This is a genomic window from Roseomonas sp. TF40, from assembly GCF_057219975.1.
Genome location: NZ_JBXVVR010000003.1, coordinates 167,760 through 222,840, shown reverse-complemented (window position 1 = coordinate 222,840; position 55,081 = coordinate 167,760). Strand labels below are relative to the sequence as shown.

Below are 55,081 nucleotides of genomic sequence, written 5' to 3'. Positions count from 1 at the left end.
AGCCGGTGCTGGAGCGCCTGTCGCTGACGACCCGGACGATCATGGGCGCGGCCATGAGGGGCCTCACCCGTCCCGCCACGCCCAGCCCCGCCATCCTGCGCGTGCAGGTGCAGGCGGGCCGGGAGATGGCGCCCCAGCCGGCCGATTGGGTGGCGTTCAAGCGGCGCTACCTCGGTCCGGACGGGCGCGTGGTGGATACCGGCAATGCCGGCATCTCGCACAGCGAGGGGCAGTCCTACGGCATGCTCTTCGCCGTCTTCTTCGATGACCGCGAGGCCTTCGGCCAGATGTGGACCTGGCTGTCGCGCACCCTGCGGCGGCCCAATGATTCGCTCTTCGCGTGGAAATACGTCCCGCGCGGGAACCCGGTGGTGCCGGATTCCAACAACGCCACCGATGGCGACCTGCTGGTTGCCTGGGCGCTGCTCGCGGGGGGGGCGGGGCACCCGGCCGCGGCCCAGCCCGACCCGGCGCAGGCCGCGCAGATGGAGGTGGTGGTCCAGGCGCCCCCCAGCCTCGGCATCCCGGCCTCTGGCAATGTGCGGCATGAGGGGCTCGCCGGGCTGACGATCCGGCGCCAGCGCGAGGATCTGCTGGCGCTCATGGGCCCGCTGCGGGAGAACTGCGCCGACGTGTCGGGCGCCTATTTCGCCGGGCTGGACGTGGCGGGCATGGCGCCTTGGGATGTGCGCTGCTCGAACCGCTCCGCCTGGCGGATCAGCGTGCCGCGCGACCCCGCGGTGGCGCCCACGGTGATTTCCTGCTCCGTGCAGACGGAGCTCTGCTTCCTGCCCGCGCCGCGCGTCCCGGGCGACCTGGGCATGCTGCGCACCGCGCGCTGCTCGGCCGCCTGCGAACTCACCCTCGGGGCGGAGCGCCGGGCCTGCATGGCACGCTGCCTCGCGGGGACCGAGACGGTCGCAGCGATGGGCGAGGCCGGGAAGGACCGACACATCGTCATCGACGTTGCCGATCTCGGCCTGATGAACGAGGGCTTCCTGGCCGGGGCGAGCACCTCCGCGGCCGCGCTCGCGGTGTCCACCATCAACCATTGCGCGGCGGTGGTGCAGGCCCCGGATGGGCAGGTCCTGGCCGGATATGGCATTGAGCTCGATGATGCGGAGCGTGAGGCTCGGCGAGTCTGCGGCGCGGGAGAGAACTGTCAGGTGATCGTCTCGGGCTGCTGAGGTCGGGGACAGCATAGAGGCGCAGGAGGCCAGGTCTGACCCTCTGGAGCGGATGTGCGGGATGTGGCGCGGCGACCCGGGCGTGGGGGCCGGCGCTGCTCCGCGTCCTGCTCCTGCTCGCGGCGCTGCTGCCCGGCCCGGCCGTCCGGGCGGAGACGCCGGGCGAACGGCGGGTGCTGCGCGTCGTCACGATGGAGGTCATGCCGCCGCTGGTCTTCCGCGACGTGGATGGCATGCCGCGCGGCCTGGTGCCCGATCTGTGGTCGGCCTTCGCGCGGGAAACCGGCGTCGTGATCGACCTGCAGGTCCTGCCCTGGGCACAGGCACTCGCGCGCATGCGCGCGGGCGAGGCGGATGTCATCGACACCATCACGCCGACCGAGGAGCGACGGCAATGGCTCGCCTTCTCCCCGGCGCAGACGGCCTTCAGTGTCTCCCTGTTCTTCCATGAGAGCATCCGCGGCTTCCGCGACGCCAGCTCGGCGCGCAGTTTCCGGGTCGGGCTGCAGGAGGGCGATGCCTGCGGCAGCCATCTCCGCGCCGCCGGCGTCACCAACCTGGCCGCGTATCGCAACTACGAAACGATGGTCGAGGCCGCGCGCCAGGGTGAGATCCTGGTCTTCTGCGGGCATGAACAGGTCATCCACTACCTGCTCGGGCGGCTGGGCGGCGGCGCGACCTTCCGCCACACCGAGCCGCTCTACCTCGCGACCGGCCATTGGGCGGTGCGCCGGGACGAGGAGGCAACGCTCGCCCTGGTGACGGAGGGCATGGCGCGCATCCAGCCGGGCGAGCGCCATGCGCTGGAGCGGCGCTGGATGGGCGATGGGGGCCTGCCGCCGCCGCCCTCGACCCTGCCGCCCTATGCGCTGCCGGTCTTCGCCGTGCTGCTGGCAAGCCTCCTGGCGCTGCTGGTGCTGCAGGGGCTGCTGCGCCGCTTCGTGCGGCAGCGGACGCGCGAACTGGAAGAGACCCAGGCCGCGCTGCGCGAAAGGGTGAAGGAGCAGACCTGCCTCTACGCCGTGTTCCGTGAAAGCGAGGACCTGACCAAGCCGCTCGGCCAGCTGCTGGAGGATGTCGCCCGCTGCATGCCGGCGGGCTGGTTCTACCCCGACTCCGCCATCGCCAGGATCGAGGTGGATGGCGTGGCCTTCGAGACCGGCCGCCTCGCCGGCACCACGGCGCGGATGAGCGCGCCGATCCTGGTCGACGACCAGCGCCGCGGCCAGGTCACGCTGGCCTATCGCGACCCGCTGCCGCAGCGCGACGAAGGCCCCTTCCTGCGCGAGGAAAGGCTGCTGCTGGACGCCATCGCGGCGCGGCTCGGCAGCAAGCTCGACCGCCGCAGCTCCGACCGGCTGCTGCGCGACAGCGAGAGCAAGTTCCGCACGCTGTTCGAGGAAACCCGGCAGGCCGCCTTCCTGGTCGAGGAAGGGCGCATCGTGGCGGTGAACAAGGCGGTGCTGGCCATGCTGCGGGCGCGCTCGGCCGATGAGGTGCTGGGCCGCTTCCCCACCGCCTTCACGCCCGCCTTCCAGCCCGATGGGCGGCGCACCAGCGATCTCGAGGCGGAGGTGAACGCCGCCGTACTGGCCCAGGGCTCCTACGAGTTCGAGGCCGCGCACCGGCGCATCGATGGCGAGCCCTTCATCGCCCGCGTGATGCTGACGCGCATGCAGCAGGAAGGGCGCCCCCTGCTGCACGCCGTCTGGACCGAAATCACGGCGCTGCGCCAGGCGGAGCAGGAGCTGACCATCTACCGCCAGCGGCTGGAACTGCTGGTGGAAGAACGCACGCGGGAGCTGGATGCGGCCACCGCCTCGCTGCGCGCCAGCAATGACGAGCAGCGCGCGATCTTCGATGCCGCGCCCTACGGCATCATCCTGGTGCGGGAGCGCATGATCATCCGCTGCAACCGCGCGGCCGAGCAGATGTTCGGCTACGAGCCCGGCGGCATGGTCGGGTGCTCGACCCGCATCTGGTACGCCGATGACGCGGATTTCGCCGCGGCCGGGCAGGCGGTGGGCGCCGAGGTGCGCGACCACGGGATCTACATGGGCGAGCGCGAGCTGCTGCGCCGGGACGGCTCGCGCCTGTGGGTGCGCAGCACGGCGCGGGCGATCGACCCGCAGGACCTGACCAAGGGCCTCGCCGGCGTCTTCATCGACATCACGACAGAGCGCCTCGCCGCCGATCGCCTGCGCCTCGCCGCCGAGGAGCAGGAGGCGATCTTCAACACCGCCACCTCCGGCATCGCCCTGCTGAAGGACGGCGTGCTGATCCGCTGCAACCGCCGCCTGCACGAGCTGTTCGGCGTGGCGGAGGGAAGGATGGTGGGGCAATCCGCCACCAGCTGGTTCCTCGACCAGCAGGCGCTGCCCGCCGAGATGCCGTGCCTCATGCAGACGCTGACCGAGGGCCGGCTGTGCTCCATCGAGCGGGAGTTGCGCCGCGCCGACGGCAGCGTGTTCTGGGGCCGGCTCAACGGCATGGCGGTGGATCCCGCAGATCGCGCGAAGGGGTCGGTCTGGGTGATCGACGACATCAGCGCCGAGCACGACCTGCTCGAGGAGACCTCGAAGGCGCGGGCCGCGGCCGAGGAAGCCGCCCGCGCCAAGTCGGACTTCCTGGCCAATATGAGCCATGAGATCCGCACGCCGATGAACGCCATCATCGGCCTCACGCATCTGCTGCTGCGCACCGAGCTCTCCGCGCGCCAGCGCGACCTGCTCGGCAAGGTCCAGGCCGCGGGGCAGCATCTGCTGGGCGTGATCAACGACATCCTCGATTTCTCGAAGATCGAGGCCGGCAAGCTGACGATCGAGGAGACCGACTTCAACCTCGAGCGCCTGCTGGCGCAGACCACGACGCTGCTGACCGAGAAGGCCAGCGCCAAGGGGCTCGAGATCATCCTCGAGATCGGCCCGGACGTGCCCACCGACCTGCGCGGCGATCCGCTGCGGATCGGCCAGATCCTGCTGAACTTCGCCTCCAACGCCGTGAAGTTCACGGAGCGCGGGGGGGTGACCATCACGGTGGAACGCGCCGGGAGCGACGGCCCGGCGGCGCTGCTGCGCTTCATCGTGCGCGACACCGGCATCGGCGTGGAGGACGCCCAGAAGGGGCGGCTGTTCCAGAGCTTCCAGCAGGCCGACATGTCGACCTCGCGCAAGCATGGCGGCACCGGGCTCGGCCTCGTCATCTCGAAGCGGCTGGCCGAGGCGATGGGCGGATCCGTGGGCTTCGAGAGCAAGGCGGGGGAGGGCAGCGCCTTCTGGTTCACCCTGCCGCTGCGCCTCGCCGCGCCCTCGCGCGCCGCGCTGGTCCCGCGGGCGGATCTGCACGGGGTGCGCGTGCTGGTGGTGGACGACAACGCGCAGGCCCGCGCCAGCCAGCGCGCGATGCTGGCGGCCCTGACCTTCAGCGTCGCCACCGCTGCCTCGGGGGCGGAGGCGATCGAGGCGGTGCGCGCGGCGGATGCCGAGGACCGCCCCTATGCCATCGTCTTCCTCGACTGGCGGATGGCGGGGATGGATGGGCGGCAGGCCGCCGCGCGCATCCGTGCCCTGCCCCTGCGCCACCCGCCCCATCTCGTGCTGGTCGGCGCCCATGGCCGGGAGGAGAGCCAGCCGCAGGCCGAGGATCTGGCATCCGCCCGCGTGCTGACGAAGCCGCTGACGCCCTCCCTGCTCTTGGACACGGCGATGGCGTTGCTCGCCATGCCGGGGGGCGCGCCCGCACCGCCGCGCGCGCCCGCGGCGGCGGGGGCGAGCCTCGTCGGACGGCGCGTGCTCGTCGCCGAGGACAACGCCGCGAACCAGGAGGTCGCGCGCGCCCTGCTGGAAAGCCTCGGGCTGGTCGTCGATGTCGCCGGCGATGGCGCGGCCGCCCTGCAGATGGCGATCGCGGCCCCCTATGATCTGGTGCTGATGGACGTCCAGATGCCCGTGCTGGATGGCCTGGCCGCGACGCGGGCGATCCGGCGCATCCCGCACCTCGCCTCGCTGCCCATCATCGCGATGACGGCGAACGCCACGGCGCAGGACCGGGCGGAGTGCCTGGCGGCGGGGATGAACGACCACATCGCCAAGCCGATCGAGCCCGAGCGCCTGCCCGCCGCCCTCGCCCTCTGGCTGCCCGACGCCCCGGCAGCGCCCGCCCCCCCCGCCGCGCCGCCCGAGCGCGCGCGCCTGCCGCAGGGCATCGAGGGGCTGGAGGTGGAGACCGGGCTTCGCCGGGTGGGTGGGGCGGCGGCCACCTATCTGCGCCTGCTGCGGATGTTCGTGCGGCAGGAGGCCGAGGCCGCGTCCGAGATCCGCGCCGCCCTCGCCGCCGCGGACCGGACCACCGCGCAGCGCCGCGCCCATACGCTGCGCGGCCTCGCCGGAAGCCTGGGCGCCCGCAGCCTCGAAGCCGCGGCCGCGCGGCTGGAGCGGGCCATCCGGGAGGGTGCGGAGGAGCCCGCCCTCGCCCCCGCCCTGGAGGCATTCACCCACCTTCTCGGCGCGCTGGTGCCGGCGCTGGCCGCCTTCCTCGATCAGCCCACCGGCGCGCCGGCAGGGACGGGGGCCGTGGATCCGCAGCACCTCGCGGCGTTGTGCGACGACCTCCGCCGGCTGCTGGCGGATTCGGATGTCGCGGCAGTGCGGCTGTTCGAGGCCCATGCCGAGGAGCTGCGCGCCGCCTTCCCCGACTGCTTCGCCGCCCTGGCCGCGGCGATCGGCGCCTTCGAATTCACCGCCGCGGCGGCGCTGCTGGCGCGGGCCGTGGCGCAGGACCCGCCGCCACCCGAAACCGCCCCCGGCGCAGGAGATCGCCCATGCCCCCTCCCCTAGAGCAATATGCGTTCAGATGGAATCATCTGAACGCATTTCTTGCTCTAGATTCAATGACTTCTAGAGCACGAGCTGCGTTCATGAGAACGCAGCGTGCTCTAGCGGCGGAGGAGACCTCGCCGGCGCGCACCATCCTCATCGTCGACGACGCGCCGGCGAACCTCACCGTGCTGAGCGAGATCCTCGCGCCCCATTTCCGCGTGCTGGCCGCGACCTCGGGCCCGGCGGCGCTGCGGATCGCCGCGCGCGACCCGCCGCCGGACCTCATCCTGCTCGACGTGATGATGCCCGGTATGGACGGCTTCGCGGTGATCGCGGCGCTGCAGGGCAATCCCGCGACGCGCGGCATCCCGGTCATTTTCGTCACCGCCCTGGATGCGGAGGCGGATGAGGCGCGGGGGCTTGGCCTCGGCGCCGTGGATTACCTCACCAAGCCGGTGCAGCCGGCGCTCGTGCTCGCGCGCGTGCGCACGCATATCGAGCTCAAGCTGGCGCGCGACCGGCTTGCCGACCAGAACGCCTTCCTCGAGGCGGAGCTGGCGCGGCGGATGCAGGAACTGCTGCTGGTGCAGGATGTCACCATCCGCGCGCTGGCCCGGCTGGCAGAGGTGCGCGACGAGGAAACCGGCAGCCATGTCCGGCGCACGCAGCTCTATGTGCGCCTGCTGGCGGAGCGGCTGCGCGCGCATCCGCGCTTCGCCGCCGTGCTGACGCCGGCGGGCATCGAGAAGATCGTGAAATCCGCGCCGCTGCACGACATCGGCAAGGTCGGCATTCCCGACAGCATCCTGCGCAAGGGCGGCCGGCTCACGGCGGAGGAATGGGCCATCATGAAGACCCACACCACGCTGGGCAGCGACGCCATCGAGGCCGCGGAACGCGATGCGGAGCGCCCGGTCGAGTTCCTCTCGACGGCGAAGGAGATCGCCCATTGGCACCATGAGAGATGGGATGGCAGCGGCTACCCCGACGCCCTGGCCGGGGAGGCCATTCCGATCAGCGCGCGGCTGATGGCGCTGGCCGACATGTTCGACGCGCTGGTCTCACGCCGCGCCTACAAGCCGGCGATGCCGATCGAAGAGGTCGCGGCGCGGATCGCGGCCGAGAGCGGCCGCCATTTCGACCCGGATGTGGTCGACGCCTTCCTGGCCGAGCAGGACCGCTTCGCCGACCTCGCCGCGCGCCACGCCGAGCCCTGAGGCGAGCGGGCCGTGGCGGGCCCTATTCCTCCGCCTGCGCCAGGTGTCGCTGCACCACCGGGCTGTCCGGCGCATAGGCGAGGCAGGAGCCGATGGCGAGGCTGCGGCGCGGCGGCAGGGGTTCGCCGGCGGCCTTGGCGACGGCGCGGGCGGCCTCGGCGCGGCGCCACTTCACCGGGCCGATGGTCTGGTAGGCGACCGTCGCCATCTGGGCCAGCACCTCGCGCAGATGCGTGCAGCCCAGCACGCCGCCCACGCGTTCCTTCACCACCCGGTTGAAACCGACGCCGATGGAAGCCCCGATCAGCGCGCGGAAATTCGGCGCGGCCTGCGGACAGACATTGTAGGGCGTGAAGTCGGACACCGCCTCGACGTCGCGGATCACCATCGCCTCATCCACCGTCAGGCGCAGCCACATGCCGTGCAGCGCCTCGCCGGGCTGGATCTGGCCGCGGTCGAAATTGCCGAAGGCGTAGGTCTTGGTGTCCTCGAGATGCGCCTCGATGTCGAACATGCCGTCGTCGCGCTGGTAGCCGCGCATGTCGATCGCGCGGGTGTGCAGGTGCTGGCGGCCGGCAGGCGGGGAGAGCGGCATGGCGGCATCGCTAACATGCACCTCGGCGCGCGGCCACCCGCAGATACGGAAGGACCGCCCCGCGAAAATCGTCTATGCCCCGGGCGAGCGGCACGGGAAGGAACGCGCGGATGCAGGGGCGGGTGGTTGGCCGGGTGGCGGAGCTGTGGCGTTTTCCGGTGAAGTCCATGGCCGGCGAACGCCGCGACGCCTTGGAACTGCGCTGGACCGGGCTGCTGGGCGACCGGCAATACGCCTTCCACCGCGCCACCAATCCCAGCCGCTTTCCCTGGCTGACGGGGCGCGAGGTGCCGGCCCTGGTGCTGCACCGCGCCGCCTTCCGCGACCCCGAGGATCCGCGCAACGCCCCGGTCGAGGTCGAGACACCGGCGGGCGAGCGCCTGCCCCTGAACGCCCCCGCGCTCCACGCCGCGCTGGAGGCGGCGGCCGGCGAGCAGGTGGCGCTGATCCAGATCGGCCGCGGCGCCTTCGATGCCATGCCGGTCTCCATCGGCACCACGGCAGGGCTTGCGCAGGTGGCGGCCGCGCATGGCAGCGCACTCGACCCGCGCCGCTTCCGCCTCAACATCCTGATCGAGAGTGATTTGCCGGAATCCGCCCTGGCCGGGCTGCGGCTCGGCTTCGGCGCGGCGTCCGACGCCCCGGCGCTCCTGGTGGCGGAGGGCATCCAGCGCTGCGCGATGATCACGCTGGATCCCGAGACGGCCACGCGCGATGCCTCCGTGCTGCGCACCGTGGCGCAGCGTTTCGACAACGAACTCGGCGTCTACGCCGCCGCCGCGCGGCTCGGCGTGATCCGCGAGGGCGATGTGGTGCGCGTGATCGACTAGAGCAATCTGCGTTCAGATGGGTCGCGGCGCTGCCGCGACGCTGAACGCATTTCTTGCTCTAGATTCAATGATTTTCAGAGCACGAGCTGCGTTCATGAGAACGCAGCGTGCTCTAAGCGCGGTCCGCGCTCAGGGCGCGCAGCCCTCGTCGCGCAGCAGCGCGAGCACCGCGGCCTCGGGCACGTCGCCCGCCGTGAAGCACTCGCCCGCGCCGCGCAGCAGCACGAAGCGCAGCGCGCCGTCACGCGCCTTCTTGTCCTTGCGCATCCGCGCCACCAGCGCCGCGGCCGAGAAGCTGCGCGGCAGGTCGCCGATGCGCGCGGGCATGCCGCAGGCCTGGAGGTGGGAGATCACGCGCCCCGGCCACTCCTGGGCGCAATGGCCGAGCCGGGCGGAAAGGGCTGCAGCGAGGCCGAGGCCGATCCCCACCGCCTCGCCATGCAGCAGGCCGCCGCCATAGCCGACCTCCGCCTCCAGCGCATGGCCGAAGGTATGGCCGAGATTGAGCAGGGCGCGCCCGCCTTCCTCGCTTTCCTCGCGCTCATCGGCGGCGACGACGGCGGCCTTGAGCCGGCAGCTTTCCAGCACGGCATGGGCCAGGGCGGCGGGGTCGCCGGCCACGGCGCGCGCGCCCTCGCCTTCGCACCAGTTCCACAGATCGCCCTGCAGCAGCCCGTGCTTGGCGACCTCGGCATAGCCCGCGCGGAGTTCGCGCGGCGGCAGGGTGGCGAGCACGCCGGTATCGGCCAGCACCATGAGGGGCTGGTGGAAGGCGCCGACGAGGTTCTTGCCGAGCGGCAGGTTCACGCCGGTCTTGCCGCCCACGGACGAATCCACCTGCGCCAGCAGCGTCGTCGGCATCTGGATGAAGGGCAGGCCGCGCAGCGCGATGGCGGCGACGAAACCGGCGAGATCGCCCACCACCCCACCGCCGAGGGCCACCACCGCCGTCCGCCGATCGACGCCCGCGCCCAGGAACTGCTCCAGGATGGCCCCGACCTGGGCGAGGTTCTTGGTCGCCTCGCCCGGCGGGACGATGGCGGTGGCGAGCACCGCCACGCCGGCCTCGGCCAGGGCGGCCTGCAGCCGCGGCAGGTGCAGCGCGGCGACCTGCGAATCGGTGACGATGGCCACCCGCCGCGCCGGCAGATGCGGGGCGATCAGCGCCCCGGCGCGGCCCAGCAGCCCCTCGCCGACCAGGATCTCGTAGCTGCGCGTGTCCAGCCGCACCGGCAGGCGCAGCGGCTCGCGATGCGCGGCGATGGCCTCGGCGACGCGGCGGGTGGTGATCTCGGGCGGCTCGTCGGTGCAGTCCACGATGACATCGGCCTCGGCAAAGGTGGGGTGGCGCGCCGCCAGCAGGCGTTCCAGCACCTCGCGCGGGTCGCGGTTGAGGAACATCGGCCGGTGTTCGCGCCCGGCCACGCGGCGCAGCAGCGTGGGCAGCGCGCAACGCAGCCAGACCGAGGTCGCCGCTGCCTCCCGCACCGCGGCGCGCGTGCGCGCATCGGTGAAGGCGCCGCCGCCGGTCGCGAGCACCAAGGGCGGGCCGGCCAGCAGCCGGGCGATGACGCGGCGCTCGCCATCACGGAAATGGGGTTCGCCATAGCGGGCGAAGATCTCGGTGATCGGCAGGCCGGCCGCGGTCTCGATCTCGGTGTCGGCATCGACGAAGGGCAGGCCGAGTCGCTGCGCCAGGCGCCGGCCGATGGAGGATTTCCCCGCCCCCGGCATGCCCACCAGCACGACGCTCCGCCCCGCCGCCACGGCAGGTGCGGCGGCGGTTTCGGGGTGCAGCGCGGCGGTCTCGGACCAGTCCGGCAGGGTGAGGTTGCGTGACACGGCGGCGAAGGTTAGCACAGGCCACGCCGCGCGAGGATCCGCCCCCCCGATGTTCCGCAACCCCATCCTGCTGCTGGTCGCGATCCTGATCGGCCTGGTGCTGGTGGTGCTGCTCGGCATCGGCGCCTTCCCGCCCTCCGTCACGCCCCAGCCCGTGGAGCGGACCATCCCGGCCGAGCGCTTCGGCCCGCGTAGCTAGGGCGCGTGTCGCACCGGATCGAAGCCTTTCTGGAGATGCTGGCGGCCGAGCGCGGCGCGGCGCGCAACACGCTGGCCGCCTATGCCGCCGACCTCGCGGATTTCGCCACCCATGCCCGCGCGCGCGGGGTGGCGCTGGAGGCGGCCGGCACGGCGGAGGTGCAGAGCTACCTGGCCGGGCTCGACGCCGCGGGGCTTTCGGCCCGCACCGCCGCGCGGCGCCTCTCCGCCCTGCGCCAGTTCTTCCTCTTCGAGGTGCGGGAGGGCCACCGCAGCGAGGACCCCACCGCCCTGCTGATGAGCCCCCGCCTGCCCGCCAGCCTGCCCAAGGCGCTCAGCGAGGATGAGATCACGGCGCTGATCGAAGGGGCGCAGACCCTGCCCCGGCGGGGGGCGATGGCGGTGGCGCTGATCGAACTGCTCTACGCCTCCGGCCTGCGGGTGAGCGAGCTGGCCACACTCCCCGCCGGCGCGCTGCGCGCCGATGCGCCGCTGATCGCGGTGCGCGGCAAGGGGGGCAAGGAACGGCTGGTCCCGATCTCGCGCCGGGCGCGGGAGGCGGTGCGCGCCGCGACGCCGGAGAAGCCGCGCGGGCGCTTCCTGTTCCCCTCGCGCGGCGCGCAGGGGCATCTCACGCGCCAGGCGATCGGGCTGATCCTGAAGGATGCCGCGCTGGCCGGCGGGATCGACCCCGCGCGCGTCAGCCCGCATGCGCTGCGGCACAGTTTTGCCACCCACCTTCTTGGCCATGGCGCGGATCTGCGCAGCCTGCAGATGCTGCTCGGCCATGCCGACATCGCCACCACCCAGATCTACACCAAGGTGCTGCAGGAGCGGCTGACGAAGCTGCTGGAAGAGCACCACCCGCTTTCGGAGAGCGCCGCATGACCAAGATCCGCCTGCACCGAAGCGAACTCGCCGTGCCCGGCATCCGGCCCGAACTCTTCCCCAAGGCCGCCGCCGGCGCCGCCGATGCGGTGTTCCTCGACCTCGAGGATTCCGTGCCGGAGGCGCAGAAGGAAGCGGCGCGGGCCAATGTCGTCGCCGCGCTGCGCGACATCGACTGGGGCCGCAAGATCCTCGCCGTGCGGATCAACGGGCTGGATACGCCGCACGCCTATCGCGACATCATCGCGCTGCTCGAGCAGGGCGGCGACCGGCTGGATGTCATCATGGTGCCCAAGATCGGCGATGCGAAGGAGGTCTTCGCGGTCGACCTGCTCTGCACGCAGATCGAGATGGCCGTCCCCCGCGCGCGCCCCGTGGGCCTGGGCCTCGTCATCGAAACCGCGCGCGGGCTGGCCAATGTGGAGAGCATCGCCACCGCCTCGCCGCGCAATGAGAGCCTGCATCTGGGCGTGGCGGACCTCGCGGCCTCGCTGGGCATGCGCACCACGGCGATCGGCGGGCTGAACCCGGATTATGCGAGCCCCGCCGGGCTGCTCGACCCCTGGCATTTCGCGGTCGCGCGCGTGATCACCGCCGCGCGCGCCGCCGGGCTGCGCCCGATCGACGGCCCCTATGGCGATTTCCGGGATGGCCCCGGGCTGGAGGCCGCCGCGCGGCGCGGCCGGGCCATGGGCGCGGAGGGCAAGATGGCGATCCATCCCGGCCAGGTCGCCGCCATCAACGCCGCCTTCGCCCCGGGCGAGGCCGAGGTGGCGCAGGCGCGGCGCGTGCTGGCCGCGATGGCCGAGGGCCAGGCGGCGGGGCGGGCGGCGGTGGCGCTGGACGGCAAGCTGCTCGACATCGCCTCGATCCGCCAGGCCGAGGGCATCGTGGCGAAGGCCGAAGCCGCGGGTTAGCCCAGCTTCGCCCCTACTCCTCGGCTTCCAGACGGTCGATGTCGTCGTCCGAGAAGCCGAAATGATGCGCGATCTCGTGGATCAACACATTGCGAACCAGGCGGAACAGATCCTCCCCGGTCTCGACCCATTCCAGCAGGATGGGCTCGCGGTAGAGGGTGATGCTGTCGGGCTGGGTCGGGGTGTCCATCACGCTGCGCTCGGTCAGCGGCGTGCCGCGATAGAGGCCCGTCAGCGCCCAGGGGCTGTCGAAGCCCAGCTCCTCGGCGGTTTCCTCATCGGCCACCTCCTCCACCACCACGGCGGCGCCGCGGACGAGGTCGCGCAGCTCCTTGGGGATGGCGGCGAAGGCCTGTTCGGCCATCTCCACGATGTCCTCGATGGTGGGCGGGTGGTGGAAGCGGGTCATGGGCGCATCCACATCGCTGTTGCCATCGCCGTCAAGCCGGAGAGCCCCGGAGAACCCATGAAGATCGCCCCCCTCGATGCCGCCGAACGCGCCGCCCTGCCCGAATCCCTGCCCGGCTGGCGCCCCGTGGCAGGGCGGGATGCCCTGGCGCGCAGCTTCCGCTTCCGCGACTTCTCCGAGGCCTGGGGCTTCATGAGCCGCGTCGCCCTGCTGGCGGAGGCGCAGGACCATCACCCGGAATGGTCGAATGTGTGGAACCGGGTGGAGATCGTGCTGACCACCCATGATGCGGGCGGGCTTTCCGAGCGCGACCTCCGCCTCGCACGGGCGATCGACGCGCTCATCGGCCTATAAGTGGTGGCGGCCAGCCCCGCTGGCCGAGCGGCCGGATGGCCGCCGCGCCAAGTGGCGCGCAGCCAAGCGGCCGTATGGCCGCGCCCGGCGCTTGAGGGCACGAACAAGCCAAGCGGCCGGATGGCCGCGCCCGGCGCTTGAGCGCACGAACACTTTGCACGGCACCGCTGCCTCGCCTACCGTTGCGCCACACGCCAAGCCGGCGCAGCAAAAGGGAGTGACTCGCATGATGAAGCGCAGGACCATGATCGGCGGCGCGCTGGCCGCGCCGCTGGTGCTGACCAGTGGCCGGGGCGCCCTCGCCCAGGCGGGTGGGCCCATCCGCATCGCCACCGCCGGGCCGATGACCGGCCAATACGCCGCCTTCGGCGGGCAGATGCGCGCCGGCGCCGAGCAGGCGGTGGCCGACATCAACGCGGCGGGCGGCGTGCTCGGCCGGCAGCTCGCGCTCGAGATCGGCGACGATGCCTGCGACCCGCGCCAGGCCGTCTCGGTGGCCAACCAGCTCGCCGGGCGGCGCGTGGCGCTGGTGGCGGGGCATTTCTGCTCCGGCTCCTCGATCCCGGCGCGCGACGTCTATGCCGAGGAAGGCGTGCTGCAGATCAGCCCGGCCTCGACCAATCCGCGCTTCACCGACGAGGGCAAGTGGAACACCTTCCGCGTCTGCGGGCGTGACGACCAGCAGGGCCTGGTCGCCGGGCGCTACCTCGCGCAGAACATGCGCGACCGGCGCATCGCCATCCTGCACGACAACTCCGCCTATGGCCGTGGCCTGGCGGAGGAGACCAAGAAGGCGCTGAACGCGGCCGGGGTGCAGGAGGTCCTCTACAGCGCCTATACGCCGGGCGAGCGCGACTATTCGGCCATCGTCTCGCGCCTGCAGCAGGCGAATGTCGGCGTGGTCTATGTTGGCGGCTACCACACGGAATCGGGGCTGATCCTGCGCCAGGCGAAGGAGCGGGGCATGAACCTGACCCTCGTCGGCGGCGATGCGCTGGTGACGAACGAGTTCTGGCAGATCACGGGCGCGGCCGGCGAGGGCACGCTCATGACCTTCAGCTCCGACCCGCGCAAGCGCCCGACGGCCGCGCGCGTGGTGCAGACCTTCCGGGGCCGCAACATCGATCCCGAGGGCTATGTGCTCTACACCTATGCCGCGATCCAGATCTGGGCGGCGGCGGCAGCGCGCACCAATGGCATCGATCCGCGGCGCATCGCGGCGGCGATGAAGGCGAACGGCCCCTGGGCCACGGTGCTGGGCGACATCTCCTTCACCGAGAAGGGCGACGTCACCGTGCCGGACTACGTCTTCTACGTCTGGCGCAACGGCAGCTACGCGGAGATGTAAGTCCCGCTGAACAGTCGGGACCAAGCGGGCCGGGGCAGAAATGCCCCGGCCTTTTTTGTTGCCGTGCTACCCGCGTAGCGCGGCGCGCACGCGCTCCGGCGTGAAGGGGATCTCCGGCACATGCCGCCCCGTCGCCGCCAGGATGGCGTTGGCGATGGCCGCCCCGGTCGGGGCCTGGCTGCCCTCCCCCACCCCCAGCGAGGGCAGGTCGGGCCGGTCGATCAGCACGGATTCGATCGGCGGCGTGTGGCTGAAATCGATGATCGGGTAGCTCTGGTAGTCCTCGCTGAGCATGCGGCGCGAATCCCACCGCCCTTCCTCCAGCAGCGTCCAGGAGGTGGCCTGCACCATGCCGCCCTCGATCTGGTTGGTGACGCCATCGGGGTTCACCAGCCGCCCCGCCTCCGTCGCCGCCCAGAGCTTCTCGACCTTCACCGCGCCGGAGCCGACATCCACAGCCACCTGCGCGACAACCGCCACATGGCTGTCGCTGTTCTTGTACTTGGACAGCCCCACGCCCGTGCCGCGCAGCACGCTGCCCGCGGGCACGGCGCGGCCCATCGTCACCGCGCGCGGCTGCCAGCCCGAGATCTCCACCGCGCGCCGCAGCACCGCGATGAGCCGCGGGTCGCGCAGGTGTCGCAGCCGGTAGGCGACCGGGTCCATGCCCGCCAGCGCCGCACATTCATCGAGGAACATGTCCGCCGCGACGGCGTTGAAATACCCGCCCAGCGTGCGCAGGGCCGAGGTCCGCACCGGCATCGCCGTGTGGAAATGCGTGGTCACGCGCTGGCCCGGCACGGCGTAGATCGGCACCGCGTTGCGCCCCGCCGCCCCGTTCGGCAGCGGCCCGTCCACGATGGGCGAGATCGGCACCGGGTTCTCCAGATACCAGGCGCTGCGGAGGTTGCTGCCCTGGGTCCCGCCCGGCCGCGTGGAGTGCGGGAAGGACCAGACATCATGGCCCCAGGAGGTGATGGCGCCATCCGCCGCCATGCCCGCCTCGAGCCGCACCACCATGGCGGAGCCCCAGGGCTCCCACACCATTTCCTCCTCATGCGTCCAATGCACGCGGATGGTCCGCCCGGGCATGGCGCGGGCGAGCAGCGCGGCGTCCAGCGCCACGTCGTCGGCGCCGTTATGGCCGTAGCAGCCCGAGCCCTGGGCATGGATCACGCGGATCGCCGCCGGCTCCATGCGCAGGCTGCGCGCGAGGTCGCCGCGCAGCGGGAAGGGCCCCTGCGCATGCGACCAGACGGTGAGCCTGCCTTCCTCGAACTTCGCCAGCGCGCAGGAGGCGCCGATCGAGGCATGGGCCTGGAAGCCGCGGCGGTATTCGGCGCGATGCGTGCGCGCGCCGGGCGTCGCCCCTTCGGTGGTGTGGATGGTGCGCGTCAGCGCGGGCTCGGTCAGCAGATGGTCGAACACCGACTTGCCGCCGAACAGCGCCGCGCCGTCGCGCCATTGCGCGGCCGCGACGATCTTCCGCGCGGCGTCGTTGGCCTGTTCCTCGCGCCGGGCGATGACGCCCACGAAGCTGCCATCGCGCACCACCTCCACCACGCCGGGCAGGGATTTCGCCCAGGCGAGGTCGAGGGAGACAAGCCGCGCCGCATAGCCGGGCGGGCGGGCGATGGCGCCGAACAACATGCCCTCGGGCCGCAGATCATGGATGAAGACCTGCTGGCCGAAGACCTTGGCCGGCAGGTCGGTGCGCGGCAGGGAGGTGCCGATCACCGTGCCCGCCGCGGCCGGCTTGCGCCGCGCGGTGAGATCGACCGGCCGGGCGAGGGAGATGCGCGCGGCAGCCTCGCCATAGGTCATGCGCCGGCCATCCACGGCCTCGATCACGCCATCCTTCACCGCAAGCGCCGCGCGCGGCGTGCCCCAGGCCTCGGCGGCCACGCCGATCAGCGTCGCCCGCGCATCGGCGCAGGCCACGCCCAGCGCCTCGCCGCCGAAACGAATGGATTGGCTGCCGGCGGTCACGCCCTCATTCGCCGTCTCGGCCGTATCGCCCGACAGCAGGGTGAGCCGCGCGGGGGCGACATCCAGCTCCTCCGCGGCGATCTGGCGCATCGCCGTCAGCACGCCCTGGCCGAGTTCGACGCGGCCGGTCAGCACGGTGATCGAGCCATCCGGGGCGATGCGCAGCCAGGATTCCATGCGCGGATTGGCGCGCAGCATGGCGGGGCCCTGCGGCGCCTGGGCCTCGGCATCCCAGCGGAAGCCGATGGCGAGGCCCGCCGCGCCGAGCAGCGCGCCGAAGCCACGGCGGGAGATCGGGGTTTGCACGTTCATGGCTCAGGCCCCCTGCTGGCGGGAGGCGCGGACCACCGCGCGCACCACGCGCGGCTGCGCGCCGCAACGGCAGAGATTGTGATCCAGCGCAGCGGCGACCTGCGCCTCGTCCAGCGGCCCGCGGCGCTCCGCCAACAGGGCGGCGGCCTGCATGATCATGCCGTTGGTGCAATAGCCGCACTGCGCCGCCTGCTCGGCCAGGAAGGCCGCCTGCAGCGGGTGCGGCTGCTCCGGCGTGCCCAGGCCCTCGAGCGTGGTGATGCGATGGGGCGCGGCGGCGGCGGCGGCGCGGGTCGAGCAGGAACGCACGGCCTGGCCATCGACCAGCACGGTGCAGGCGCCGCACTGGCCGCGCGCGCAGCCGAGCTTGGGCCCGTTGAGCGCGAGGTCGTTGCGCAGCGCGTAGATCAGCGGCGTCTCGGGATCGATGTCGAGCGCCGTGGTGCGGCCATTCACGCTGAGGCTCAGCATGGGGTTTCCTCCGTCGTGCCCTTCTGGCGCGCGGCAGGGACCGGGCCGGGGCGATGGGCGAAGGCTAGGACAGATTCTGTCGCCGGGGGAATGCCTCTTCGCGCCCCGGTTGCGCCGTGGCAGATTCCGCCCGTTGCGGAGGCTGGATCGATGATGCGCGCCGGGCTGTTTCTCCTGCTGCTGCTGGCTGCCATGCCGGCCATCGCCCAGCCCTCTTTTGACTGCGCCCGCGCCCAGGCCTGGGATGAGCGCGCCATCTGCGCCGACCCGGCGCTGGCCGCGCTTGACCGGCGCATCGCCGTCGCCTGGGGGGCGCGCGATGCCGGCATGCCGGAAGCCCAGCGCCAGGCGATGCTGGCCGAGCAGCGCGCCTTCCTGCGCGACCGCCGTGCCTGCAACACCGGCACCGAGAAGCCTGAAGCCTGCCTCCTGCGGCGCATGACCCAGCGCGCCCAGGCGCTGGAGAGCACGAAGCGCGGCGACTCCACCCCCGCCCCGCTCGCGGCGCCGCCCACCCCGACCGGCCCCACCCGCATCCGCGCCTGCGGCACGGCCGGCGCGGACCCCGTCGGGCAGGTGCTGTGCGGTGATCGTTCGCTGCGCGCGCAGGAGGCCGAGCTGGTCGCCCGCACCAACCGCCTCGCCGCCCAGCCCGCGACGCGCGAGGCGCTGCTCGCCGCCCATGCCGCCTATGAGGCCACGCGCGACGCCTGCGTCTTCGAAAGCGTCGCGCCCGAGATCGCGCGCTGCCTGGGCGAGGTGATCGCGGACCGCATGGCCGCCCTGCCGCGCTGATCCGGCCCCACCGCAGCCCGGCGCAGCTTCACAGGGCCGGGGGCGTCAAATCAGGTCGATGTTGCTGGCGGAGAAGGCCGTCACCGGCGCATCGATCACCGCCATCAGCCGCAGATCGTCGCCCAGGCCGAGCAGGCCGTTGGCGTTGGTGTCGGCCCAGCGATAGAGGCCGGTGGCGTTGCCCTGCCCGATCAGCAGCATGGCCGGCGCGTCGCCGCTGGCTTTCAACGCGGGATTCAGCAGGCCCTGGGCGATGGCGTTGAGCACGCTGAAGCCTTCATTGAACGGCACCCCGCCGGCCGCCGTGCTGAGCCGGACCTCGGGGTGGAAAACCATGACGCTGCCCGTCGGCCGCGCCACGCCCACCTGCACCACCCCGCCATCGCCCAGGCCCAGATCCTCGCGGTGCAGCACGAGCCGGTCATTGGCGGTGTTGAACCCGGTCACCCGGTCCGCCCCCGGCTGCGCCTGCCCCTGCGCCGTGCGGCCATTGGCCAGCAGGTTGCCGGTGCCGTCCGAAATCGAGCGATAGGCCACGCGGTCGATCGCCGAGAGCGCCTCCGCCAACTCGATCAGGTCGCCGCCCGCGCCCCCTTCGTGATAATCCGCCCCGTCGCCGCCGCGCAGGCGGTCCGCCCCGAGGCCACCGACCAACACATCGTCACCCTGACCGCCGAGCAGGAAATCCTCGCCCGAATCGCCCACCAGATGGTCGTTGCCCTGGCCGCCATTGATCGTGTCGTTGCCGGCCCCGCCGCGCATCCCGTCATTGCCCTGGCCGCCGAGGATGCTGTCCGCGCCACGCAGGCCGATGCCGCCATCCGTCACCGAGAGCACGCGCGTGGCACCCAGCGCGCTGCCATCGATGGTGAGCGAGAAGCCGGCCAGGGATTGGCTCGCGACCTGCAGCATCGGCTGCCCATTGCCCAGCGCTTGCGCCCCCTCCGCCAGCCCATCCGTCAACACCAGGCGCAGCGATTGTTGTTGGCTGGCCGTCGAATCGATCAGGATGCGGTCGATGCCCGTGAAGTCGGCAGCGCGCAGGGTCAGCACCGTGGCGCTGGTCGCGTCATGCGAGATGGAGAGCTGGTCCCGCCCTGCCCCGCCATGGGCGGTCATGCGCCCGGCGCCGAGCTGCGCCATGGCGCGGCTGCCGAGGATCAGGATGTCGTCGCCATCGCCCCCATCGAGCGCCGCTGGCCCGCCCTCGGCGCGCAGCGTGTCGTTCCCCTCCCGGCCGAAGGCGCTCCCGCCCTGGCGCAGGGTGATCAGGTCCGCCCCGCGGCTGCCAACGACTTCCATCGGCCGGGCGAGGGTGAAGAGCTCGTTGCGCGCACCAGGGGCGGCGGCCTGGGCGAGCGAGACGGCCTCGACCTGCACCACGCCGACCTGGCGCAGATCCAGCGTGCCGGAATCGGTCAGCACCAGCCGATCCCGCCCGCTGCCGCCCGAGACGCGGCTGCCGGCCAGCAGATCGGCCATGCCGACGTAAATCAGGTCGTCGCCGGCGCCGCCGAAGGCCGATTGGCCGGCGGTGGTCAGGGTGATGCTGTCATCCTCGTCGCTGCCGCGCACCACCTGCCCGGCATGGCTGCCGGCATGGACCCAGGCGGCACCGTTGAGTAGCAACTCCACCGCCTCGCGCCCCAGCCAGACCTCGACCGGAATGGCGAAGGGGTCCGGCGGCACGTCCGAAAGATCGAGCAGGATGCGCTCGAAGCCGCTTACCAGCACGCCACCGCGCAGATCCCACCGTCCCGCGCCCTGCAGCACGAGCGTATCGCGCAACGTCTGCGCCCCTCCCTCGACCACGGCGCCATCCAGCGCGGCCTGGGTCAGGGTGATCACATCATCCCCGCCTTCGCCGAAGGCGGTCTGCCCGGCCGCGGTCAGGGTGATGCGGTCCCGCTCGTCGGAGCCGACGACCTCGACGCCCTCTTCCGCCATGGTCTGCACCGTGGCGCCGCTGAGCAGGTCGATCCGCTCGAAACCGGTGAAGCGGGCGAGGTCATAGCTGCCGCCGCCGACGATCTCGATCCGGTCGAAGCCCAGCCCGCCATCGAAGGCGCCGGCGGCCGCCATGGTGTTGAGCAGCCGCAGCAGGTCGCGCCCGGCGCCCAGCGCGCCCTCACTGGCGCTGGCAGCCTCGACGGTGTCGGCACCGAGCGCCGTGAAGATGGTATCGGCACCGCTGCCGGTCACCACATGCAGGCGCGCGGTGATCCCGCTGTCGGCGACGATCGCGCTGCGATCGGCACCGCTCTCGATGCGCAGCCGCCCGCCGGCGAGCAGGCCCGAGCCTGCCTCCAGCCGCAGATCCGTGCTGCCGCGCGCGGAGAGGCGCAGCACCTCGAAGCCGAGCAGCCCGATGAAGGCGCCGGTGGTCACGAAGCCCTCGCCGCTGAAGGCGAGCGTATCGGTGCCGGTGCCGGCATCGACATCGGCCGCGCCGAAGAGATCGAAGGGGTTGGCGATCAGCGTGTCGTCGCCGGCGCCGAGGCTGGCGACAAGGCTGCCCAGGCCATCCATCTCCACCACATCGGCGCCATCGCCGCCGATGAAGCTGTCCGCGCCGCCGCCGGTGCGGAAGGTCACGGCACCCGCGGCGCCGGCGGGCGCCACGACGCGGTCATCGCCAACCCAGCCCACGACCTCGATCCGCCCGCCGAGTGCAGTGGCGAGCATGCCTGCCGTCAGCAGCAATTCCGTGCTGCCCGCGGCGGCGAAGACCACGCGCTCGATCCCGGTGACGTTGACCAGCATGTCATCCGTGAACAGGCCGGCGGCGGTGAAGCGCAGCACGTCCAGGCTCTGGCCTGCACCACCCTCGACGATGTCGAGCGGGCCGAGCGTGGCCGTGGTGAAGCGGAACTCGTCGCCTTCGCCATCGGCACCCACGAAAGTGTCCGCGCCCGCCGTACCCGTATAAATCGCCATCGAATCCTTCCTTCGCTGGCCGCACGCTGTGACAGGGAAGCGGCCAGGGAAAGTCGGTGCGGGCGCCGAACCCAAAACGACGTGCGGCGAAGCCTTGCCGCGCCTGGCGCTATCGCCGCGCCAGCAGCGCCGTGCCGACCGCGCCGAGCAGCCCCGCCAGCACAACCGGCAGGGCATGGTCGCCGCACAGGCCGATCCCCGCGGCCAGGGCCGGCGGCGCCAGCAGCAGCGCCACGCCGCGGCTGGTATAGAGCAGGCCCAGCACCCGCCCCAGCGCGCGGGGGCCGAAGCGGTCGGCGATGAAACTAGGCAGCAACGCGACGAAGCCGCCCTGCAGCGCGCCGAAGAGCAGCGCGAAGGCCTGCAGCCCCGGCGCCTCCCGCGCCAGGGCCCAGAGCAGCAGGCTTACCGCCATCGCGCCACTGCAGGCCAGGAAGGTCAGCCGCCGCCCGGCGAGGTCGGCCAGCGCCGCCAGCAGGAAGCGCCCCGCGATGGTGCCGAGCCCGATCAGCCCGAGCAGCGCCACCGCCTCATGCCAGTCGAGGCCGAGGTCGCGCGCCGTCGCCACCAGCATGGCATGCGGCAGCGAGGCCGGCAGGGAGACCAGCAGGATGCCGCCCCAGGCGCGCAGGAAGGCGCGCCGCGGCAGGGCGGCCGGCGCGGCGGGCTGGGCGCGCGGCCCCGGCCCGCCAGCGCGCAGCAGCAGCGCCCCCGCCACGCCGATCGCCCCTGCCAGCGCGCCGAAGATCAGGAAGGCCAGGCGCCAATCGCCGCCGCGCAGCAGGGCCTCCGCCACCGCCGGCACCAGCGCCGTGCCCACGCCGATGCCGCTCACCGCGATGCCCGAGGCGAGGCCGCGATAGGCCACGAACCAGCGCTGCACCGCCGCCATCGCCGGCACATAGGCGAAGCCCGTGCCGAGCCCGACCAGCAGCCCGTAGCCGGCATAGATCTCCACCAGGCTGCGCGCCGTGCCCGCCAGCACCAGCCCGCCACCGACCAGCGCCATGCCGATCACCGCCGGCACGCGCGGGCCGATGCGGTCCGCCAGCGGGCCGGTGACGGCGCTGACGAAGAAGCAGGCCGCCCCGCTGAGGGCGAAGATCAGGCTCACCGAGGCCTGGCCGGCGCCGAACTCGCCGCGGATCGCCTCGGCGAAGGCGGCATAGGCGTTGATGGCGCCGAAACCCACCATCAGCACCAGGAAGGCGCCGATCACCACCAGCCAGCCGGGAAAGATCCGCGCCGCGGCGCTCATCGCCGCGCCAGGCGCAGCGCCAGCGACCGCAGCGTGTCGAAAAGGTGCCGCCAGGCGCGGGCGCGCGTCGCGCGCTCGGCATGTTGCCAATCCCCGTGGGCGAGGGCGCGCGCCAGGGCGGCGCGATGGGCCGCCGGGCTCATGGCCGCACCGCCGGGCTCACGCTGAATTGCTGGGCGAACCAGCCCGCGACCAGAACGGCGGCGCGCGCCGTGGCCTGCGCATCGGGCCGGGCGAGAAGGCGCCCCTCGCCATCCGGGGCGGGGATGCGGTCGCCCCTGCCCTGCGCGCCGGGCCGCGCATCCCAGGCATGGCCGGCGCCGCGCAGCAGCTGGATGCTGGCCGCCGGGGGTTCCTCCAGCGCCGCGCAGGCGGGCGCATCGGGGGCGTCATCGCCCTGCAGCACCAGCACGGGCCGCCAGGCGGGCAGTTCCAGCCCGGCGCAGCCCGGATAGAGTGCCACCGTCGGCCCGGCCCCGGGCGCGGCCAGCGCGCCGCGCGCCCCGGCGCCGAAGCCGAGCACGCCGATCCGCCCCTCCGCGATCAGCCCGGCCTGGCTCAGCGGCCAGAGCTGCGCCCAGCCTTGCACCACGGCGACCACCGCGGCTTCGCTCGCCCGGTCGCGCGGCGGCTGGGGCAGTTCGGGGTCGCCATCCAGGCCGAGCACCAGCGTGGCGATGCCACGCGCGGCGAGGGCGGCGACATAGGGCTCCGCGCGCCCTTCCTCGCCCAGCGCGTCGGGCATCACCAGCACCAGCGGCACGGGCGCATGGCCTTCCGCCGGCAGCACAAGCTGCGCCGTGCCGGCCGGGGCGGGCAACTGCAGGAAGCTGGTGGCCTCGGCCCGCGGCGCCGCGGGCTGCGCCAGCCCCAGGCAGGCCAAGAGGGGCAGGGTGGTCAGGTGGCGGTTTCGCATCGTCCTCGCTCCGTCCTTGCCGGGCGCATTCCCGGCGGGCGGAAGGGAGCAGCGACGGGCCGGCAGCGTCCCGAAGCCGGGCCGAAAGAGCGGCGAAGCGACGCCGAAATCCGCGGCGCACATTGTTGCGCGGCGCCGGCGCGCGTTATGCTGCGGCGCAAGACGCTTCGTTGAGGCACGCCTTGACCCTGATGAAACACCCCGCGCGGCTGCGCTTCGGTGGCGTCACCCTTGATTCGGCGCGCGGGGTGCTGACCGCGGCGGATGGGACGGAGACGACGCTCCGCCCCAAGACGCTCGAGCTCGCCCTGCTGCTGCTGCGCAATCCGGGGCGGGTGGTGAGCCGGGCCGAGATGCTGGACACGGTCTGGGCCGGGGTCTTCGTCACCGATGACAGCATCACCCAATGCGTGGTCGAGCTGCGCCGGGCGATGGGGGCGGAGGCGACGGCGCTGAAGACCGTGCCCAAGCGCGGCTACCTGCTGGAGGCGGAGGTCGAGGTCTCACTCGACCCGCCGCCGCGCCTGCTGGTGACCCCCGAGCCGCCGCTGCCCGAGCGGCCTGCGCCCGCATCGCCGTCAGCCGCCCCTCCCCCCGCCCCGGCGCTGCGGCGCTGGGGGCCGGGGCTGGCCGCGCTGGCCGCCGCCGCGGGGCTGCTCGCCTGGCTCGCCCGGCCGGAGGCGCCCCCGCCCCCCGCCGCCCCCGCCCCGCCTGCTGCGCAGGTGGCGCCCCAACCTGCCCCCCTCGCCGCGGCCGTGCCGGATCCCCCCTCGCCCGAAGAGCAGGCGCGGCTGCTGGTCGAGGAAGGCCGGCGCGTGATGCGCGGCGCCGGGCCGATCCAGCAGCGCCGCCTGGAGGCCCGCGCCCTGTTCGAACGCGCGGTCGCGCTCGACCCGCGCAATGTCCGCGCCCTGGCCGAGGCCGCCGTCACCTACACCAATGCGATCCTCGCCGGGGACAGCGCCAACCCGGCCGCCGACCTCGCCGCCGCGCAGGCGCTGGCGGAGCGCGCCTATGCCATCAATCCGGGCCAGGGGGCGTCGCTGACCGTGATGGCGGCGGTGCTGCGCCTGCAGCGGCGCCATGCGGAGGCGCTCGATTTCTACGAGCGCGCCGTGGCCCGCGACCCCAGCGCGCATGCCTCGCGCGCCAATATCGGCTTCATGCGCCTGATGCTTGGCCAGGGCGAGGACGCCGCCGCCCCGGTGCTCGCGAGCCTCGCGGCCGAGCCCTCGCTGCTCTTCGCGGGCACCTGGAACACTTATCTCGGCCTGATCGCGCTGCACCTGGGCGAAGGCGACCACGGCGTCGCCCGGCTGCGCACCGGGCTCGACCATGACGCCTTCATGCCGCGACCGGAGCGGCTGACCTATCTGGTCGCGGCGCTGCAACTCTCAGGCGAGGCGGCAGCGGCGCAGGCCCTGGCGGCGGAGGTCGCGGCGCGCCATCCCTGGATCACGCGGCGCTGGTTCGCGGGACGCGCCCTGTCCGACCACCCGACCTACCAGGCGCAATTCGCGCGCATCCTGGCCGCGCTGGGGGAGGCAGGGCTGCCGGAGTAGCGGGCGCCCTCAATCCCCACCCGGGCCGTCGCCCTCACCATCATTGCCGTCGGTGAAGGTCTGTATGTAGAGGTCCGGTCCCGATTCGGGTTTCTGCAGGAAGCGCTTCAGCACGCCTTCCAGCGCCACGATTCGGGCCTCGAGCTGCTTGACCTTGCGCGCCAGTGCGGCGGGGGCCGCAGCCGGTGCCGCCTTGGCGGCCGCCTTGGGCTTGGCCGGCGCCTTCGCCTTCACGGCCTTGGCCGCCGCCTTCGGCTTCGCGGCCTTGGGCTTCGCCTTCGCGGGCTTCGTTGCCTTCGCCATCTTCGACTCTCCCCTCTTTTCTCCCCCGCCCTCCGGGCGGCATGACCCCGCAACGATCCGCGAGGCACACTTCTGCGGTCAAGCGGGAAACTCTAGGGTAACGCCACCTCAACAGGGCAGTCGGCATGGCCATCCGCAACGTGCTGTTCATCATGGTGGATCAGCTGCGCTGGGATCACCTCGGCTGCGCGGGGCATCCCTTCCTGCGCACGCCCAACCTCGATGCGCTGGCGGCGCGCGGCGTGCGATTTTCCCAGGCCTATGTGCAGTCGGGCATCTGCGGGCCGTCGCGCATGTCCTACTACACGGGCCGCTACGTCTGCTCCCATGGCGCCACGCATAACCGCGTGCCGCTCTCCGTTGGCGAGGTGACGCTGGGCTGGCATCTGCGGGAGGCCGGGCGGACGCTGGCGCTGGCCGGCAAGACTCATGTGCTGCCCGATGCGCGCGGCATGAAGCGCCTGCAGCTCGATGGGCAGAACGACCTCGCCGCGCTGCTGAAGGAAGGCTGGTTCACGCTGGTCGATCGCCATGACGGCCACCATGCCGAGCCCGACAGCGCCTATGCCCATTGGCTGCGCGCGCAGGGCTATGACAGCGCCGATCCCTGGACCGACTACGTCATCGCCGTGGAGGATGAGCAGGGCGCCGTGCGCTCGGGCTGGAAGATGCGCAATGCCCGCCTGCCGGCGCGGGTGCGCGAGGAACACAGCGAGACCGCCTACACCACCGATCGCGCGCTGGAGTTCATCGCGCAGCAGGGCGAGCAGCCCTGGGTGCTGCATCTTTCCTATGTGAAGCCGCACTGGCCCTACATCGCGCCCGCGCCCTATCACGCGATGTATTCCGCCAACCAATGCCTGCCGGTCGCCCGCCACGAGGCGGAACGTGGCGAGGGCGCGCATCCGCTGCTGCGGGCCTGGCAGGATGAGGAAGTCTCGCAGAGCTTCCAGAAGGATGATTGCATCGCCACGGTGCGGCCCGCCTATCAGGGGCTGATCACGCAGCTCGACGACCATCTCGGCCGGCTCTGGGCGGCGATGGAGAAGATGGGGCGCTGGCGCGACACGATGGTCGTCTTCTGCTCCGACCATGGCGACTATCTCGGCGACCATTGGCTGGGCGAGAAGGAGCTGTTCCACGACTGCGTGCAGCGCGTGCCCTTCCTGCTCTACGACCCCTCGCCCGCGGCCGATGCGACGCGCGGCACCACCGATGCGCGCTTCGTCGAGGCGATCGACGTGGTACCGACCATCCTCGACGCCCTGGGCCTCGACCGCGCCGAGCATCTGCTGGAGGGGCGCTCGCTGCTCGGCCTGACGCGCGGCACGGCGGGGGCGTGGCGCGACAGCGTGGTGAGCGAGTTGGACTGGACCTTCCGCGGCGCCAGGCGGCGGCTCGGCCATCCCACGGGCCAGCACCACGCCTGGATGCTGCGCGATGCGCGCTGGAAATACGTGCATTGGACGAGCGGCCATCGCCCGCAGCTCTTCGACCTTCAGGCCGACCCCGAGGAATTCCACGACCTCGGCGCCGATCCGGCGCTGGAGGGCGTGCGTGCCGCGGCGCGGGAGAAGCTGCTGGCCTGGTTCACCGGCCTCAAGCGCCGCACCACGCTCACCTGGGCCGAGGCCGAGCTGCGCACCGACCGCCACAAGGCGGCCGGCGTATTCTATGGGGAGTGGTGAAGCTTGGCGCACCCGCCGCAGGCTCCTGCGAGGGAAACGCCGCGACGATGCCGGGTAGCAAACCCGGTGGTGCGCCAAGCCGTGAGAGGCTAGCCTAATCGTCCTCGTTCCGCAACGAGTAAGTGGTCCTACCCCTGGCGCGGCGGCGCGGGCTCGGCCACCTGCTCGATCATCGCCTCGGCCTCGGCCTTCAGCCGGATGTAGGAGCGCAGCGAGAAGGGCAGCATGCCGAGATAGATGAGCCCGCCCATGGCGAGTGCCGCCCAGGGCTCGGTCACCAGCAGCGCCACGAACAGCCCCACGCCGATCAGCAGCGGCAGCACCGCGCTGCGCGGCACCTTGAAGTTCTTGAAGGACCAGGTCGGCAGCGTGCTGACCATCAGCCCCGCCACCACCACCAGCAGGGTGCCGATCAGCACCGGGTGCTGCAGCGCGCCGGCGAAGCCCAGCCAGCCCCATTCCTTGAAGGCCAGCGCAGCGAAAAGCGGAAACAGCGCCACGCCCGCAGCAGCCGGCGCCGGCACGCCGGTGAAGAAGTTGTAGGCATAGGCCGGCTTGGGCGCCGGCCCGATATCGAGCGCGGCGTTGAAGCGCGCGAGACGCAGCGCCATGCACACGGCGAAGAGCAGGCAGGGCATGAAGGCCAGCGGCCCGCCCGCCTGCATCGACCACAGATAGAGGATGAAGGCCGGGGCGACGCCGAAGCTCACGAAATCCGCCAGCGAATCGAACTCGGCGCCGAAGCGCGAGGTCACCTTCAGCAGCCGCGCCAGCCGCCCATCCAGCCCGTCGATCACCGCCGCCACCACGATCAGCGCCGCCGCCTGGGGCCAGCGCTCGTCGATGGCGAAGCGGATCGCCACCAGCCCGGCGCAGAGGCCGAGCATGGTCAGGATGTTGGGGATCAGCCGGTTGAAGGACAGGCCATCGAAGCGCGGCCGCGTGCGCGGGCGGAAGCGACGCCGGAAGCGATGCAGGGGCTGCGGGCGGCGGGCGGGTTCGCTCATGTTGTCTCCACCACAGGGCCAAGCTCGGCGATCACGCTCTCGCCGCCGATCATGGTCTGGCCCACCGCCACCAGCGGCTTCACGCCATGCGGCAGGTAGACATCGGTGCGGCTGCCGAAGCGGATGATGCCATAGCGCTCGCCCGCCTGCAGCACGTCGCCCTCCCGCGCATGGCAGAGGATGCGCCGGGCGATCAGGCCCGCGATCTGCACCACCGCCACGTCGCGCCCATCGGTCAGGCGGATCGCCATGGCGTTGCGCTCATTCAGCTCGCTCGCCTTGTCGAGGCTGGCATTGAGGAAGGCGCCGTGGCGATAGGCGATGCGCGTGACGCGCCCCTCGACCGGGGAGCGGTTCACATGCACGTCCAGCACCGAGAGGAAGATGCACACGCGCCAGCGCGGCGTCTCGCCCAGGCCGAGCTCGACCGGCGGCACGGCCTGGCCGACCATCACGATCCGTCCATCGGCGGGGGCCACGACCAGTCCGGGCCGGTCGGGCGCGACCCGTTCGGGGTCGCGGAAGAAGTAGAGGCAGAACAGGGTGAAGGCGAGGCCCGGCCAGAACAGCCAGCCGCCCAGGATCAGGCCGCCGACAAGGGCCACGGCGACGCCGCCGGCGATGAATGGGGTGCCAGCCGAGTGCGGCTTGGCGAGGACCATCTGGAGGCTCGAGATCAGGCTCATGGCGCGCTTATGGTCTTTTCATTCTTCGCGGACAACATGGGGTCATGCAGCACCTGACCCATGGCCCCTTCCTGGTGGATCCGGCGGGGGGGCTCACGCCCCTGCGCGCCCCGGCCCTTCGCTTCTCCTGGCGCGGCCGCGGCTGCGAGGCGCGGATCGAAGAGGGGCGGATCAGCCTGACCGCGCAGGCCGGGCGCATTCCCTTCACGGCCGAGGACCGCGCGGCCCGGCCGGGCGCCTTCGCGATGCTGGGGGAGATGCCGGCGGCGCTGCCGGCGGGCTGGCGGCTGCGCCTTGCCCCCGACCACCGCGTGCATCTGGCGACGGAGCGCCCGATCGACACGGTGGCGACGGCCACGCAACTGGTCGGCGCGATGGTGGCCTTCGCGCTGGCCCTCGACCCCTATCTGGACCGGCTGGAATCCGCCGGGGTGACCGGCGCGGCGGGCACGGTGAAGACCTGACCGGGGAAGATCCGGTTCGGGTTGCGGATCTGGTCGCGATTGGCCTCGTAGATCACAGTGTAGCGGATGCCGCGACCATAGGCGTTGCGCGCGAGCCGCCAGAGATTGTTGCCGGGCTGCACCACCACCCGTCCCTCGGGCACCGAGCCGGCGGGCAACTCGTCGCGCTGGAAGGGCAATTCGATGCGCGCCGCCACGGCGCCGGCGGCGGCAAGCATGTCCACGCGCAGCGTGTGGCGCCCGACCGCGAGGCGCTCGCTGGGCGAGAGGCTCCAGCGCCCATCCTGGCCGGCGCGGGCATCGCCGGCATGGCGATCGTTCACATAGATCCGCAACTCGGATTCGGGCTCGGCCGTGCCGGCGAAGCGGATGGCGCCGGACTCGTCGTAATCGACGGATTCGAGGCCCAGGCGCTGCGCCGGGGCGGGCTGGGCCTGGAGAACGCGCGCGGGCGCTTCCGCCTGGCTCGGCAGCAGCACCACCAGGGGCTGGCGGGGTGCGGCGGTCTGGCGGGCCGCCTCGGCCGCCTGGCGCGCCGCCTCGGCCTGCGCGGCAGCCTCGCGTGCCGCCGCTTCGGCGCGGGCGGCGGCTTCGGCACGGGCCGCGGCCTCGGCGCGGGCCGCGGCTTCGCGCGCAGCCGCCTCGGCACGGGCGGTTGCCTCGGCACGGGCGGCGGCCTCGGCACGGGCAGCGGCTTCGGCACGGGCCGCGGCCTCGGCGCGCGCGGCAGCCTCAGCGCGCGCAGCGGCTTCGGCACGACGGGCGGCCTCGGCCTCGGCGGCGCTCTGGCTGGCATCGGCCTGGGCGATGGCCTCGGCCAGGGCACGGCTCTCGGCCTCGATCCGGGCGACTTCCGCGCGGCGGGCCGCCTCGGCGGCTTCGGCGGCGGCGCGGGCCTCGGCCTGCTGGCGGGCGAGCGCCTCGGCCTGACGGGTCGCCTCGGCGAGCGCGGCGGCGGCGCGGGCAGCCTCGGCGGCACGGGCCTCGGCCTCGGCGCGCGCGGCGGCCTCGGCCCGGGCGGCAGCTTCGGCGGCGGCCTCGGCGGCTGCCTGGGCGGCAGGATCGGGGCGGGGGGCCTCGGCCAGGGCGGGCGCGGGCTCTGGCACCACCACCACCACCGTGTCGGGGCCGAAAACGTCGTCGCCGCCGATCCGGGCGCGCAGCGTGAACTGGCGGCTGCCGGGACGCAGCGGCTCGGCCGGCAGGATCACCCACTCGCCGCGCGCATCGGCGCGGGCGCGGCCGATCTCCCGCCCATCCTCGAGCAGCGCGACCTCGGCCCCGGGCGGGGCGCGGCCGGCCACCACGGCGCCGCCGCGCTGGCCGATGCGCACCACGTCGAAGCGCGGCGGCTCGGGCGCGGGGGCCGGGGCGGGCGTGGCGACAGGCGCGGCAGGCGTTGCGGCGGGGGCCCCAAGGGGCGCAGCAGGGGGCGTGGCCGGCGTCGCGGCGGCCTGGGGGGCGGGCCGGGCGGGCTCGGTCTGCGGCGGGCGCGCATCGGCGACCGGCGCCGGCTCCCGCGGGCTGAACCGGGCGGCGACAAAGGCGGCTAGGCCGGCAAGGACCACCACCACGATGAGAAGAGCACGCCGACTGGCCGTCATGTCGCGGTAACTAGGCCGCTATTGGCTTTGGCCGCAAGACTCCGCACGTCAAGGGGGGCGTCAAGCGGTTGGGCGCGGGCTTGACCAGGGCCGCACGGCCAGCAGCGCCGCCCCTGCCGCGAGCCAATCCAGCGCCCCGCCGCGGGCCAGGATCGGCAGCAGTGCGACCCCGCCCAGCGCGCCGGCCAGCGGCAGGGCGAGCAGTGCGGTGGCGGGTGCCCGCACCCGGCAGGCGCCGAGGCTCGCCGCGAGCAGGATGGCCGCCAGCATCGCCTGCGGTCCCGGCAGCCCGCCCGCCAGCAGCCCGGCCAGCAGCGCGGCGGCGGCCTGCGGCGCGCGGGCAGGGCTCAGCCCGCGCGCCAGCAGCCCGATCAGCGCGGCGCCGAGCAGCCAGGACGGCAAGGCCAGCCAGATGTCAGGCAGCGGGCGCGGCGCGCCGGCCATCCACCACCCGCCCAGCAGCGCCCCGCCAATCACCAGAGGCGGCCCGAACCCGGCCCGCCGCGCGGCCAGCGGCGCCGCAAGCGCCGCCAGCGCCAGCAGCCCGGCCAGCAGCAGCGGCAGGCGCTCGGCCAATTGCCGGGGCGAGGCTGGGGGCAGGCCGAGCAGCCACCACCACCCCGCGAGCGCCCCGAGCCCCGCCGCCAGCCCCGCCAGCAGGGGCCTGGCCCGGCCCAGCCAGGCCAGGACCAGCGCCAGCAGCCCCGCCAGGGCGAGCGCAGGCCAGGCCTGGAACAGCAGCGTCACCTCTGCCATGCGGCGCGTGTCACCTTCCGAAACTTGCCGGGCTGGCCGCGGGGCGGCCTAATCGGCGCGACTTCACCGAGACAGGATGGCCCATGGCTGATGCCGCGACGACAACACCCACGCGCCGCCTGCGCGTCTGGGATCCCTGGGTGCGGCTGGTGCATTGGACCATCGTCCTTCTGCTGCCCTTCTCCTGGTGGACGGCCGAGACCGATCGCTGGGAGTGGCACTTCTACTCCGGCTTCACCATCCTGACCCTGGTGCTGTTCCGCATCGCCTGGGGCCTTGTCGGGTCGGATACGGCCCGGTTCAGCCGCTTCCTGAAAAGCCCCATCGAGGGGCTGCGCCATCTGGGCCATTTCCGGCGCCGCGCCGCGGCGGCCGAGATCGGCCACAACGCGGCCGGAGGCTGGATGGTGCTGGTGATGCTGCTGGCGCTGCTGGCGCAGGCCGCCTCGGGGCTCTTCGCTGACGACCTGATCTTCACCCGCGGGCCACTGGCGCGCTGGGCGGGCGAGGCGGTGAGCGACCGCGCCACCACCATCCATCTGCGCGTCTTCTGGGTGATCGTCGGCGCGGCGGCGCTGCACATCCTGGCGATCATCGCCTATCGCGTGCTGCGCGGGCAGAACCTGGTCGGGCCGATGATCACGGGCGATCTCAAGCTGCCGGTGCTCTACAACGGGCCACGGCCGCGCATGGGGCACCCGCTGCTGGCGGTGGGCCTGCTGGCGGCGGCGGCGGCTTTCGTCTGGGCGATCAACCAGCTGGGCGGCTGAGGGGGGATCCCCCCAGCCGCCCTGTCTGGTTCAGCGGGCGCGGAACTGCTGGTGGCAGGCGCCGCAAGTGCCGCCCGTGGCGCGCAGCACATCGGTGGTCACGCTGCCCGATTCGGCCGCCGCCTTCAGCGTGTTCAGCGCCGTGATCATGTTGGTGGAGGCGGTCTGGAAACCGGCGCGGTTCGTCTCGATCACCGCCAGCGCGCGGGTCTGGCCCTCCTGCGTGCCCTGCGCGACGGGGGGCGTCAGGCTCGCGGTGGGGAAGCGGGCGGGGAAGCTCTGGTAGAAGGCGATGGTCTGGTCGATCCGGCCGACCAGGGCGCGCGTATCGCCGCGCGACTGCACGGCCTGCTGCACGGCTTCCATCGTCGCCCCGGCGGCCCGGAGGCCGGCGCGCCGCTCGGCGATCACATCGCCCTGCGCCAGGGCGGCGCCGGCCATGCCGAACGCCATCACGCCGCAAGCGGCCAGAAACAATCCACGCATCATGCTCGATCCTTGTGCCATCTAGCAGGGTGAAGGTTGCAGCCCGCGCGGCACGACGCAACCGGGCGTGTTGTGACAAGCTGTGACAGGAGCCGCCCCCCTGGCTTGCCGGGCCGCGACGCCTTCGCTATACCCCGCGCCTCGCCGACGCCCACGGAGTGTAGCTCAGCCTGGTAGAGCACTGTGTTCGGGACGCAGGGGCCGGAGGTTCGAATCCTCTCACTCCGACCAGTCGATGCGAGACAGGACGCCCCGCCGGGATCCCCGGCGGGGCGTTCTGCTTTTCGGCTGTGCGGGATTTCGGGTGTGCGGGGCAGCCGGGGTGCAGGCCGCGCCGGCTTCTTTACAAATTCGCCATAAATTGCTGCAGCGCGAAATCTGGCGTCCGCCTTGCAGGGCCAGGGGTGTCCAACCCGGCTTGGAGGCCCAATTTCCATGCAGATTCTCTCCCGCATCGCAACCGCAGCCCTGATCGCAGGCACGCTGCTTGGCACGCAGGCAGCCAACGCGCAGCAATCCATCGACAGCCTCGGCCTGACGGTGACGACCACCCCCGCCATCGTCACGGACTACATGTTCCGCGGCATCAGCCAGACCCGCTCAGGCCCGGCGATCCAGGGCACGGTCGATGTCGAGCACAGTTCGGGGCTCTACATCGGCGCCTTCATCTCCAACGCCACCTTCCGCAACACCAATGTCCGCCAGGAGGTCGACGCGAATTTCGGCTATCGCTTCGCCATCGGCGACCTGAAGCTCGACATCGGCGGCACCTATTTCGGCTATCCCGGCTATGAGGCGCCAACCGGCGGCTTCGAGGTGGCGTGGTGGGAAGCGACCGTGCGCGCCAGCTACGAGATCGCGCCCGTGAAGTTCCTGGGCCAGCTCGCCTATTCGCCCAATTTCAGCGGCGAATCCGGCGCAGCGATCTATGCCGAGGTCGGGTTCGACTGGGCGCTGGATTTCGGCGTCACCATGTCCGCCCGTGCCGGCTACCAGTGGATCGAGCGCAACGTCGCGCCCGCCACCTGGAACGGCCGGGACGGCTATTTCGGCACGCCGGACTACGGCGTCATCTCCTTCGGCTTCTCGCGGGAACTCTTCGCCGGCGTGATCGGCAGCGTGACCGGAATCTACAGCACGCTCAGCGAGAATGACTGCTTCGGCGGGCAACAGATCTGCGGGATGCGCGTGGTCGGCAGCCTGACCCGTCCGTTCTGATCCGGAAGGGCCGCGCGCCGGTCAGGACCCGCGCGCGGCCCAGAACATCAGCGCCTTCGCCGGCCAGGCCCAGATCACGCCGGCGACGACGAAATAGACCAGCTGGATCAGCCAGTGCAGCGCCAGCACATGGTCGGCCAGGGCCACCACGGCCATGACGTAGAGGATGAAGCCCAGGGTGCCGCCCAGGGCGGCGAGGGTGATGCGCGACATGGCGCCGATGTGGCCCGCCCTGGCGCCCGCGCCAAGCCCCGCCCCCTCGCCCTCCTGCCCCCTCGGCCAGCCGCGCGCAGCCTTGTTGCCCCCGCCCCCTCCCGGGCGTAGCTTGGCCCGTGAGGAAGGCAGGTGCTGCGGCATCGCCGGGCCCTGTGCGGGACCGGCGATGCACGGCGCGTGCGCCCCTCCCCAGCCCGTTGCCCTGGCCGCTGCCGCGAGACCGCCATGACCGATGCCCACCCCCCTGCCGCGCCGATCGACCTCAAGGCGCATATCCGCGGCATCCCGGATTTCCCGAAGCCGGGCATCCTGTTCTACGACATCTCCACCCTGCTGAAGCATGGCCCCGCCTGGCGCGAGGCGATGCGCCGCCTGGCCGCGATCGTGGCCCCGCATCGCCCCACCGTGCTCGCCGGCATCGAGAGCCGCGGCTTCCTGGTGGCCGCGCCGCTGGCGCTGGAACTCGGCCTGGGCTTCGTCATGCTGCGCAAGCCGCGCAAGCTGCCGGGCCTGACCATCGGGCTGAACTATGCCCTGGAATACGGCACCGACCGGATCGAGATGCAGGCAGATGCCATCAGCCCCGGCGACCGCGTGGTGCTGCTGGATGACCTTCTGGCAACGGGCGGCACGCTCGCGGCCGCCATCAACCTGCTGCGGCAGGCCGGCGCCGAGGTGCCCCTGGCCGCCTGCCTGATCGAACTCACCTTCCTCGGTGGCCGCAAGCGGCTCGACGTGCCGTTCGAGTCGCTGATGGCCTACGACGATTGAGGGCAGGCGCCGTGGCGCCGCCCCTGCCCCCGATCCTGCCGGCGGAGAGCATCAACCCCGCCTCCCTCGGCGCTGCCTTCAACGCGGCGCCGACGGGGATCGTGCTGTCGGACCCGAACCTGCCCGACTGCCCCATCGTCTATGCCAACCCCGCCTTCCACCGCATCACCGGCTACCCGCCGGAGGAAGTGCTGGGCCGCAATTGCCGCTTCCTGCAGGGCCGCGGGACGGACCCCGATGCGGTGCATCGCATCCGCCGCGCCATCGCCGCCGCCCAGCCCATCGACATCCGCCTGGTGAACTACCGCCGCGACGGCAAGCGCTTCGTGAACGAACTGCACATCTCCCCGGTCTTCGACGCCACCGGCAAGCTCGTGCACATCCTGGGCATCCAGCATGACGTGACCGAGCGCGTGCGCGCCGAGGAAGCGCGCGCCCGCGCCCAGCGCAAGGCCGAGGCCGCCAACGCCGCCAAATCCGACTTCCTCGCCTTCATGTCGCATGAGGTCCGCACGCCGCTGAACGGCGTGATCGGCACGCTCTCCCTGCTCGCGGACACGCCGATCGACGCCGAGCAGCAGGCCTATGTGGAGACCGCCCGGCGCTCGGCCGATACGCTGCTCTGGACGGTGAACGAGGTGCTCGACCTCTCGCGCATCGAGGCCGGGCAGCTGGCACTGGAGGACATTCCCTTCGAACTCGCCGGCCCGGTGGGCGAGGTGCTGGCCCTGATGCGCGCGGCAGCGCAGGACAAGGGCCTGACGCTGAGCGCCGAGATCGAGGAAGGCCTGCCCGCCTGGGTGATGGGTGACCCCTCCCGCATGCGCCAGGTGATCCTGAACCTGGTCGACAATGCGGTGAAGTTCACCCGCGCCGGGGGGGTGACGGTGCGCCTCGCGGCCATGGCCGGGCGGCTCGCCGTCGCGGTCAGCGACACCGGCGCGGGCATCCCGCCCGAGCTGCGCAAGCGCCTGTTCCGCCGCTTCCAGCAGGCCGATGCCGGCACGGCGCGGCGGCATGGCGGCTCGGGCCTCGGGCTGATGATCTGCCGCCAGCTGGTGCGCCTGATGGGGGGCACGATCGGGGTGGAGAGCACGCCCGGCGCGGGCAGCGTCTTCCGCTTCGACCTGCCGCTGCGCCCGGCCGAGCCCCCGCCCGCTGCCCCGCCCGGCACCCCTGCCGCCGAGGAAGCCGCCCACGCCCTGCCCGGCGCGCTGCGGCGCGGCCGGCTGCTGCTGGCCGAAGACAGCGAGGCGAGCCAGCTTGTCGCCGCCACCATCCTTCGCCGCGCCGGCTACACGGTGGACCTCGCGCGCGACGGGCATGAGGCCGTGGCCGCGGCGAAGAGCGGCAGCTACGACGCCATCCTGATGGATATCCGCATGCCGGGGCTGGATGGCTACCAGGCCACGGCGCAGATCCGCGATTTCGAGGGCCCGGCCGGGCGCGTGCCGATCATGGCGCTGACCGCCTATGCCATGCCCGGCGATGCCGAGCGCTCGCTGGCGGCGCGGATGGATGCGCATCTGCTCAAGCCCATCGACCGCCCCCGGCTGCTCGCCGGCGTCGCGGCGCTGCTGAACGGCGTGCCGCAGCGCCCGCGTGTCGCCCCCCTGCCGGCCGAGCCGGGCGCCACCCTCGCTCTGCTCGGCCGCGAGACGCTGGAGGAACTGCGCGCCGCGCTCGGCCCCGGGCGGCTGCCGGACCTGATCGGCGTCTTCGCCGCCGAGACCATCGCCCGGCTCCGCCGCCTGCATGAACGCCCCGGCGCCGAGGCGGTGGTGGCGGAGGCACACGCCCTGCACGCGGCCGCCGCCACCTTCGGCGCGGCGGCGCTGCGCGATGTCGGCCTCGCGCTCGAACGCGCCGCCACCGATGGCGACGAGGTCTCCATCGCCGCGCTGATCGCCGCCCTGCCGCCGCTGGTGGAACGCACGCTGCACGCGATGTACCGCGCCGTGGGGATCCACGCCGGCTCCAGCGCCTGAGGGCCGCTCACGCGCACCGCCACGGTTCTGCCTTATTCGGCCGGCTAGGTGACGCCGATGGAAAAGACGGAGGGGATGGACACGCCGCGTCCAGGCCGTCGCGGCGTGGCGCGGGGGATCATCGGGGGAGCCGTTATGGCGGCCCTCGGCCTTGGCGCGCGCCCGCTCCTGGCCGCGAGGGCGGTGCCCGAGGCCGCGACGCTGCTGGTGCCCGGCACCGAGACCGGGGAGGTCGCCCGCTTCGCCACCCAGACCGCCGCTGCCCTGGCACGCGGGTTGGTGCAGGCCGCGGCGCTGCGCGTGATGCCGGTGGGCGGGGCCGATGGCATCACCGCCGCGAACCGCTTCGCCGCCGCCGCCCCCGCCGAGGGGCGCGCGATGCTGCTGCTGCTGCCCGGCGCGGCGGCCCAGGCCCATCTGGTGGGCGACAGCCGCGCCCGCTTCGAACCCCGCCAATGGCCCGCCATTTGCGGCAGCGTGCAGCCCGCCCTGCTGGCCGGGCGTGGCCAATTGACCGAGGCCGGGCCGCTTCGCCTCGCCCTGCCCGGCCCCGGCGCGCCCGAAACGGCGGCGTTGCTGGTGCTGGAACTGCTCGGCCGGCGCGTGCAGCCGGTCTTCGCCGCGCAGCCCGAGGCCGCCCTGGCCCAGGGCGCGGCGGACGCGCTGGTGCTGTGCGGTCCGATGGTGCATCGCGCTGCGGCCCTGGGCGTCTCGCCCTGGCTGGCCTTCGACGGGCCGGAAGGCGGGCGCGACCCGGCCTTGCCGCAAGTGCCGGGGCTGGGGGAATTGCTCGCCGATCATGGCCGGCATGAGGGGGTGGTGGCGGCGCGTGCCGCCGGCGCCGCCTTGCGCACCCGCGCCCTACTGGTGCTGCCGCCGCTGACCTCCGCGGATTCGGTCGCGCTGTGGCGCAATGCGGGGCAGCGCTGGGCGGAGAGCGAGCCGGATGCGCTGGATGGTGGGGCACGGCGCCTGGGCGGGGCGGGCGCGGCGGCGCTGCTCGCCACGCTCTGCCCGAACCCCGAGATCGCGCTGACCTATCGGGAGTGGCTGGAGCGCCGCCTCGCCTGGCGCGCGGGCTGAGACCTGCGGGCTGAGACCTACCGGTCCAGCCGCAGCTTCTCCATCAGTGTCCAGGCCGGGCCGACCAGCAGGTTGCAGGCGAGCGTGCGTACCAGGTGGAACCCCAGCACCAGGGGCACGCCGACCTCCAGCGCCTTGGCCGTGATCGTCATCTCCGGCATCCCGCCCGGCGCCATGCCCAGGATCGCAGCCCCGACCGGCAGGCCAGAGACGAGGCCCAGCGCCACGCCCAGCGCCGCCAGGACCGCCACCATGAGCACCGTGCCCGCCACCGAGGCCAGGGCCAGACGCTTCGAACTCAGAAGGAAGCTCCGGCTCATGCGCGCACCCAACGCCATGCCCATGCCGATCTGCGCCACGTCGATCATCCACAGCGGCACGCCCGAGGGCAGGCTGCCGAAGGCGGAGAGCAGGATCACGAGGCCGCAGGGCCCCAGCATCCAGGGGTTCGCAAGCTTCAAGGCACGAATGAGCAGCGCCACCGCAAGCCCCGCCGCAAGCAGGAAGGCGAGGCCGGGCAGCCAGACCTCGGGCCGCTCGGCGAAGAAGGCGCCCGCGCCGCCGCGCGGCGCGAGCCAGGTGATCAGGGGCGGCACCACGGCCACCACCACCATCACGCGGATGGTCTGCGCCAGCGTGACCGACGCGACCGAGACTCCTGCGCGCTGCGCGAGCACCGCCATGACGATGACGCCGCCCGGAACGGTCGCGAAATAGCTGGTCTTGGGATCGGTGCCCGCGGCGCGTGCGAAGATCCGCGCGACCAGCATGCCGACCAGGATGCTGATCACCGCCGCCACCAGCAGCCAGGGCAGCGCCACGGCCAGGGCCGCGATCACCGGCGTGGTGAAGGTCTGCCCCAGCCCGAGGCCGAGCATCAGCAGCGCGGTAGGGCGCGTGGGCGGCGCGACGGCGGCACGGTCGAACCAGGCGAGCAGGCCGGTCGCCGCCATGGCGCCCAGCATCCAGGGCAGGGGGACATGCAGGGCGCTGGCGATGGCCCCGCCGAGCGCGGCGCAGGCGCCCGTGAGCAGCAGGCGCAGGCGCCTATCGGCATCGATGCGCGCGAACAGGGTGCGAAGGAGTGACACTGCGGGCAGGATCATCCGCCCTGGGTGGGTGCGTCAAACCCCACTCCGGTCATGGCAACCATGCGGCCGCGCGCCATTAACCCGATCGAAACGCCTGTCGCGCAATTCTGGACCGCGTCTGCGGTGCGCTCTTCCGGCGCCCGCCGGAGGATCCGTCATGATCGCCCCGCTTCGCGCCGCGCCGCCATCGCCACCCCCCGCCCCCGAGGGCGCGGCCGAGGGCGCGGCGGCACGCCTGCCCGATGCCGCCCCGCCGCGGCAGGCCCCGCCCGTGATCAGCCCCCGGCTGCGCATCGACGGCGCGCTCAACCTCGTGGTGCTGGAATTCCGCGCCCCGGACGGCAAGGTGCTGCACTCCCTGCCCACCCCGCGCGAGATCGCGGCCTATCGCGACGAGCCACGGCGGGAACCGGCCACGCCCGCGCTCGACCTCACCGGCTGAAGCGCCCGCGCCGCGTCACGCCCGCAGCGAAAGCGTGCCGCCGATCAGCGAATTGAGCGAAGGCCCGCTGCCGCCGAACAGCGCCGCGACGGGCGAGGAGCCGGCCACCTGCGGCGCGGCCAGCGCGAGGTAGCGGCCGATCATCCTGTCCACCGCACGGCCATCCTTGAAACTCTCGAGGTCGATGCGGCGCGTGAGCATGTCGCGCTGCTGCTCGAAATCCAGCGCCGCGAAACTCTCCGGCAGGCCGAGCGCGCCGCGCGCCACGCTGACCAGGGCGCGATCCGCCATCAACCCCTCGATCGTGGTCACGCTGCCGATCATGCGGCGGAAATACAGCGCCTCACGCAGGCCGGGATTGGACTCGCCCATCGCCTTCTCGAAGCGGTTGGTCATCGCTCCCTCGACGATGCGTTCCACCAGCGCGGCGTCGGCGAAGGGGCGCGGCGCAGTCGCCACACGTTCCTCCGCGCGCAGCGGTTCGGCCGCGAAGGCACCCAGCGCCCCGCGCTGTACGGGGCTGAGCGCGCCGCGCTGCGTCTCGCTCAGCCCGGCCGACTGGAACCGGTTCAGGACCGAAAGCTGCTCCGTGCTCAACGCCTGGAGCTGCTGCGTGGTGAGTGCGGCGAGCTGCGTGGACTCGAGCGCGCGGATCTGGCTCGTCGCCAGGACGGCGATGTCCTGTGTCTCCAGCGCGCGGATCTGCGCGGTGCCCAGCGCGGCGAGCTGCGGCACGGTCAGGGCCGCGACCTGCGTCGCCGAAAGGGCGGCGACATCGCGCGTCTCGAGCCCGCCGATCGCCGCGACCGAGATCGCCGCCACCTGCGTGCTCGCCAGGGCTGCGACCTGGGTGGTGGAGAGCGCGCCGACCTGCTCGGCGGTGAGGCCCGCGATGCGGTTCATCGCGAAGCCGGCGAGCGTCGTGGTGGTGATCAACTCCACCTCCGCCGGCGCGATCGCCAGGGGCTGGCTGGTCGCGAAGGCCTGCGCCAATTGCCGCCAGCGCGGGTCCACCATGCGATTGGCCAGGCTGGTGCGCTCACCGGGCGGCTCGGTCAGCACCTTGCGGATGATGCCGCGCTTGTCGATCTCGCCTTCGAGCTGGAAGGCCTCGAGCACGGTCTGCAGGGCGCGACGGTCACGCAGCAGGGCTTCGATGTCGGGGGTGTTGGCGGCGATCTGGCGGAAGCGCGCCATCGCCGCCTGGTTGTCCTTGCGGGATTCGAAACGGTCCTGCAATGCCTCGCCTTGCCGCTGGGTCACGCGGAAGGCATTCAGCGCGCCCAGGCCCGGCAGCATGTCAGACCGCCGCGGCGGCGAAGCGTGGCGCGGGCGTCGCCGGGCGGGTGGCAGGCGCGCCAGCCCCGCCCTGGGCCTCCAGCGCCTCGATCATGTCGCGGTGCAGCGCCATCAGCGGCTCCAGGCTGGCCCGATCCTCCAGCCGGGCATCGCATTCGCGCTGCGCCCACAGCCCGAGGGAGACCAGCCGCGCGCGCAGTTCCGCCGGCAACGCATTGCCGGGCGAACCGAGGTCGCGGATCAGGATCGACCAAAGACGGTGGGTCTTCTCCAGCGCGATGGCCCTGCCGCGCATGTCCGCGGCGGCGGCGAGCAGGCCGTTGACGTAGCGGAAGGCGCGCAGCTCGATCTCGCGCGGCGAGGCTGCGGCGTTCTGGGTGGCGGCGTAGCGCGCGACGCTCATTCTGCCTCCGGTTCAAGAAGCGGCGCGGCGCCGGAGCCTCCGGCGCCGCGCCTGTCGTCTGCGCCGATTACCGGAACAGGGAGAGCAGGGACTGGCTCTGCTGGTTGGCGATGGAGAGCGACTGCGTGGCCAGCTGCTGCTTGGTCTGCAGGCTGGTCAGCCGTGCGCTTTCCTCGGCGAGGTCCGCATCGACCAGTGCGCCGAGACCTTCCTTGATCGAATCGTTCAGCTGGGTGGTGAACTCCGCGAGGCCGGCGACCTGACGCAGATTGGCGCCGATGTTGGACAGGCGCGTGCCCATCGTGTCGATCGCACCTTCCACCAGCTCGATCGCCTCCGCCTGGCCGGTGCCGGCGGCGGGCGCGGCCTCAACCGTCGCGCCGGTGATGTCGGTGGTGACATCGGTGTTGGCGCCGCGGATCACCAGCGCGCCCTCATTGTTCAGCCCCGCATCGATGCCGGCCTCCTGCAGGCGCGTCACCAGCGCGCTGACGCGCGCGAGCGGGCTGTCGGTGGCGTCGAACTGCACGTCGAAGACCTGCGTGGTCGCACTCGGCGTGGTGCCGAGCGCGGCCGAGCCGTCGGAGAATTCGAACACGAGGTCCACCGCCTCGAGCGCCGTGGTGGGGTCGCCATCCAGGTCGCGCTCGACCGCGATGGTCAGCACCTCCCCGTTCGCGGGCGCGAAGGTGTCGTCGAAGGTGATGGTTCGCGACGCGCTGTCCACGTTCAGCCCGGTCAGGTTCAGGCCCGCCGAGGTGCTGTCCGTGCCCTGGATCGAGGTGGTGGCCCCGCGGATGTCGCGCACGATGTCGAGGTTGGTGTCGTTCACGCCATCGACGGTCAGGCCCGAGGTCAGCAGGTTCACGCCGTTGAAGGTGGCAGAGCGCGCGAAGGCGTCGATGTTCTGCAGCGCGTTGGTGATCTGGTTGTTGATCTGGTCGGCATCCAGGCCCTGCTGCTGGCCCTGCGTCATGGTCTGCTTCAGGCGGCCGAGCTCGTTCGAGATCTGCGTCGCCGCATCGCGCGCCACCGTCAGCGCGGATTTGCCGAAGTTCAGGCTGTCCTTCACCGCCGTCATGCCGTTGAGGTCGGCACGCATGTTCTGCGCGATGGCGAAGACGGCCGGGTCGTCATTCGCCTTGCCGATGCGCAGGTTGCTCTCGATGCGCTGCTGCGTGACGCCGAGATCGCGGCCGATCAAGGCCAGCGAGCGGACAGCCGCCATCGCGGCGACATTCGTGTTGACGGAGGACATGGTCCCCACTCCTTATCCAGTCGTTCCGCGAGGGGTTGGGCATTTTGCCGCCCACCCGCGGAGCCGGGGGGGCACAGCCCGCCCCGGCCGCCTGGCGCCGCCTTTGCGGCACCTGGACTTTCGCCGGCGCCGCAAGGGGCGGCGCCGTCCATTCCGATCCTGCCCGATCCGGGTGAAAGGGCGGTAAAGGCCGGCCCCTTCCGCGCGGAAAATCAGGCAGGAATTGCTACTCGGCGTGCGGCCGAAGGGCCGCCACCGCGGCCGCCATGCCGGCGATCGGCATAGGCAGCGGCAGGCCGGTCTGGACATCCAGGCCCAGCACCGTCGCCTCATGGCGCATCACGTGCCGCACCAGGCGCAGCGCCTGGTACCACTCATCCTGCTCGGCCATCGCCAGCGCGCGTTCCAGAAGCTGGCGCGCCATGACCGAGGTCGTCGCCTCCTGGAACTCGCCCACCAGGCGATGCGCATCCGCCAGCGCAGCCTCACGCTCCTCCTCGGGGCCCACATAGGCGCATTGCAGCGCGAAATAGATCCGGCGCGAGGGCGTGTTCGCGCTCTCCGGCGTCATCACCTGCTTGCCGAACAGGAAGCGCGCCTTCGCCACCAGTTCCACGCGCGTGCGGCTGCGAAACCGGAGCGAGGCACCATTCACCACCATCAGATCACCGGGCCGCAACTCGAGCACCAAGGTGGACATGCCAGTCTCCCAACGCATCGGCCCTGCGGGACGCAACCGGTCCCGCCGGGCCTCGTGGCCAGCGCGTGCCGGCCGTCGCGATTCTTTCGCCACCACGCGGCACCCGCCGCGCGCCCGAGTCCTTCGATCCTGGCTTGCATCCGGGCCACTCCCCGCGGCCCGATGCCCTGCCATGACCGCATTGTGCCTGAGGCCCCTTAATCGGGCCTGAAGGACGCGCGCTTCTTCGCGGCTTTCGTGCCGCGGCGATCACGCCCGCGCGAGCCTCACCGCAGCAAGGCGGCCAGCGACAGGCGCGAGAGCATCCCGGTCGACTCATAAGAAGCCTCGAGCCGCGCCTGCATCTGCCGCATGGCGGAGGAGGCGGCGGCGAGGTCCACCTCCTCCACCGCGCCGAGCTGGCCGCGCAGCACCACCATGCTGTCGCGGTGGCGCTCGCGCGCCGCCTCGATCCGCCGTTCGGCGCTGCCGAGCCTGCCCTGCTCGGCCGCGAGCCCGGCCGCGGCACCCGAGAGGCTGTCATGCACGCCCTGCAGCAGGTCCTGGAAACCCTCGCCGGCCGCGGCCTGGCCGGGGCCGAGCGCCGCGAGGATCGCGAAGCCGCGCAGCAGCTCCCGCCCCCAGCTATCGGCCAGCCCCTCATCGGCGCCGCGATTGGCCAGCACGCCGAGGACCACGCGCTCGCCATCCCCCACCTGCACGCCGCGCCGCGCCTCGGTGGCACCCGCGCCCTCGAGGAAGGCGGAGAAGGGCGTGGTCGCGGCATCATTCGCCACGCTCACGCTGGTGCCCAGGATGGTGGCGGCATTGGTGGCGTCCAGCGTCGCGACCTCGGCGGCGATCGCGCTGGCCATCGGCCCGCTCGCGATTCCCGCCGCGCCGGGCACCGGGGCGCCGGCGACGTCGGAGCCGGCGAAGAGATATTCGCCGGCATGGCGCGTGTTGAGCAGCGCTGCCGCTTCCTCCAGCCCCGCGCGCGCGATCTGCGCGAGCGAGCTGACTCCGGTGGCGCCGATGGTGCGCGTGCGCAGCGCCTCGGCCGCCAGATCGGCGGTCAGCGATTGCAGCCGGCCAAGCACTTCCTGGCTGGTCGCCGTGCGGCCAAGCGCGCGGTCGGCGGCGGTGGCATAGGCCTCGCGCCGCGCGATCTCGCCGCGCAAATCCAGCGCGCGGCGCGCATCGATGCCCAGATCGCCATGCAGCGTGCTCTTCTGCCCCGTCGCCACCTGCCGGCCGAGCGTGTCGAGCCGCGCGCGCAGCTGCGCCTGGTCCACGCTGAGCGCCCCCACCGTGCCGATGATCGACATGCTCAGCGCACCGCGCCGAACAGCGCGTCCCACATCGCCTGGATGGTCGAGATCACGCGCGCATTCACGCCATAGGCCGTCTGCAGCTCCACCATCGCCGCCACCTCCCTGTCCACATCCACGCCCGAGCGCTCGGCCAGCCGCGCGCCCAGCACCTCGCCCAGCGATTCCGCGCGGCCGCGCTGCTCGGTGGCGGCGGCGCGCTGCGCGCTCTGCTCGGTGACCAGCGCGGCCGCGTGGTCCTCCAGCGCGACCAGCCCGCTCAGTGTCGTGCTGAGCGTGCCATCCGGGCCCAGCCCCGTGGCCGGAATGGCGGCATGGGCCACGCCGGGTGCGAGGGTGGTGCCGAAGACATGGTCGAGCACGCGCTCGGCCATCGTGGCGAAGCCAGCCGGGCCGCCAGGCGGGTTCGGCGTGAAGGCGGTGGGCTCGCCGGGCAGGCCCGGCACCGCATCGGTGCCGTCGCGCAGCAGCGCCGGGTTGTCGACCACCGCCTGGTTCACCCGCATCACGCCCGCGAAACCGAGCTGCAGGCTGCCCGCATAGGGCTGGGTCACATCCGGCACCGCGCCGGCGCCATCGGTGAACAGCGTCAGCCCCTGCGCCTGGAAGCGCTGCGCCGTGTGCGCGGCGGCGAGGTCGAGCTCCGCCTGCAGGCGGGGCAGCGTCGCATCGCGCGCCGTGGCGGCGGCGGCCATGCGCCCGCCGGCGAGCTGGCGCGTCACATCCTGCCCGTCCAGCAGCACGCCGGGCAGCCCGCCCCCATGATAGGCAGCGGGGCCCACCGTGGCCGGTGCGATGGCAAGCGCCGGGCCGTCGGCGCGCAGCGGCAGCACCAGCCCGCCGCGGGCGAGCAGCGTCACCTCCCCGCTGGCGCGGCGGACGACGCGCAGCTCCAGGCTCTCCGCGACGCGCGCGATGGCCTGATCGCGCTGGTCCTCCAGCGCCGCGCCGCCGCGCCCGGCGGCGATCTCGCGCCTGATGTCGATGCTCAGCCGCGCGACGTCCGACAGCGCGGCATTCACCGCGCCCACCTCCTCCACCAGCGCATCCTGCGCCGCCTGCCGGGCCGCGCCGATTTCCGCCGCGACGGTGTTGAACTGCGCGGCGAGCGCGCGGGCCGATTCCAGCGCCCCGGCGCGACGGTTGGAATCGGCCGGGGCTTCCTGCAGCAGCACGAAATCGGCGCGCAGCGCGCCGAGCCGCCCGGCCAGGCTGTCGCCATCCTCGGGCCGGCCATGCACGCTCTCGACGCCGCCCAGCAGCCGCTCGGTGAGTTCGGCGGCCGCTCGCTCGCTGCGCGCGCGATCGGCGGCGGCGATCAGGGCCAGGTCCACGTCGCGCGCCACCGCCTGGCCGCGCACGCCGATGCCGCTGCCATCGGCTTCCAGCGAACGCCCCTGCAGCACCTTGCGCGTATGGCCCGCGGTGCCGGCATTGGCGATGTCGTCCGAGGCGCGGGCCATCTGGCGGTCGAGCAGGCGCAGCCCGCTGCGCGCGACGACCAGGGCGGCGTCGAGGCTCATGGCCGGCTACTCAGCGCTTCATGTTGATCGTGTCCTGCAGCATCTCGTCGCTGGCGGTGACGATGCGGGTGTTGGACGTATAGGCCCGCTGAGCCAGGATCAGCTTCGAGAACTCGGCCGCGATGTCCACGTTCGAGCGCTCGACCGAGCCGGTGACGAGCTTGCCCACGCCGTTCGAGGCCGCATCCGTCACCCGCGCCTCGCCGCTTTCGACCGTGCGCAGGAAGGCCTGGCCATCCAGGCGCTGCAGCTTGTCGGGATCGTTGAAGGCCACCACCGGCACGCGCGCGACGATGCGGGTCTGGCCGTTGTCGTAGTTCACGGCCACGTCGCCATTCTCGCGCACCGTGACCCCCGAATAGGCACCCAGCGGCACGCCATCCTGGGAGAGGTCGCGCACGCTGTATTCGGTGCCGGAATAGAGCGTCAGCCCCGTGGGCACGCCATAGCCGCCCAGGCGCAGGGAGACGTCCTGGTTGCCGAAGCCGTAATCGGCGGTGAAGCCGATGAAGGCCGGATCACCCGCCAGGACCGGCGAGGAGCCGGTCGTGCTCTCGAGCGGCGTGATGGCCGAGATGGTGCCCGGCGGGGCGGTCACCACCGGCGGGCCGGCGGCGATGGTGCCGCCGAAATCGATGTCCACGAAGCGCCCATCGGCCGGGGCCAGCGTATCGCCGGCGGGTTCGATGCGCAGGCGCCAGGTGTCGGTGTCGAGCCGCCACCAGTCGAGCGTCACCTGGCGCTGGTTGCCGAGCGCGTCGAAGATCTGGATCACGCTGCTGACCGGCGCCTCGGCCGGCGCCCAGGGGGCGGCGGCGGGCACGGTGGCCACGCTGTTCACATTGGCCGGCAGGTTGGCGGCCAGGTCGATGCGGCTGGTCGGCACCGGGTTGTAGACCAGTTCGCTGATCCGGATGGGCGCGAGCGAGGTGCGGTCCGGCTCGCCCGCCTGGTCCACGCGCCAGCCTTCCAGGTAGTAGCCGGCGCCGTTCACCATGTAGCCGTCGCGGTCCATGCCGAAATCGCCGGCGCGGGTGAAGAACTGCCGCTCATCGAACAGCACGTCGCTGCCCTGCCCGCCGCGCGCCTGCGCCACCGAGAAGAAGCCCTGCCCGGCGATGGCCATGGCCAGCGGGTTCTCGGTCTGCTCGATCGTGCCCTGCACGGTGTTGGTGTAGTCGGGCCGCGCCTCCACCGAGCCGGGCATGTGCAGCCGCAGCGTCGAGCGGGTGAGGTAGGAGGTGAAGTTCGTATCGACGCGCTTGAAGCCCACCGTCTGGCTGTTGGCGACGTTGTCGGAGACATGGCCAAGGGCGCGCGCCTGGGCGGCGAGCCCGCTGATCGCGGTGGTCATCGAGCCGAGCAAGGACATCGGCGGCATCTCCTGGACAGGGGCGTTCGGCAGGCCCGGCGCAAGGCTTGTGCCAGCCCGCGGCGGCCGCGCGGGGCGCAGGCGCTGCCGGGGGCGGGCAATCCTTGCCGGGCTGTGACGCGGCCTTGCCGGTCGCGGCCCCTCCCGCGGCCTGGCATGGGCTGGCATGGGGGTTGCTGCCCCGCGGGCCAGGCATTGCCCGGCACATCGACCCATGGATCTCCAGACAGCCAGCCTTCCCCCCCTCGCCGTACCAGCGCCCGCGCCGGCGCCTCCGGCTGGCCTGGGCCCCGAGGTCACGCAGGGTGCGCCGCATGGGTTCTTCGCCGGGCTGGTGGCGACGGCGATGGGCCTCGCCCTGCCGGAAGGCGAAATTCTGCCGGAGAGCACGGCCGAGACGCCGGCGGAGGGCGGGATGGCCGCCGAGACGCTCGGCGAGATGGCCAGGGAGGCCGCGGGTGGGTCTCTGCTCAGCCTGATGCAGCCACCGCCGGCCGCGCCTCCCGTGCTCGCCGCCCCGGCGCCCGAGGCCGCGCCGGCCATGGCGAGGCCGGTGCCCGCTCCGGGGACGGGTGCCGCGGCACCGATGGGAGCCACGCCCCTGCCGGTCATGCCCGCGACCCCGGCGGATGCGCGGGCCACGCCCGTCACGACCGCAGGAGGGACCCCGTCGGCCCCGCCTGCTGCGCCCGCCCTGCCTCGCGCTCCCGAGGCTCCGGCGACGTCGCCGCACGGCACGCGCCCCTCGGCACCCCCGCCAGCGCCCGCACATGCCATCGGCGCCCCGGCGGTGGCGGGCCCTCTGTCTGCACCGCAGGCCGAGACTGCCGGGGCGATCGCCGCCCCGTCCCCAGCGCAGCCGGCCCTCGCGGCCTCGCCCCCACCTCAGCCAGGCGCGCCGGCGTCGCCCGAGACAGTCACGCCCGGTGTCACGCCGCCCACCCTGCCCCAGCCTGACCCGGCCCTGGCAGCCGCAGCGCCTGCCGCATCCCAGACCGAGGCCTTGGTCGTCCTCCGGGCAGGGAGCATGGCAGGGTCGGCGGCAGGACCAGCGGCAGGCACGGGCGCCGCTTCTGCGCGAACCCTGCGGACGCCCGCCGCGCCGCCCGCGCTCAGCCCAGGCCCCAACCCGGCCGAGGCCTGGCCACGCGACGCCGAAGCGACGCCCATTGACTCCCCGGGCGTCCCGCCCCCGCCCCCGCCTGCGCCTGCGCCTGCACTGCCTCAGGCCGGGCCGCAGATCGGCCTGCCACCGCCAGGCACACCGGCTGGCGGCATCGCCCTGGCCCGGGGACCGGGCGAGGAAGCCGTTGCCGCGACCTCGCTGCTCGACCCGACAAGCGCCACTTCCCCCCCGGGCACCCCCGCGCCGCAAGCGCCCGTGCACCCAACCCAACCATCGGCTGCCCCCGCGCCGCGCCCGGCCGCGCCCTTCGCCCTGCCGGCCCGCCAGATCGCGCCCTTCGCGGTCGCGCTCGCCATGGGCGCGGATGCGAGCCTCACCGTGACGCTCGACCCGGTCGAGCTGGGCCGGGTGGAGGTGGCGATCGAGCGCAGCGGCACCGAGGCCGCCATCCGCGTCACCGCCGAACGGCCCGAGACGCTCGCTTTGCTGCAACGCGATGCGCGCGAGCTGGAGCGCGCCCTGGCCGATGCCGGCGTGACCGGCGGCGGCACCAGCCTCTCCTTCAGCCTGGGCGGGGGCGATGCCTCGGCCCGCGAGCCGCGGCAGATGCCGCAGCGGCGCGGCGGCGAGGGCCAGGGCCTGCCGGCCGCCGCCCTGGGCCCGGCCCTGGTCCCCTCCCCGCAGCCTGGCGCCGCGCGCGGGCTGCTCGACCTTGCCCTGTGAAGGAGTGACCGCATGAGCGGCAGCATCGGCGCCACCGCCACCCCCACCGGCGCCCCCACCGCCGCCGGCAGCGCCCGGCAGGGCAACGCCACCGGCCTTTCCGGCGACTTCAACACCTTCCTGACGCTGCTGACGACGCAGCTGCGCAACCAGGATCCCTCCCAGCCGATGGATGCGAACCAGCTGACGCAGCAACTGGTGCAGTTCGCCACGGTCGAGCAGCAGATGAACACCAACCAGACGCTCGAGCGCCTCTACGGCCTGCAACAGGCCGGGCTGATGGCGGAGGCGGGATCCCTGGTCGGGCGCAAGGTCACCGTGGCGGGGGAGGTGCTGCCGCTGCAGGGGCGCAGCGCGCAGGTCAACCTGCCCGCCGCCGGCCAGGCGCGGTCAGCGCGCATCGAGATCCGCGACCAGGCCGGCACCCTGGTCCGCAGCAGCGAGGTGCGGCTCGACCGCGAGGCCACCAGCTGGACCTGGGACGGCAAGGACCAGCGCGGTGCACAGCGCGCCGATGGTCCCTATCGCGTCACGGTCAGCGGGCGCGCCGCGGATGGCAGCGCCGTGCCCATCGCCGCCACCGTCAGCGGCCGCGTCACCGGTGTCGGGCGGGAGGGCAACGACCTCGTGCTGCGCATGGGCACGGCGAACATCCCCATTGCCCAGCTGCGCGATCTTCCGCAGCAGCCTTAACCACTTCCACACCGCTTACCCGGCAAAACCTGCCCTGCCGGCTTCGGCCGCCAGGACAAGGGTTTGTTGAGCACGCGATCCGCCCCGCAGGCGGCGCGTGCTCCCGGGGAAGAGCAGGATGCGGCGCGGTTCGGGTTGCGCAGGATGCGCAGATGAGGGCGGGGTGCCGGCCATGGCGCCGCCATGGCCCTGGCTGCGGGGGGCCGCATGGGCGGCATGATCGCGCAGCTGCGCGCCTTCGGCTCGCTGCGCCTCGCCGCGCTGGCCGGGGTGGGGCTGGCCGTGCTCGGCCTCGTCGTGATGCTCGCGCTGCGCGCCAGCGAGCCGCCGATGGCCCTGCTCTATGGCGATCTCGACCCGCGCGAGGCCGGGCAGATCGTCGCCCAGCTCGACCGCGCCCGCGTGCCGCATCGGCTGGCCAGCGGCGGCGCGCAGATCCTGGTGCCGGAGACCGAGGTGCCGCGGCTGCGCCTGATGCTGGCGCGCGAGGGCCTGCCCTCCGGCGGGTCCATCGGCTACGAGATCTTCGACCGGGGCGAGAGCCTGACCACCACGCCCTTCCAGCAGGATGTGAACCGCCTGCGCGCGATGGAGGGCGAACTGTCACGCACCATCCGCGGCCTGGCCGGCGTGCGCCAGGCGCGCGTGCACCTGGTGCTGCCCCGGCGCGAACCCTTCGCGCGCGAGCGCGGCGAAGCCCAGGCCAGCGTCGTGCTGACCATGCAGGGCGCGCAGCGCCTGGACCGGGAGGGCGTGCAGGCGGTGCTGCACCTTGTCGCCGCCGCCGTGCCGGGGCTGCGCCCGCAGCAGGTCTCGATCATCGACAGCCGCGGCGAATTGCTGGCCCGCGGCGGCCAGGCGCTGAGCGGCCCCGCCGCCGCCCAGACCGGGGAGGAGCTGCGCCGCACGGCGGAGCTGCGCCTCGCCCGCGCGGTGGAGGACCTGCTGGAACGCTCCCTCGGCGCCGGGCGCGTGCGGGCCGAGGCCTCGGTCGAGATGGATTTCGACCGCATCCAGACCACCGAGGAACGCTTCGACCCCGAGAACCAGGTGCCGCGCAGCACGCAATCCACCTCCGAGAGCAGCCGCAGCGGGGAGGCGGGGAACGTCTCGGTGGCGAACCAGCTGCCCGGCGCCGACGCGCAGGCCGGCGGCAACCGCACCGAGCAGTCGCGCCAGGAAGAGACGACGAATTTCGAGATCGGCCGCGTCACCCGCAACACGCTGCGCGAGCAGCCGGCCCTGCGCCGCCTCTCCGTCGCCGTGCTGGTGGACGGGATCTGGGAACCCAATGGCGATGCCCCGCCGCGCTTCCGCGAACGCACGCCGGAGGAGTTGCAGCGCATCACCGCGCTCGCGCGCTCGGCGGTGGGCTTCAACGAACAGCGTGGCGACCGCGTGGAGGTGGTGAGCCTGCGCTTCGCAGAGCCGCCGGTCGCGGAGGTGCCGCCGGCAGGCTTCAACATCCTGGGCCAGACCGTCCCGCCCGCGGTCATGGGGCGCGTGATCGAGAGCGCGATCCTCGCCCTGGTGGCGCTGGCCGCGATCCTGCTGATCGGCCGCCCCGTGGCCACGCGACTTGCCCTGGTGCTCGCCCCGCAGCCCGCCCTGGCGGGCATCGGACCCGATGGCGTGCCGCTGGTCGCCGGCACGCCCGCGGGCCCGCTGCCCGGCGGCAGCGCCGGGCTTGCCGCGGACGGCACGCCACTGCTGCCCGGCGAGGCCGGCGCGGCGGGCGCGATGAGCGAGGAGGACAAGATGGTCGAACTCGCCAATGTCGCGGGGCAGATGCGCGCCTCCGCGCTGAAGCAGCTGGCCGACATCGTCGAAGAGAACCCCGAGGCCGCGGTCGGCGTGATCCGCCGCTGGCTCGCCCCCCAGGATCCGATATGAGCGGACGCCTCGAACTCACCGGGCCTCAGAAGGCCGCAACCCTGATGCTCGCCCTGGGCGAGGAGCAGGCGGCGAAGGTCTTCAGCCGGCTGCATGAGGATGAGATCCGCGACCTGTCGCTGGCCATGGCCGCGCTCGGCACCGTCTCGGCCGAGATGGTCGAGCAGGTCGCGCAGGAATTCCGCACGCAGCTCGGCCAGGCCGGCCACCTGATCGGCAGCTACGAGAGCACGGAGCGGCTGCTGCTCAAGACCATGCCGAAGGAGCGCGTGGCGCAGATCATGGAGGAGATCCGCGGCCCGGCGGGCCGCACCATGTGGGACAAGCTCGGCAACGTGAATGAGGCCGTGCTCGCGAACTACCTGAAGAACGAATACCCGCAGACCGTCTCCGTCGTGCTGTCGAAGGTGCGGCCCGACCATGCGGCGCGCGTGCTCTCCCTGCTGCCGGAGGGCTTCGCGATGGAAGTGGTGATGCGGATGCTGCGCATGGAGACGGTGCAGAAGGAGGCGCTGGAAGGCGTGGAGCGCACGCTGCGCATGGAGTTCATGTCCAACCTCGCGCGCAGCTCGCGCCGCGACGCGCATGAGGTGATGGCCGAGATCTTCAACAACCTCGACCGCGCCGCCGAGGGCCGCATCCTCGCCGCGCTCGAGGAACGCAACCGCGAGAGCGCCGAGAAGATCCGCGCGCTGATGTTCACCTTCGACGACCTCCAGCGCCTGGACGGGGCGGGCATCCAGGTGCTGCTGCGCGCCGTGCCGAAGGACAAGCTCACGCTCGCGCTGAAGGGCGCGTCCGAGCCGCTGCGCGACCTGTTCTTCCGCAACCTCTCGGAACGCGCCTCCAAGCTGCTGAAGGACGACCTCGCCGCGCTCGGCCCGGTCAAGCTGCGCGACGTGGATGAGGCGCAGGCGATGATCGTCGGCGCGGCGAAGGACCTCGCCGCGCAGGGCCAGATCCAGATGAGCGACGGTCGCGACGATGAGATGATCTCATGAAGCTCGCGCTCAGCCTGCCCGATCTCAACCGCCCGAAGATCCCGCCGCCCCCGCCGCCGCCCGACCCCGCGCTGGTCGAAGCGATCCGCGCGGAAGGACTGGCCGAGGGCTTCGCCCAGGGCCGTGCGCAGGGCCATGCGGAGGGCCTGGCCGAGATGGCCGCCTCGCTCGAAGCCGAGGCGGTGCGCACCCTGGGCGCCATCGCCCAGGCGCTCGAGTCCGCGGCCGAGGCCGGGCGCGCAGCGGCGGAGGAGTCGGCCCAGGCCCTGGCCAGCCTGCTCTTCGCCACGGCCGACCTGATGATGGCGCGCACGGTCGAGCGCCATGGGGCGAGCATCATCGCAGGCGTGATGACGCCGCTGCTCGATGCGCTGGCGGACCGGCCGGAGGCCGAGTTGCGCGTGGCTCCGGCGCTGGTGGAGGCCGTCGCGGCTCGGCTGCCGCCGGGCGCGCCACCCGTCATCGGCGATGCGCAGATCGCCCCGGGCGACGCGACCATGCGCTGGCAGGGCGGGGGATGGATCATCGCCCTCGCCCAGCGCCGTGCCGCCGTGCGCGAGGCACTGCGCGAGGCAGGCTTCGAGATCGAGGGGGTGGAACAGGATCAATGAGCGGGCAGGATGGATTCGAGGCCGTTCCGGCCAATGAGGCGCAGCAAGGTGGCGGCACCGGCACGCCGCGCGACCTGGATGCGGTCTATGACATCCCGGTCCAGGTCAGCGCCGTGCTGGGCCGCGCGACGATGCAGGTCTCGCAGCTGCTCAAGCTCGGCCGCGGCGCGGTGGTGGAGCTCGACCGCAAGCTGGGCGAGGCGGTGGACATCTACGTCAACAACCGCCTCGTCGCGCGCGGCGAGGTGGTGATGGTGGACGACAACCGCCTCGGCGTGACCATGACCGAGATCGTCAAAGCCGATCGCGGGGGCTGAGGCGCATGGCGAGGCTGCTCATCATCGGCTCGCTGGAGGGCGAATTGGGCGCGGCGGCGCGCATCGCCATCGCGCGCGGCGCGCGGCTCGGCTATGCGGAAGGGGCCGTGGCGGGGCTGGCGCGGCTGCGCGCGGAAGGTGCGGACCTCGTGCTCGCGGATCTGCGCCACGACGTGGCCTGGCTGGTGCAGGCCATGGCGACCGAGCGCATCGCCTGCCCCGTCGTCGCCTGCGGCCGCGCCGAGGATGCGGATGCCGCCGTGCGCGCGATCGAGGCCGGCGCGCGGGACTTCCTGCCGCTGCCGCCCGATGTGGACCTCATCATCGCCATGCTCCAGGCCGCGGGCGCGGCGCCGCCGGCCGAAGGCCCGATCGCGCGCGACCCGGCGATGACGACGCTGCTGGCCCGCGCCGCCCAGGTGGCGCGTGCCGAGGCCTCGGTGCTCATCGCCGGCGAAAGCGGCACGGGCAAGGAAGTGCTGGCGCGGCACATCCACGCCACCTCGCGCCGCGCGCGCGGGCCCTTCGTGGCGCTGAACTGCGCCGCCCTGCCGGAATCGCTGCTGGAGAGCGAGCTCTTCGGCCATGAGAAGGGCGCCTTCTCCGGCGCGCTGGCGGCACGGCGCGGCAAGTTCGAGCAGGCCGATGGCGGCACGCTGCTGCTGGATGAGATCGGCGAGATGGACCCGCGCCTGCAGGCCAAGCTGCTGCGCGCGATCCAGGAGCGCGAGGTGGATCGCCTGGGCGGCAGCGCGCCGGTGAAGGTGGATGTGCGCCTGCTGGCGGCCACGAACCGCGATCTGGTCGCGGAGGTCGCGCGCGGGCGCTTCCGCGAGGATCTCTATTTCCGCCTCAACGTCGTGGCACTCCATCTCCCGCCGCTGCGCGAGCGCCCGGCCGACATCCTGCCGCTCGCCGCGCATTTCTGCCTGCGCTACGCGCGCGCCAATGGCGTGCCGGAACGCCCGCTCTCGGCGCTGGCGCAGCAGGCGCTGCTGGCGCATCCCTGGCCGGGCAACGTCCGCGAGCTCGAGAACGCGATGCACCGCGCCGTGCTGCTGGCCGAGGGGCGCGAGGTGGGGCCGGAGGCCATCGAACTCACGCCGCCGCGCCCGCCCGAACAGCCTGCCGCCGCGCCGCAGGCCGCCCTGCCCGCCGTCCCGGCCGCCACCGCCACCAGCCGCATCGCGCCGCTGGTGGGCCGCCGGATGGAGGAGGTGGAGCGCGACCTGATCCTCGAGACCCTATCCCACTGCCTGGGCAACCGCACCCGCGCGGCGGAGATCCTGGGGATTTCCATCCGCACGCTGCGCAACAAGCTGCAGGATTACCGCGCCGCCGGGCTCGCCGTGCCGCCCGCGCCGGGCCAGGGGCCGCTGTCGCTGCCGGCGCTCGGCTGACACATGAACAGCCTCACCATGCCGATCTGGCTGGGCC

51 protein-coding genes and 1 tRNA gene (2 of these 52 only partly in view) are annotated in these 55,081 nt (G+C 72.9%); 28 read left to right on the top strand and 24 right to left on the bottom strand.

The annotated features are described in order from the left end of the window. The 3 genes from AC2D9U_RS10900 to AC2D9U_RS10890 form a co-directional block, all read left to right on the top strand. On the top strand, positions 1–1,187 hold the 3' portion of the coding sequence (locus tag AC2D9U_RS10900; protein WP_484748732.1) for a Bug family tripartite tricarboxylate transporter substrate binding protein. 787 nt of this gene lie to the left of the window's left edge; the window shows 1,187 of its 1,974 coding nt (coding positions 788–1,974); the start codon falls outside the window, past its left edge; it ends in the stop codon at positions 1,185–1,187. 173 nt (positions 1,188–1,360) lie between these two features. Continuing rightward, the gene (locus AC2D9U_RS10895; RefSeq protein ID WP_484748729.1) at positions 1,361–6,022 is read left to right on the top strand and encodes a response regulator; all 4,662 of its coding nucleotides are present in this window, start codon (positions 1,361–1,363) and stop codon (positions 6,020–6,022) included. Between the two features lie 80 nt (positions 6,023–6,102). Continuing rightward, on the top strand, positions 6,103–7,221 hold the full coding sequence (locus AC2D9U_RS10890) for an HD-GYP domain-containing protein (RefSeq protein WP_484748726.1): 1,119 nt from the start codon (positions 6,103–6,105) through the stop codon (positions 7,219–7,221). 22 nt (positions 7,222–7,243) lie between these two features. On the opposite strand, the gene AC2D9U_RS10885 is transcribed toward AC2D9U_RS10890, so the two are convergent. Then, positions 7,244–7,816: a DUF2889 domain-containing protein gene (locus tag AC2D9U_RS10885; RefSeq protein ID WP_484748723.1), complete on the bottom strand. Its 573-nt coding sequence runs from the start codon at positions 7,814–7,816 to the stop codon at positions 7,244–7,246. A gap of 110 nt (positions 7,817–7,926) precedes the next feature. Between AC2D9U_RS10885 and AC2D9U_RS10880 the strand changes: the two genes are divergently transcribed. Continuing rightward, positions 7,927–8,646: an MOSC domain-containing protein gene (locus tag AC2D9U_RS10880; RefSeq protein ID WP_484748721.1), complete on the top strand. Its 720-nt coding sequence runs from the start codon at positions 7,927–7,929 to the stop codon at positions 8,644–8,646. 129 nt (positions 8,647–8,775) lie between these two features. Here the strand turns inward: AC2D9U_RS10880 and aroB are convergent, their stop codons facing one another. Next, positions 8,776–10,443 (bottom strand): 3-dehydroquinate synthase, encoded by a 1,668-nt coding sequence (gene aroB, locus AC2D9U_RS10875; RefSeq protein ID WP_484749684.1) that lies wholly within the window; start codon positions 10,441–10,443, stop codon positions 8,776–8,778. 94 nt (positions 10,444–10,537) lie between these two features. Here aroB and AC2D9U_RS10870 point away from each other — a divergent pair, with 94 nt between their 5' ends. From AC2D9U_RS10870 to AC2D9U_RS10860, 3 genes are read left to right on the top strand one after another with little or no spacing between them, the layout of a single operon-like run. Further along, a complete protein-coding gene (locus AC2D9U_RS10870) occupies positions 10,538–10,687 on the top strand; it encodes a hypothetical protein (protein ID WP_484748718.1) in 150 nt (49 codons plus the stop codon). A gap of 5 nt (positions 10,688–10,692) precedes the next feature. Continuing rightward, positions 10,693–11,574, top strand: coding sequence for a tyrosine recombinase (locus tag AC2D9U_RS10865; RefSeq protein ID WP_484748714.1), 882 nt, complete (start codon positions 10,693–10,695; stop codon positions 11,572–11,574). Then, entirely contained in the window at positions 11,571–12,491 is a 921-nt protein-coding gene (locus AC2D9U_RS10860; protein WP_484748710.1) for an HpcH/HpaI aldolase/citrate lyase family protein, read from the top strand. Before AC2D9U_RS10865 ends, AC2D9U_RS10860 begins: the two co-directional genes overlap by 4 nt. Positions 12,492–12,504: 13 nt before the next feature. On the opposite strand, the gene AC2D9U_RS10855 is transcribed toward AC2D9U_RS10860, so the two are convergent. After that, positions 12,505–12,900 (bottom strand): metallopeptidase family protein, encoded by a 396-nt coding sequence (locus AC2D9U_RS10855; RefSeq protein WP_484748708.1) that lies wholly within the window; start codon positions 12,898–12,900, stop codon positions 12,505–12,507. 57 nt (positions 12,901–12,957) lie between these two features. On the opposite strand from AC2D9U_RS10855, the gene AC2D9U_RS10850 reads away from it, so the two are divergent. Beyond that, the gene (locus AC2D9U_RS10850) at positions 12,958–13,254 is read left to right on the top strand and encodes a 4a-hydroxytetrahydrobiopterin dehydratase (protein WP_484748705.1); all 297 of its coding nucleotides are present in this window, start codon (positions 12,958–12,960) and stop codon (positions 13,252–13,254) included. A 226-nt stretch (positions 13,255–13,480) separates the two neighbouring features. Continuing rightward, on the top strand, positions 13,481–14,602 hold the full coding sequence (locus AC2D9U_RS10845) for a branched-chain amino acid ABC transporter substrate-binding protein (RefSeq protein ID WP_484748703.1): 1,122 nt from the start codon (positions 13,481–13,483) through the stop codon (positions 14,600–14,602). Between the two features lie 66 nt (positions 14,603–14,668). Here the strand turns inward: AC2D9U_RS10845 and AC2D9U_RS10840 are convergent, their stop codons facing one another. Both AC2D9U_RS10840 and AC2D9U_RS10835 read right to left on the bottom strand, forming a co-directional pair. Further along, on the bottom strand, positions 14,669–16,903 hold the full coding sequence (locus AC2D9U_RS10840; RefSeq protein WP_484748700.1) for a molybdopterin cofactor-binding domain-containing protein: 2,235 nt from the start codon (positions 16,901–16,903) through the stop codon (positions 14,669–14,671). 3 nt (positions 16,904–16,906) lie between these two features. After that, positions 16,907–17,374, bottom strand: a complete 468-nt coding sequence (locus tag AC2D9U_RS10835; RefSeq protein ID WP_484748698.1) for a (2Fe-2S)-binding protein — start codon at positions 17,372–17,374, stop codon at positions 16,907–16,909. 150 nt (positions 17,375–17,524) lie between these two features. On the opposite strand from AC2D9U_RS10835, the gene AC2D9U_RS10830 reads away from it, so the two are divergent. Beyond that, complete coding sequence (locus AC2D9U_RS10830; RefSeq protein WP_484748696.1) at positions 17,525–18,169, top strand: lysozyme inhibitor LprI family protein; 645 nt, start codon at positions 17,525–17,527, stop codon at positions 18,167–18,169. A 45-nt stretch (positions 18,170–18,214) separates the two neighbouring features. Here AC2D9U_RS10830 and AC2D9U_RS10825 read toward each other — a convergent pair whose 3' ends face one another. The 4 genes from AC2D9U_RS10825 to AC2D9U_RS10810 form a co-directional block, all read right to left on the bottom strand. Next, complete coding sequence (locus AC2D9U_RS10825) at positions 18,215–21,106, bottom strand: hypothetical protein (RefSeq protein WP_484748694.1); 2,892 nt, start codon at positions 21,104–21,106, stop codon at positions 18,215–18,217. A 109-nt stretch (positions 21,107–21,215) separates the two neighbouring features. Beyond that, a complete protein-coding gene (locus tag AC2D9U_RS10820) occupies positions 21,216–22,364 on the bottom strand; it encodes an MFS transporter (RefSeq protein WP_484748692.1) in 1,149 nt (382 codons plus the stop codon). Next, the gene (locus AC2D9U_RS10815; RefSeq protein WP_484748690.1) at positions 22,361–22,507 is read right to left on the bottom strand and encodes a hypothetical protein; all 147 of its coding nucleotides are present in this window, start codon (positions 22,505–22,507) and stop codon (positions 22,361–22,363) included. Before AC2D9U_RS10815 ends, AC2D9U_RS10820 begins: the two co-directional genes overlap by 4 nt. Next, on the bottom strand, positions 22,504–23,280 hold the full coding sequence (locus AC2D9U_RS10810; protein ID WP_484748689.1) for a hypothetical protein: 777 nt from the start codon (positions 23,278–23,280) through the stop codon (positions 22,504–22,506). The genes AC2D9U_RS10815 and AC2D9U_RS10810 overlap by 4 nt, the downstream gene beginning before the upstream one ends. 191 nt (positions 23,281–23,471) lie before the next feature. Between AC2D9U_RS10810 and AC2D9U_RS10805 the strand changes: the two genes are divergently transcribed. Next, the gene (locus AC2D9U_RS10805) at positions 23,472–24,842 is read left to right on the top strand and encodes a winged helix-turn-helix domain-containing protein (protein WP_484749683.1); all 1,371 of its coding nucleotides are present in this window, start codon (positions 23,472–23,474) and stop codon (positions 24,840–24,842) included. 9 nt (positions 24,843–24,851) lie between these two features. On the opposite strand, the gene AC2D9U_RS10800 is transcribed toward AC2D9U_RS10805, so the two are convergent. Then, positions 24,852–25,145, bottom strand: coding sequence for a hypothetical protein (locus tag AC2D9U_RS10800; protein WP_484748687.1), 294 nt, complete (start codon positions 25,143–25,145; stop codon positions 24,852–24,854). Positions 25,146–25,270: 125 nt separating this feature from the next. On the opposite strand from AC2D9U_RS10800, the gene AC2D9U_RS10795 reads away from it, so the two are divergent. Continuing rightward, positions 25,271–26,833: a sulfatase-like hydrolase/transferase gene (locus AC2D9U_RS10795; RefSeq protein ID WP_484748685.1), complete on the top strand. Its 1,563-nt coding sequence runs from the start codon at positions 25,271–25,273 to the stop codon at positions 26,831–26,833. Between the two features lie 128 nt (positions 26,834–26,961). Here the strand turns inward: AC2D9U_RS10795 and AC2D9U_RS10790 are convergent, their stop codons facing one another. After that, entirely contained in the window at positions 26,962–27,840 is an 879-nt protein-coding gene (locus AC2D9U_RS10790; RefSeq protein ID WP_484748683.1) for a CDP-alcohol phosphatidyltransferase family protein, read from the bottom strand. Beyond that, positions 27,837–28,526: a phosphatidylserine decarboxylase gene (locus AC2D9U_RS10785; protein WP_484748681.1), complete on the bottom strand. Its 690-nt coding sequence runs from the start codon at positions 28,524–28,526 to the stop codon at positions 27,837–27,839. Before AC2D9U_RS10785 ends, AC2D9U_RS10790 begins: the two co-directional genes overlap by 4 nt. A gap of 44 nt (positions 28,527–28,570) precedes the next feature. On the opposite strand from AC2D9U_RS10785, the gene AC2D9U_RS10780 reads away from it, so the two are divergent. Next, the gene (locus AC2D9U_RS10780) at positions 28,571–28,990 is read left to right on the top strand and encodes a hypothetical protein (protein WP_484748679.1); all 420 of its coding nucleotides are present in this window, start codon (positions 28,571–28,573) and stop codon (positions 28,988–28,990) included. Here the strand turns inward: AC2D9U_RS10780 and AC2D9U_RS10775 are convergent. Both AC2D9U_RS10775 and AC2D9U_RS10770 read right to left on the bottom strand, forming a co-directional pair. Beyond that, entirely contained in the window at positions 28,930–30,594 is a 1,665-nt protein-coding gene (locus tag AC2D9U_RS10775) for a LysM peptidoglycan-binding domain-containing protein (protein WP_484748677.1), read from the bottom strand. The genes AC2D9U_RS10780 and AC2D9U_RS10775 overlap by 61 nt on opposite strands. A gap of 60 nt (positions 30,595–30,654) precedes the next feature. Continuing rightward, positions 30,655–31,350: a hypothetical protein gene (locus tag AC2D9U_RS10770; RefSeq protein WP_484748675.1), complete on the bottom strand. Its 696-nt coding sequence runs from the start codon at positions 31,348–31,350 to the stop codon at positions 30,655–30,657. Between the two features lie 83 nt (positions 31,351–31,433). Between AC2D9U_RS10770 and AC2D9U_RS10765 the strand changes: the two genes are divergently transcribed. After that, complete coding sequence (locus tag AC2D9U_RS10765) at positions 31,434–32,120, top strand: cytochrome b/b6 domain-containing protein (protein WP_484748673.1); 687 nt, start codon at positions 31,434–31,436, stop codon at positions 32,118–32,120. Positions 32,121–32,150: 30 nt separating this feature from the next. On the opposite strand, the gene AC2D9U_RS10760 is transcribed toward AC2D9U_RS10765, so the two are convergent. Next, positions 32,151–32,573: a cytochrome c gene (locus AC2D9U_RS10760; protein WP_484748671.1), complete on the bottom strand. Its 423-nt coding sequence runs from the start codon at positions 32,571–32,573 to the stop codon at positions 32,151–32,153. Positions 32,574–32,760: 187 nt separating this feature from the next. Between AC2D9U_RS10760 and AC2D9U_RS10755 the strand changes: the two genes are divergently transcribed. Both AC2D9U_RS10755 and AC2D9U_RS10750 read left to right on the top strand, forming a co-directional pair. Continuing rightward, positions 32,761–32,837 (top strand) — tRNA-Pro (locus AC2D9U_RS10755). A gap of 204 nt (positions 32,838–33,041) precedes the next feature. Beyond that, the gene (locus tag AC2D9U_RS10750) at positions 33,042–33,824 is read left to right on the top strand and encodes a TorF family putative porin (protein WP_484748669.1); all 783 of its coding nucleotides are present in this window, start codon (positions 33,042–33,044) and stop codon (positions 33,822–33,824) included. 21 nt (positions 33,825–33,845) lie between these two features. On the opposite strand, the gene AC2D9U_RS10745 is transcribed toward AC2D9U_RS10750, so the two are convergent. Continuing rightward, entirely contained in the window at positions 33,846–34,037 is a 192-nt protein-coding gene (locus AC2D9U_RS10745; protein WP_484748667.1) for a DUF2842 domain-containing protein, read from the bottom strand. Positions 34,038–34,295: 258 nt separating this feature from the next. Here AC2D9U_RS10745 and AC2D9U_RS10740 point away from each other — a divergent pair, with 258 nt between their 5' ends. From AC2D9U_RS10740 to AC2D9U_RS10730, 3 genes are all read left to right on the top strand, one after another. Beyond that, the gene (locus tag AC2D9U_RS10740; RefSeq protein ID WP_484749682.1) at positions 34,296–34,811 is read left to right on the top strand and encodes an adenine phosphoribosyltransferase; all 516 of its coding nucleotides are present in this window, start codon (positions 34,296–34,298) and stop codon (positions 34,809–34,811) included. Between the two features lie 11 nt (positions 34,812–34,822). Next, entirely contained in the window at positions 34,823–36,799 is a 1,977-nt protein-coding gene (locus AC2D9U_RS10735; RefSeq protein WP_484748665.1) for an ATP-binding protein, read from the top strand. 135 nt (positions 36,800–36,934) lie between these two features. Next, complete coding sequence (locus AC2D9U_RS10730; protein WP_484748663.1) at positions 36,935–37,882, top strand: hypothetical protein; 948 nt, start codon at positions 36,935–36,937, stop codon at positions 37,880–37,882. Positions 37,883–37,899: 17 nt separating this feature from the next. Here AC2D9U_RS10730 and AC2D9U_RS10725 read toward each other — a convergent pair whose 3' ends face one another. Next, positions 37,900–38,973 carry an AbrB family transcriptional regulator gene (locus tag AC2D9U_RS10725; RefSeq protein ID WP_484748661.1) on the bottom strand — a complete coding sequence of 358 codons (1,074 nt, stop codon included), beginning with the start codon at positions 38,971–38,973 and terminating at the stop codon, positions 37,900–37,902. A 157-nt stretch (positions 38,974–39,130) separates the two neighbouring features. Here AC2D9U_RS10725 and AC2D9U_RS10720 point away from each other — a divergent pair, with 157 nt between their 5' ends. After that, complete coding sequence (locus AC2D9U_RS10720; RefSeq protein ID WP_484748659.1) at positions 39,131–39,415, top strand: hypothetical protein; 285 nt, start codon at positions 39,131–39,133, stop codon at positions 39,413–39,415. 15 nt (positions 39,416–39,430) lie between these two features. On the opposite strand, the gene AC2D9U_RS10715 is transcribed toward AC2D9U_RS10720, so the two are convergent. The 7 genes from AC2D9U_RS10715 to AC2D9U_RS10685 form a co-directional block, all read right to left on the bottom strand. Beyond that, positions 39,431–40,714, bottom strand: coding sequence for a DUF1217 domain-containing protein (locus AC2D9U_RS10715; RefSeq protein ID WP_484748657.1), 1,284 nt, complete (start codon positions 40,712–40,714; stop codon positions 39,431–39,433). Between the two features lies 1 nt (position 40,715). Continuing rightward, on the bottom strand, positions 40,716–41,117 hold the full coding sequence (locus AC2D9U_RS10710) for a flagellar biosynthesis regulator FlaF (protein ID WP_484748656.1): 402 nt from the start codon (positions 41,115–41,117) through the stop codon (positions 40,716–40,718). A 67-nt stretch (positions 41,118–41,184) separates the two neighbouring features. Beyond that, positions 41,185–42,375: a flagellin N-terminal helical domain-containing protein gene (locus AC2D9U_RS10705; RefSeq protein WP_484748654.1), complete on the bottom strand. Its 1,191-nt coding sequence runs from the start codon at positions 42,373–42,375 to the stop codon at positions 41,185–41,187. A gap of 226 nt (positions 42,376–42,601) precedes the next feature. Next, positions 42,602–43,075: a flagellar biosynthesis repressor FlbT gene (locus AC2D9U_RS10700; RefSeq protein WP_484748653.1), complete on the bottom strand. Its 474-nt coding sequence runs from the start codon at positions 43,073–43,075 to the stop codon at positions 42,602–42,604. A 266-nt stretch (positions 43,076–43,341) separates the two neighbouring features. Beyond that, the gene (locus AC2D9U_RS10695) at positions 43,342–44,382 is read right to left on the bottom strand and encodes a flagellin (protein ID WP_484748652.1); all 1,041 of its coding nucleotides are present in this window, start codon (positions 44,380–44,382) and stop codon (positions 43,342–43,344) included. A 2-nt stretch (positions 44,383–44,384) separates the two neighbouring features. Further along, positions 44,385–45,908, bottom strand: coding sequence for a FlgK family flagellar hook-associated protein (locus AC2D9U_RS10690; protein WP_484748650.1), 1,524 nt, complete (start codon positions 45,906–45,908; stop codon positions 44,385–44,387). Positions 45,909–45,918: 10 nt separating this feature from the next. Further along, positions 45,919–47,280: a flagellar hook protein FlgE gene (locus AC2D9U_RS10685; RefSeq protein ID WP_484748648.1), complete on the bottom strand. Its 1,362-nt coding sequence runs from the start codon at positions 47,278–47,280 to the stop codon at positions 45,919–45,921. Between the two features lie 1,381 nt (positions 47,281–48,661). Between AC2D9U_RS10685 and AC2D9U_RS10680 the strand changes: the two genes are divergently transcribed. From AC2D9U_RS10680 to flhA, 8 genes are all read left to right on the top strand, one after another. After that, on the top strand, positions 48,662–49,129 hold the full coding sequence (locus tag AC2D9U_RS10680; protein ID WP_484748647.1) for a flagellar hook-length control protein FliK: 468 nt from the start codon (positions 48,662–48,664) through the stop codon (positions 49,127–49,129). 12 nt (positions 49,130–49,141) lie between these two features. Next, complete coding sequence (locus AC2D9U_RS10675) at positions 49,142–49,822, top strand: flagellar hook capping FlgD N-terminal domain-containing protein (protein ID WP_484748645.1); 681 nt, start codon at positions 49,142–49,144, stop codon at positions 49,820–49,822. A gap of 183 nt (positions 49,823–50,005) precedes the next feature. Then, the gene (gene fliF / locus AC2D9U_RS10670; RefSeq protein WP_484748643.1) at positions 50,006–51,715 is read left to right on the top strand and encodes a flagellar basal-body MS-ring/collar protein FliF; all 1,710 of its coding nucleotides are present in this window, start codon (positions 50,006–50,008) and stop codon (positions 51,713–51,715) included. Continuing rightward, the gene (gene fliG, locus AC2D9U_RS10665) at positions 51,712–52,716 is read left to right on the top strand and encodes a flagellar motor switch protein FliG (RefSeq protein WP_484748641.1); all 1,005 of its coding nucleotides are present in this window, start codon (positions 51,712–51,714) and stop codon (positions 52,714–52,716) included. Before fliF ends, fliG begins: the two co-directional genes overlap by 4 nt. Further along, positions 52,713–53,327 (top strand): FliH/SctL family protein, encoded by a 615-nt coding sequence (locus tag AC2D9U_RS10660; RefSeq protein ID WP_484748639.1) that lies wholly within the window; start codon positions 52,713–52,715, stop codon positions 53,325–53,327. The genes fliG and AC2D9U_RS10660 overlap by 4 nt, the downstream gene beginning before the upstream one ends. Beyond that, positions 53,324–53,644: a flagellar motor switch protein FliN gene (gene fliN / locus AC2D9U_RS10655; protein WP_484748638.1), complete on the top strand. Its 321-nt coding sequence runs from the start codon at positions 53,324–53,326 to the stop codon at positions 53,642–53,644. Before AC2D9U_RS10660 ends, fliN begins: the two co-directional genes overlap by 4 nt. Positions 53,645–53,649: 5 nt before the next feature. Continuing rightward, positions 53,650–55,044, top strand: a complete 1,395-nt coding sequence (locus tag AC2D9U_RS10650) for a sigma-54 dependent transcriptional regulator (RefSeq protein WP_484748636.1) — start codon at positions 53,650–53,652, stop codon at positions 55,042–55,044. A 3-nt stretch (positions 55,045–55,047) separates the two neighbouring features. Further along, positions 55,048–55,081: the 5' portion of a flagellar biosynthesis protein FlhA gene (flhA, locus tag AC2D9U_RS10645; RefSeq protein WP_484748634.1), read on the top strand. The gene runs 2,027 nt beyond the window's last position; only the first 34 of its 2,061 coding nucleotides appear in the window; it begins with the start codon at positions 55,048–55,050; the stop codon falls past the right edge of the window.

Excerpts from the sequence above, each read along its gene's own strand:
- AC2D9U_RS10870 (WP_484748718.1), top strand. The coding sequence starts at position 10,538 with ATGTTCCGCAACCCCATCCTGCTGCTGGTCGCGATCCTGATCGGCCTG.
- AC2D9U_RS10850 (WP_484748705.1), top strand. The coding sequence starts at position 12,958 with ATGAAGATCGCCCCCCTCGATGCCGCCGAACGCGCCGCCCTGCCCGAA.
- AC2D9U_RS10715 (WP_484748657.1), bottom strand. The coding sequence starts at position 40,714 with ATGCTGCCGGGCCTGGGCGCGCTGAATGCCTTCCGCGTGACCCAGCGG.
- AC2D9U_RS10885 (WP_484748723.1), bottom strand. The coding sequence starts at position 7,816 with ATGCCGCTCTCCCCGCCTGCCGGCCGCCAGCACCTGCACACCCGCGCG.
- AC2D9U_RS10810 (WP_484748689.1), bottom strand. The coding sequence starts at position 23,280 with ATGCGAAACCGCCACCTGACCACCCTGCCCCTCTTGGCCTGCCTGGGG.
- AC2D9U_RS10760 (WP_484748671.1), bottom strand. The coding sequence starts at position 32,573 with ATGGCGTTCGGCATGGCCGGCGCCGCCCTGGCGCAGGGCGATGTGATC.
- fliG (WP_484748641.1), top strand. The coding sequence starts at position 51,712 with ATGAGCGGACGCCTCGAACTCACCGGGCCTCAGAAGGCCGCAACCCTG.
- AC2D9U_RS10880 (WP_484748721.1), top strand. The coding sequence starts at position 7,927 with ATGCAGGGGCGGGTGGTTGGCCGGGTGGCGGAGCTGTGGCGTTTTCCG.
- AC2D9U_RS10820 (WP_484748692.1), bottom strand. The coding sequence starts at position 22,364 with ATGAGCGCCGCGGCGCGGATCTTTCCCGGCTGGCTGGTGGTGATCGGC.
- fliN (WP_484748638.1), top strand. The coding sequence starts at position 53,324 with ATGAGCGGGCAGGATGGATTCGAGGCCGTTCCGGCCAATGAGGCGCAG.
- AC2D9U_RS10770 (WP_484748675.1), bottom strand. The coding sequence starts at position 31,350 with ATGGCAGAGGTGACGCTGCTGTTCCAGGCCTGGCCTGCGCTCGCCCTG.
- AC2D9U_RS10890 (WP_484748726.1), top strand. The coding sequence starts at position 6,103 with ATGAGAACGCAGCGTGCTCTAGCGGCGGAGGAGACCTCGCCGGCGCGC.
- AC2D9U_RS10775 (WP_484748677.1), bottom strand. The coding sequence starts at position 30,594 with ATGACGGCCAGTCGGCGTGCTCTTCTCATCGTGGTGGTGGTCCTTGCC.
- AC2D9U_RS10830 (WP_484748696.1), top strand. The coding sequence starts at position 17,525 with ATGATGCGCGCCGGGCTGTTTCTCCTGCTGCTGCTGGCTGCCATGCCG.
- AC2D9U_RS10660 (WP_484748639.1), top strand. The coding sequence starts at position 52,713 with ATGAAGCTCGCGCTCAGCCTGCCCGATCTCAACCGCCCGAAGATCCCG.
- AC2D9U_RS10795 (WP_484748685.1), top strand. The coding sequence starts at position 25,271 with ATGGCCATCCGCAACGTGCTGTTCATCATGGTGGATCAGCTGCGCTGG.
- AC2D9U_RS10650 (WP_484748636.1), top strand. The coding sequence starts at position 53,650 with ATGGCGAGGCTGCTCATCATCGGCTCGCTGGAGGGCGAATTGGGCGCG.
- AC2D9U_RS10780 (WP_484748679.1), top strand. The coding sequence starts at position 28,571 with ATGCAGCACCTGACCCATGGCCCCTTCCTGGTGGATCCGGCGGGGGGG.
- AC2D9U_RS10675 (WP_484748645.1), top strand. The coding sequence starts at position 49,142 with ATGAGCGGCAGCATCGGCGCCACCGCCACCCCCACCGGCGCCCCCACC.
- AC2D9U_RS10835 (WP_484748698.1), bottom strand. The coding sequence starts at position 17,374 with ATGCTGAGCCTCAGCGTGAATGGCCGCACCACGGCGCTCGACATCGAT.
- AC2D9U_RS10840 (WP_484748700.1), bottom strand. The coding sequence starts at position 16,903 with ATGAACGTGCAAACCCCGATCTCCCGCCGTGGCTTCGGCGCGCTGCTC.
- AC2D9U_RS10800 (WP_484748687.1), bottom strand. The coding sequence starts at position 25,145 with ATGGCGAAGGCAACGAAGCCCGCGAAGGCGAAGCCCAAGGCCGCGAAG.
- AC2D9U_RS10705 (WP_484748654.1), bottom strand. The coding sequence starts at position 42,375 with ATGTCCTCCGTCAACACGAATGTCGCCGCGATGGCGGCTGTCCGCTCG.
- AC2D9U_RS10805 (WP_484749683.1), top strand. The coding sequence starts at position 23,472 with ATGAAACACCCCGCGCGGCTGCGCTTCGGTGGCGTCACCCTTGATTCG.
- AC2D9U_RS10690 (WP_484748650.1), bottom strand. The coding sequence starts at position 45,908 with ATGAGCCTCGACGCCGCCCTGGTCGTCGCGCGCAGCGGGCTGCGCCTG.
- AC2D9U_RS10790 (WP_484748683.1), bottom strand. The coding sequence starts at position 27,840 with ATGAGCGAACCCGCCCGCCGCCCGCAGCCCCTGCATCGCTTCCGGCGT.
- fliF (WP_484748643.1), top strand. The coding sequence starts at position 50,006 with ATGGCCCTGGCTGCGGGGGGCCGCATGGGCGGCATGATCGCGCAGCTG.
- AC2D9U_RS10700 (WP_484748653.1), bottom strand. The coding sequence starts at position 43,075 with ATGTCCACCTTGGTGCTCGAGTTGCGGCCCGGTGATCTGATGGTGGTG.
- AC2D9U_RS10745 (WP_484748667.1), bottom strand. The coding sequence starts at position 34,037 with ATGTCGCGCATCACCCTCGCCGCCCTGGGCGGCACCCTGGGCTTCATC.
- AC2D9U_RS10765 (WP_484748673.1), top strand. The coding sequence starts at position 31,434 with ATGGCTGATGCCGCGACGACAACACCCACGCGCCGCCTGCGCGTCTGG.
- AC2D9U_RS10785 (WP_484748681.1), bottom strand. The coding sequence starts at position 28,526 with ATGAGCCTGATCTCGAGCCTCCAGATGGTCCTCGCCAAGCCGCACTCG.
- AC2D9U_RS10720 (WP_484748659.1), top strand. The coding sequence starts at position 39,131 with ATGATCGCCCCGCTTCGCGCCGCGCCGCCATCGCCACCCCCCGCCCCC.
- AC2D9U_RS10825 (WP_484748694.1), bottom strand. The coding sequence starts at position 21,106 with ATGGCGATTTATACGGGTACGGCGGGCGCGGACACTTTCGTGGGTGCC.
- AC2D9U_RS10730 (WP_484748663.1), top strand. The coding sequence starts at position 36,935 with ATGGCGGCCCTCGGCCTTGGCGCGCGCCCGCTCCTGGCCGCGAGGGCG.
- AC2D9U_RS10750 (WP_484748669.1), top strand. The coding sequence starts at position 33,042 with ATGCAGATTCTCTCCCGCATCGCAACCGCAGCCCTGATCGCAGGCACG.
- AC2D9U_RS10845 (WP_484748703.1), top strand. The coding sequence starts at position 13,481 with ATGATGAAGCGCAGGACCATGATCGGCGGCGCGCTGGCCGCGCCGCTG.
- AC2D9U_RS10710 (WP_484748656.1), bottom strand. The coding sequence starts at position 41,117 with ATGAGCGTCGCGCGCTACGCCGCCACCCAGAACGCCGCAGCCTCGCCG.
- AC2D9U_RS10855 (WP_484748708.1), bottom strand. The coding sequence starts at position 12,900 with ATGACCCGCTTCCACCACCCGCCCACCATCGAGGACATCGTGGAGATG.
- AC2D9U_RS10685 (WP_484748648.1), bottom strand. The coding sequence starts at position 47,280 with ATGTCCTTGCTCGGCTCGATGACCACCGCGATCAGCGGGCTCGCCGCC.
- AC2D9U_RS10860 (WP_484748710.1), top strand. The coding sequence starts at position 11,571 with ATGACCAAGATCCGCCTGCACCGAAGCGAACTCGCCGTGCCCGGCATC.
- AC2D9U_RS10695 (WP_484748652.1), bottom strand. The coding sequence starts at position 44,382 with ATGTCGATCATCGGCACGGTGGGGGCGCTCAGCGTGGACCAGGCGCAG.
- AC2D9U_RS10815 (WP_484748690.1), bottom strand. The coding sequence starts at position 22,507 with ATGAGCCCGGCGGCCCATCGCGCCGCCCTGGCGCGCGCCCTCGCCCAC.